Genomic DNA, 57,671 nt, shown 5'->3' on the forward strand with positions numbered 1-57,671 from the left:
TTCTGTTTTGAGCAACCTGAGAAGTACCTGGATAAATTTGTACCATAATTATGCATCTCCTAATGCTAATTTAACTTTTCTAATAATTTCATCTAATTTGTCCTGTGAAATTGTTTCACCACGGATAACACCTGTAACAATATCATCAATAGTTCCTGCAGTTTTAATGTCAGCTTCATCTGGCATGACTTTTGAAGTTTTAATACCAATTTTGGCAAAATCTTCACAGTCCACTGGTGATTCGCATATAATAATACAATGTTTGTTGACATTCCTAAGAATTAATCTTGCTTTGTAAATAATATGATTTGCAACACCACCTAGGTGAACAACAAGTAATTTGAAATTACGCATTTGTTCGACTTCCTTATCAGTAAGACCAAACAAAGTTCCACCAGAAGCAGGTGCATCATGAGGAACGCCCGCACCAGCATTTAAAACCATTGTGCTTGTTAAAACATTAGCTTCACGTAAACCGAATGTAATTTCACAAACAGGTTTTGTAATGTGTCTACGTCCAGGAGACATAGCTATTGCACATACATCAGTACCGCATTCTGCAAAAGTACCTCTTTGAGCAAGGCTTCCACCTTTACCCATACCGCTTGCTTCCCTACAATCCACAACGTGAGTACAACGTCCTATCATATAAATCTAGTCATCCTTTTTAATAATATTCACATGGTCATCAAATGTTGAATATTGATCTGTCATTCCAACCAGTTCATCTGGTAACTCTTTATTACCATACTTAATCCTATCAGTAACAGTTTTTTGTTTTCTGATATAATGAGACTTATCCTGATTAATGTCAAAACCAAATGGAATATGTCTATTACAGATTTCTTCAATGTCATCAATAGTAGATTCCAAAGTCAATTCGATAAAGATTCTAGCAGTTTTAACTTGTAAAACAACATCTTCACCATTAACATTGATGACTCTACGTTCCCTGTATTGAGGTGGTAAAGTCGCTTCACCTTTTGGGAATCTAGGACCTTGAATAACAGTTCTTTTTACATCTTCAAGTGATTCTAAATCATTTAATAACTTTTCAGTAGTGTCACTTCCAAGAACTCTGTAAGGAAATATTTCAATATCCATGTTTAGACCTTCAAATTAGATTTGTATAAATTAATTAGATGTCACCTTTAATTTCATCAGCTGCGATTGCAACTGCTTTAATAGGTTCTCTGAATTCATCAATTTGACTGTATACTTCTTTAATTAAACCAGAAGTTGCTTCTGGTGAAAAGAGTTGTGTTCCTGCATCTAAGGACATAGCAGCAGCTACAGAGACCAGGACCTCCACCACCGTAGATGGAGTGACTGAAGAATGAGAATCCTACAGCTACACCTTCTGCTCTACCATAGTCAAGACCAGGTAAACCAGTAGCGAATTCAAGGTTGTCGTTGAAGTATAATAAAGTAGATGGAATACCTTGAGCAGCACGAGCAGCACCTACGTTAACCATAGTTGCAGCAACAGCACCAGCTGCGGTGTATGCGTTCCATTTAGCTGCGTCGTCAGTGTTGTAAATAGCGAAATCGGTTAATTGTTCTTCAGGAGCAATAATACTGTCTGCTTCTGCACGAGCAATAGTTGCTTGTACTACACTACCAACAGTACCGTCAGCATTGTCTTTAACTAAGTCATATACTAAATTATCAGCGTTTAAACCTTGGTAAGCTAAACCTAATAAGTGTAATCTTTCGAATGAACCTAAAGCGTCAGCCATTTCAAACATAGCAGTTTGTTCAAAGATAGCAGCTAATGCAGTAGCTTGGAAAGTGTTTTTCAAAGTAGCAGCAGCGAAGTCGTTTGCTTTTACGTTTCTTAAACCGTAACCTGCACCTTCGAGTTTTTGTGGAATGTCTAACATGGTTGCAATGTTAGATCCTTTGTAATCTACAGATTGTGGGTATCTACCTAATACTGCAGCTTTTACAAAGTTAGCATCATAAATGCTTACATCACAAACGTCAATAACAGATTGTACTAAAGCTGAAGCGGAAGATAATGGAGCTGTGGAGTATTCAGCAGCAACATCAATTCTTCTAGTTGGTACTTGTACTAATAACCTTTTTCCTCCAGAAATAGGTGTTACAACAGTGTCATCGTCTTCAGAAATTTGAATAATTTCTTTCATTTTGTCTGCGATTGCTTCTGCGTTGTCCACGATAGCGAGATCTAATTCTCTTCCTAAAATTCTAGATTTGTCTCCACCAACAGATGCGGTTTTAACAGATTTTTCGAGTCCTTCTAAGTTTACAGCTACAGTTCTTTTTACACCTTTTACGATGCTTTGAATTGCAGGGTTTCTTAATGGACTGATAGCTTCGATTGGTACGTCAGATGCAATTTCGTTGCCTCTATCATCGAATAAATCGATTTTATCATCAAACTTTGCCATTTTTTCCCTCCTAAATAAACTCTCAATGGTAAACTTTTTTACCAAATTGAGTTTTAGCTACAAAGCAAGTTTTTGCAATAGCCAGCCATATGGTATACAAATTTTATTTTATAAAAGATATAATATAAAGATTACCTATGAAATATTTTAGAAAACTTTATAAAGTATAATAAAACAAAAAATTTTTAAGAAAAATGACATTGAAAGTAATACTTTTTTAAATTGATTAAATCCATATAAATTCAATAAAATTACATTAAATCTATTTTTTACAAATAAAATTAATTATAAATACATTAATTAAAAAAATAAAATATTACAAATAGTTATATTAAAAATAAATAAAAATAACAAATTATTACTTTTAGCACTCCAAGTAATAAATAATACAAAAAGTAATAATGAAATCTGATTTGAAAATTAATACTTCATTTATAAATAAAATGAATTAAAAAATAATATAATATGCAAGTTGTAGCAGATGTTGGAGGAATACCTGGAAAAGATTGTAACGGTTTTTGCAAATACTGTTACTTCAGAAAGGTTAAGGATGTTAAAGTATTTGGCTGTGCTCACTGTTTACCAAATAAAATTGGATGTGAGAGATGTAGTAAGGGAGTTTCAGAAACTCAAGGAGCATTTAAAACTCCATTTGAAGTGATGAATCAAGTTCAAAGTGCCCTAATGATGAATATGGGACGTGGAGAAATTTCAGCATACATCAGCGGAGGAGGAGACATCAGCTGTTATCCGTACCTCGAAAGTCTTACAGCCAACCTGAACCAGTTTTCAATATCTTCAGTATTAGGTTATACCTGCGGTAAAGGAATTACCGACAGTGCAACTGCTACCAATTTAATAAACAATGGAGTTAAAGAAGTTTCATTCACTGTTTTTTCAACAGATCCTAAGCTTAGAAAAGAATGGGTAAAAGATCCGAACCCTGAAGAAGCGCTTAAAGCATGCCAAATATTCTGTGAAAACATTGACCTTACAGGCGCTGCAGTAATAATTCCCGGAGTTAATGACGGAGATGTTTTACGTGAAACATGTAATTCATTAGAGGAATGGGGAGCAAAAGGAATGCTTTTAATGAGATTTGCAAACACATTCAATGAAGGATTAATCCTTGGAAACGAACCTATTCTTAAAGGATTTGAATCACAGCCTGTTGAAGATTTTTCTCAGCTGGTTAAACAAATCAATAAAGAATATAAATTCAGAGTAAGCGGAACACCAGTTTGTGATCCAGTAACAGGAGGACCATTCGCAATAGCTAGTGCGGAAAATGAAGTCTTTTTACAGTTTATCAAACCGATAACAGGTGAAGCAACAATAATTACATCTAAACTTGCAGAACCTTACATCTCAAAAATATTTTCAAAACTGGAAACAGGAGACAACGTTAACGTTGTAGCATGTGAAAAAGAAATAGCATGTTTAATTACAAAAGAGGATTTGGAAAAACTTGATTTGAGTGATATAAAACAGGCAGTAATCCTACCTGGCAGATCTTTTGTACACCAGTTAGATGCAGAAAGAATTCTAAGCTCAGACGGTGTTGAAAGAATAATCGGCCGTGGGCCTGACACACTGACCGTTGACGGAGAACTGAGTATTGATATGACCGATGAAAATGTCATAGAAAGAGAGTTGGAACAGTTCAACGATTTAGTGGATGCTGTTAATTTCTTCGGAATGAGAAGAATAGGCTAAAAAAAAAGAAAATTTAGTTAGAATCCTCTACAAGAGAACTCTCACTATTTATTTTTACTAAAATATAATCATACATAAATGATTTTTTGATTTCTGCAAGCTCTGACAGTTTTTTACCATCAATATTTACGTTTGCAATAACATCTGCATATGTATCATAATTTAATTTTACACGTACGCCGTCTAATTGTGAAGTTACTGGTGTTGGAGAAATAACATCTTTAATTTCCCTAACTTGATTTTCAATTGCATTTTTAACAACAATAGAAGGAACTAAAGGCGCATCAAGAGCCATTTCACGTTTTTTATCATTCAGTATTGATTCAATAGTTTCAACTAGTGTATCAAGTGCACGGATGTCCGGACCTCTTCTAAGTCTTCTTGGAATTCTTCCAAGACCTCCGACATATGCATCAGCGCCAGGAAGCGCATCAGAATCCATATAAGGAGATCCTGTGACAATGACTGGTATGTCAATATCATCATATAGGAAAGCTTTTTCTTTAATACAATTTTCAAAACTTCCTAATGCAAAAACAGCAATGTCATGCTCTTCAATTAAGCTTTTTTCCTCTTCAGTAATTCCGGATGTACCTTTACCATCTCCACGAGCAAGACCTATCATATTGTCTTTTGCACCGAACTCACGCAAATATTCGGAAATATCACATGCAGCATGAGGCAAATGATGTCTTGCAAGAGTTGGTGAAACAATAGCTATTTCAGAACCTGCCATAGGAGCAACAGATATTTTACCCAATAATTCTGAGGATTTTTTTTCAATTTTGTCAACATCTTCCAATGGAACAGCAAGATTTAATACCAATTCCATTTGCTGAATACTCTCTTGAAGAATAAATCCTCCCAAATCTTCAATTAATTCTTTTATTTCTTCACTTTTGTGAACTCCACCAGTAAATGTTAATGTTTCATACATATTAACAACTCTCAAAAAATGCAATTATATATAATATATAGTATATTAATTTCTATATTATATTAAATTTTCTAAAATAGCATATCTGCATTCAATTTTCTCAAAAGGGTTTTTGGAAATGCTGTTGTGAGAGGGTATTTCAATCAGATTTTCACTTTCTGCAACCTTATCTTTCAAATAATCCGGATATATTACGTAATCAAAATCATCTTCAACTATATTGAAACCCACATCCAAAACTATATCCTTTAAAAATTCAGAATAGACTTTTACATTGACATGTCTTTTAAAATTAGAATTCAGATATTTTTTAGCTAATTTATAATCATCAAAAAAGGCCATCACATCTTCATCGCACAGCTCTTTTTCGGTGATTTTTGAAACTTTTTTAATACTTTCAAAAACCTGGCGAGGAGTATTTATTTTAATTGGAAGACTATTCATTTCGACTTTACTTTCAGATAGAAGAATAGCTAAATCACCGTCTTCATCTTTTGGAAATTTATTTACCACATAATTCTCAATGCCAGCTAATTTTACAATTTCTTCACACATTGGTGTTGTGACAATTCTCATAGTATAAGATATATATTAATATATTATAATATTATTTTATGAAAGTCACATTAAGTTTAGAGACAACCTGCAGCAAAGATATTTCAATAATGGTTGATGCTTTAAGAGCAAGTACAACAATTACTGCTGCTTTAAATAACTTTGATGAAATAATTCCTTGTTTTTCTGCTGAAGAAGCTATGAGCTTAAAAGATAAAGTAAATGGAGTTCTGGCAGGAGAGAGAAACGGCGAAAAACTTGAAGGTTTTGACATTGGAAACTCACCTGAAGTTGTTGATAGATTAAAAAGTAATAAAAAAACATTGATATTGACAACAAGCAACGGAACAAGAATTCTGGAAAATATGAACTCAACAGTTCTTGTTGGATGTCTTTTAAATGCTAAATCAGCAGGTGAAAAATCAGCAAAAATTGCTGAAAGCCATATCGATGTTGTCATGGCAGGAGTCAGAGGTCAGTTTGCACTTGAAGACTTTTTGGCTTCAGGCGAAATACTTTATTGGATTTGTAAAAATAGTGATGAATATGAATTAAATGACCTGGCAAAAGCAGCGATTATGGCAAGTAGAGATTACGAATCTGTAATTGAAGGATTTCATAACTGCAGAACAGGCAGGCATTTATCCAAACTTGGATATGAAAAAGATATTGACTATTGCTGTCAAAAAAACATATCAGATAATGTGGCAATGTTTAAAAATAATAAATTAATTCTAATTAAAGATTAAATTTATATATTTAGATTTCATAATTATTAGATAATATCAAGTTTTAAAAGAAGTGTTATTTTTGAAAAGAGAATGTTTAACTATAATCGGTACAGCACACGTATCTGAAAATAGTGTTAATGAAGTAAAAGATGCGATTTATGAACAGCAACCTGAAGTAGTCGCTATCGAACTTGACAGAGGCAGATATACTCGCCTCAAACAAGAAATGGCCGGAATTGAAGAAGACAATACAATATCCGTTAGTCAAATTATTAAAGAGAATAAAGTAGGGCTGTTTTTTGTTACAACACTTCTTAGCTATTTCCAATCCAAGGTTGGAGATGATGTTGATGTAAGACCCGGAGCTGAAATGGTCGGAGCCATTGAAGCCTGCGAAGATTTGCAAATACCAATTGCGCTTATTGACAGAGACATCACAATTACATTGCAGAGAGCATTGAATAAGATGGGCTTTATGGAAAAGGCCAAATTCATGTTCGGATTAATAGCTTCTGCATTAGGCTTCGGTGATGAAGAAGATGTGGATATTGAAGAGCTGAAAAATCCGGACAACCTCGATGATTTAATGGAAATGTTTAAAGATGAAGCTCCAAGTGTTTATGAAACTCTCGTTCATGAAAGAGATGCTTATCTGGCAGGAAGACTTATGCAAATTCCACAGGACAGAGTTATTGCAGTAGTCGGTGCAGGACACAGACCGGGAATTGAAAGATATCTGGATAATCCCGAAACATTACCTCCACTACATGAACTGGAACAGATTGAAACAAAAAAAGGCATCCCCTGGGTTAAAATATTGCTGGCAATGATTCCGATATTATTTGTGGTGATATTTTTTCTGGCATTTATTAGCGGGATAAACATTACAGGAAACATCTATGAATTCATTGTTATAAGTATGCTAATGGGTTTTATCGGTTCTATTCTTTCCGGATCAAAAATTCAATCTGCAATAGTTGGAGGAGTTGTAGCTCCATTAACAATTATTCATCCATTGCTTGCAGCAGGATGGTTTTCAGGACTGACTGAAGCAAAATTCAGAAAAGTCAGACAAAGTGATATTAAAAATTTAGCTAAAATTGAAAGTTTAAGAGACTTATGGAACAATAACATCTTTAGAATTCTTTTAGTAGTTATAGGAACCAATTTAGGAGTAAGCATAGCTACTTTAGTTATTTTGCCATCACAGGTTTTCATACCATTATTCATAAAACTGTTTGGCGGATAAGTGAAAATTTTATATAATATATTGATAATATATTAATTACTATTAATTTTAAATGGAAAAATTATCATGTATCTTATATTTCGATGCGACTGCGGTCGTGTATTATATGCAAAAAAAGGTGTTGCAACCCGTAAATGCGTTTGTGGAAAAACATTGAAGGTAAAATCAAGAAGAATATTCAAACGTGTAGAAACAAGAGAAGATGCATCATATGCAGTCCAGCAGATGCAGGATGAGATATATGGCAACACTGACTTTCAAAGGGCCAGTGATTTATAAGTTTTGATGGTTTGTTAGAAATGATTGGGACGGCATTTAATATAATAATAATCTTAATTTTAATAATAATAAACGGATATTTGTCAATGGCGGAACTTGCTGTTGTATCTGTTAGAAAATCAAAATTGCAAAAGTATATCGATGAAGGAAACAAAAACGCATTAATTGTCGCTGAACTTGGTGAAGACGCCAATGAATTTTTATCTACTGTTCAAATAGGAATATCCCTTACTGCTGTTTTGACTGGGGCATTCGGTGGAGCGACATTGTCCGAACCTCTTGCAAAACTGATTTCATTTTTACCATACAGCGAAGCTATAAGTGTTGTAGTAGTAGTTATAGTGAGCACATATTTAACATTGGTTATTGGAGAAATTGTTCCTAAGGTAATAGCATTAAATGACCCTGAAAGAATTTCATTAAAAGTAGCAAAATCCATGGCAATCCTTACAGTAGTTTCAAAGCCTATAAGTGTTATTCTTGCTAAATCCAGCAGTTTTCTTTTATGGTTAATGAGAATTGAAAATAAAAATGACGATCTTGTTACTGAAGAAGAAATTGAATTAATGATTAAAGAAGGAAGAGAGGACGGAACTATCGAACAGGAAGAAGAAGACATTATTAAAAGAGTTTTCAAGTTAGATGACCAAAAAGTCGAAAGCATAATGACTCCCCGTAATGAAATCATCTGGATTGATTTGGAAGATGATAGAGAAATCAATAAAATCAAAATCATTGAAAGCAAAAGGTCTATTTTCCCAATAGCAAAAGGAGAATTGGACGACTTTATTGGAGTTGTTCAGGCAAAAGATATCCTTGCAGTAATGTTTTCAGAAGAAAACTTTGATGTTCACAAAATCGTAAAAGAACCATTGGTTGTATCCGAACATATGGAAACATTGGAATTATTGAAAGAATTTAAGGAAAATCAGGAATATGTCCATATGTCTTTAGTTGTGGATGAATTCGGATGTGTAGAAGGTTTAATCACATTAAACGACCTGCTTGAAGGAATTGTTGGAGACATTCCAGGTATTGATGAAGAAGACGAGCCTAAAGCTATACAAAGAGCTGATGGAACCTGGTTAATAGACGGCAGATATAATATTGACGAATTTAAAAAATTATTTGACTTTAAAGGCAATTTACCGGATGAAGAAGAAGACAATTACACAACATTAGCAGGATTTATTTTAAGTTTGAGCGGTAAAATACCTGATGAAGAAGACAAATATGAATGTGGCAGATTCATTTTTGAAATTATTGATATTGACGGCCATCAAATTGACAAGGTCCTTGTAACCGATTTAGGACCTCAAGACGAAGAAGAAACAGAGGAATGATAATGGACGGATCAATTATAATTCAAATTGTTTTATTGATTGTAGGATTTGTATTTTTAATAAAAGGATCCGACTTTTTTGTGGATGGTTCAAGCAGCATTGCTTCACTCTTAAAGATCCCTACAATAATAGTCGGGCTGACTATTGTGGCTTTTGGAACTAGTGCTCCCGAAGCAGCAGTTTCAATTACATCCTCCTTAGCAGGCAACAATGCAATGGCAGTAAGTAATGTAATTGGAAGTAATTTGTTTAACATATTAATGGTTATAGGAGTATCTGCATTACTTGGCGACTTGCTGATGGAAAAAAGCGTATTGAATAAGGATTTGCCATTTTTAGTAGCAATAACAGTATTGTTTGCAGCATTTATACTAATCGGATGGAATATTACAAGTATTGAAGGAATTATTTTGCTTGCAATATTAATAGCTTATGTACTTTATCTTATTCGCTCATCAAAAAAATCAAAAGATGCAAACAAAGTTGAAAAAGCAAAATTATCTCTTCCAGTGAGTATAATTTTCATAGTAGTTGGGCTAGCAGGCATTATTCTCGGTGGAGATTTAGTAGTTAAGAGTGCGTCATCTATAGCAATGGCATTAGGAATGAGTGAAACATTAGTAGGTTTAACTATTGTAGCAATAGGTACCTCTTTACCTGAACTTGTAACCTCATTAACTGCTTTAAAGAAAGGAGAAAATCAGATAGTTATAGGAAACGTAATCGGTTCAAACATATTCAACATATTATTTGTATTAGGTGCAAGTAGTGCAATAAGTGAAATACCTCTTGACTCAAGTATGTTGATAGATGTCGTATTCATGATTGCAGTTACAATACTATGTTTCATATTTGGTAAAACACAGGAAAAATATGATAAAAAAGAAGGTATTATATTAATCGCATTATTTATTGGATATATGGCCTTCGCTATTTTGAGAAATTAATTCTTTTAACTCACAAGCCTTGCAGATTCCTGATGAAGTTGGTTCACCACAAATTTCACATTCATTAAGGCTTGTGGGAATATCATTTTCAAAGGTTAATATTTTTTGGAAAGATTCCATCACATTATTTTTAACACCAGGATACTTATCTTCACTAACATTTAAAAATTCTTTAATTTTAGCTCTTAAAGATAAATGAGAGTAAGGACATTCATCCAAATGAATATCAATATCATTTAAAACTGCCCACATGCCCACTTCCTTTTCAGGAGTATTCCACAGCGGTTTAATTCTAGGAACCAGTTTTGGATGAATTACATCAAGTTCCGGACCGAATTTGGAAAATTTGATAGTATCTCCTCTGGCAAAACTCATTAAAAAAGATTGAATTTCATCATCCAAATTATGACCTGTAGCTATTTTGACTGCACCCAGTTCATAAGCAGTTTTATTTAAAATATTTCTTCTAAAAACACCACATGGAATGCATGCACTTTTAAAATCCTGATAAATGTCATCCAGGCAAAATCCTTCATCATCTTTAAAGGATTTCTGAACCAATTCAACATCCAATTGCCTAGCGTTGTTAATAGCTGAGTCTATACCGTGCTGTCTGTAGCCATCAATTCCTTCATCAACACTAATAGCTACCAAATCAAAATCAAGTACATTCTGATAATTTTTAAGAGCATGTAACGTTAATACACTGTCTTTTCCACCAGACAATGCAACAGCAATAAGCTCATTTTCCTTAATTAACTGATAATCAGAAATCAGATTATTGATTCTTGTAAAAATCTTTTCATTAAATTCATCTTTGTTTAATTTGACCATTACTAAATTAATTTATACAAAGATAAATAAATAATTTTACCAGGTGAAAAAAATGATTACATGTGATTTTGCAATATTGCCTGTCGGAACACAAACCACTGAATGTAAAGAATATGTAACAGCTGCAGTTCAATCCATTAAAGATTCAGGACTCAGTTATCAGCTGACCGGAATGGGAACACAAATCGAAGCTGAAAACCTAGAAGAACTATACTCCGCAATAGCTAATGCTCAGGAAGCAATTTTTAAGTTGGGAATAGGTAGAGTATATACTGTGATTAAGGTTGATGACAGACGAGATATGGAAAACAGAACTTTAGACGCCAAAGTTGATACAGTAAATGAAATGTTAAAATAAGAAAAAAGTAGTTAGAAATTAATCTAACTCTTCAGATGCTGTTTTAACAGCATCGATCACTAAATCTAAATCTTCTTTTGTAAGTGACGGATGGACTGGAAGAGAAATAACATTGTCTGCTGCAAGTTCTGCATTTGGACAGTTTCCAGTGAATCCTAATCCTTTGTAAACAGGCTGGTTGTATAATGGAATAGGGTAATGAATACCGGTTCCCACACCACAGTCGTTAATGATGTCAACCCAGTCATCCCTGTCTCCTTTTTCAACTCTTATAGTGTATTGGTGATATACATGTTTTGATCCGTATGCACAGTAAGGAGTGATTACTCCATCGACATCTTTTAGACCGTCATTCAGATATGCTGCATTTTCAATACGTTTGTCATTAAATTCATCAATTTTATCTAATTGTGCAAGACCTATTGCTGCTGAAATATCAGTCATTCTAAAATTATATCCTATATCATCATGGTGGTATCTGATGCTTGCACCATGTGCCCTGAATATACGGGCATTATCAGCCAGTTCCTCATCATCAGTTGTGATAATTCCTCCTTCAGATGTTGTCATGTTTTTAGTAGGATAAAAACTGAAACAGGACATATCTCCTAAGCTTCCAACTTTTTTGCCGTTGCACATTGCTCCATGAGCCTGAGCTGCATCTTCAATAACAATCAATCCGTATTTTTCAGCAATTTCATTAATTCTGTCCATATTTGCTGCCTGACCATATAACTGAACAGGCATGATCGCTTTGGTATTTTCTGAAATCAATTTTTCAATTGAATCTGGATTTATTGTATAAGTTTTCAAGTCAATGTCTGCAAAAACAGGTTTAGCGCCAGTGTATACAATTGAGTTACCACTAGCAATAAATGTGAATGGAGTTGTAATTACTTCATCGCCTTTTCCAACACCACATGAAAGCAATGCAGTATGCAATGCAGCAGTTCCGGAATTTACAGCAATACCATACTCTGCACCCACCCATTCAGCAAAACGTTGTTCGAATTCTGCCACTTTTGGGCCTTGAGCAATCATTCCGGATTTTAGAACTTCAACTACATTTTCTATTTCTTCATCTCCAATTATTGGTTTTGCAATAGGAACTTTTATATCTGACACAATTATCACCAATTAGAATAAATTTACTATACTAATGTTTAAATCTAATAATATTTAAAACATTAACATATCATTAAAAACAAACAAGAGTGAAACTAATGGATGAATATAAAATTAAAAGGATTAAAGAAGGATTGACTAAAATTGAATTCCCCGAATTTGACAAAATTTCATCTGATGCGCCAGTATTTTACAACCCGAATATGGAATTAAACAGAGACCTGTCAATACTTGCAATACAAGTATTCCAAAAACAGGAGCAAAGAGAAATAAATATATGCGATCTGTTTGGTGGAAGTGGAATACGAGGCATTCGTTATAAAAATGAAATTGACGACGTTGGAAACGTTTACATCAATGACATAAGCGAAACAGCAAATCAATTTGAAAAACACAATATAGAATTAAATAATCTGGAGGATGTGGAAGTTTTTCAGCACGACGCCAGCATGTTTTTGAGAATGAAAAGAGGAGAATTCGATGTAATTGACATTGATCCATTCGGAACCCCTTCACCGTTTCTGGATTCCGCAGGTTACTGTGCCCGAAGAAATTCATTACTATGCGTTACCGCCACAGACACATCTGCATTATGCGGAACATATAAAGAGCCATGCATACGAAAATATAATGCAAAACCTTACAAAAGCGAATACTGCCATGAAACAGGTATTCGAATTCTGGCAGGATTTGTTGCACTCACTCTTGCAAAATATGGAAAGTATATTGAAGTGAAAATGTCCCACAGCACTGAACACTATATGAGATTATACATAAATGTAAAGAAAGGACCTAAAAAAACTGATGAAAGTTTAAAAAACATAGGATACATAAGTCATTGTAAACACTGTTTGCACAGACAGACAAGCAAAGGCATAGCAAGTCCTATTGAAGAAACATGCCCTGTTTGTGGTGAAAAATTAATTCATGCAGGACCATTATGGTTAGGAAGCTTACAGGACGCAGAATTTATCCAAAAAATGATTGATGAAACAGAAAATAAAAAAATCAACAGTGAGAAAAAAGCATTGAAACTCCTAAACAGCTGTCTTGAAGAAGCAGATGCACCTGCAACATTTTATGAAATACATAAAATCTGCAAGTCATTAACCATCAGTGCACCAAAGCTGGACCGGATTTTTGATGAAATTAAAAAGGACGGATTCATTGCAGTTAAAACACACTACAATCCCCTTGGAATAAAAAGTGATGCGACAATTGAAGACATTAAAGAAGTTTTATTAAAATTAATATAAACTATTAAGCATACTTTAAACTAAAATTCAAATATTTAATTACATTTTTTAAAATTTACAAAAATTTTAAAGTTTCTTATAAAAAATAATAAAAAAAATATATCCTAAACTGATGGAATATAACAGTGAAATAATTTTAGTAAAAATAGAGAAAAAATTATACAAAAGATGAATACTTTTAAATAATATAAAACAGTTATATTATTATAAGTTAATTAATAGATTTCAATCTATAGTATTAACATAATAATTTTAGGAGAAAAAATATGGTAAAAACTAAGGATAATGTTATAAAACTCGATGACACTGACATTAACATTCTTAAAATCATTAATGAAGATGTTAGAACTTCCTATAGACAAATATCCCGTAGTTTAGATGTATCTGTAGGTACTGTTCACAACCGTATTGATAAGATGGTTAAATCCGGTGTTATTAAAAAGTTCTCACCTGTCATTGACCACGAAAAACTTGGATTCGTCTTGACAACCATTATTGGTGTAAGAGTAAAAGGCGGAAAACTTAAAAACTGGGAAGAAAAAACCTTCTTCAATAAGAATGTAGTCGGAATTTATGACGTTACTGGAGAATATGATGCATTCTTAATTGCTAAGTTCAGAAATACCAATGAATTAAATGCATTCATTAAAGAACTATTAAAAGACCCAATTATAGAAAGAACTTATACTCAAACAGTTTTAGACGTTATTAAGGAAGATATGGGATCTTCAAACATTTTATAATCTAAAAATATATATGAAATTGCAGTAAATTTTACTGCAATTAAACTTTTTTTATAAAAATTTTAATAATATTAAAAAACATTCTATTTTTTTGTAAAAATGTGTAAAAAACAGTTTCCAACCAAATGCCTTGAAAAATAAACACCTACAAGGAAATAATCTAAATATATAAATAAAAAGACATTATAAATATATAATGTTCAAATAAATTTTTCGAGGTAATTAAATTGGCAATATGCTTACCCGACACACAAGACGACGCTCCAAAAATACCTATTAAATTAACAAGAGTAGGTGTTACCGGAGTTAAAAAACTATTACAATTAGAAAGAGCAAATAAAAGACCTATAATATTATTACCTACATTTGATGCATTTGTTGATTTACCAAATGATCAAAAAGGTGTACACATGTCTAGAAACCCGGAAGCAATAAGTGAAGTTCTTGAAACTGTTGCTAACGGTAATACCATAGATGTTGAATCATTATGCGCTGAAATTGTTGACTGCATGATGAAAAAACACGAATATGCAAAACGTGTTGAAATAGCTATGGAAACTGATTTTATGTTTATGAGAGAGTCCCCAGTGACTAAAAATAAAACCCAAGAAACTGCATTATTAAAAGCAAAAGCAGTCGGTTTTAGAAATGATGATGGAAGCGTGTCAATTAAAAAAAGTATTGGTGCGGAAGTCATTGGAATGACCGTTTGCCCATGTGCACAGGAATCAGTAAGAGAATCTGATAAACTCAAATTATTAGAATTCCTAGATGAAGAAACTACACAAAAAGTATTAGATACTGTTACTTTTGCTTCACACAACCAAAGGGGAGTTGGAACATTATTAATTGAAGTTCCAGAAGATAAAGTAGTGAAAGCAGAAGATATTATTGAGATTATTGAAAAATCAATGAGTTCACCAGTATGTGAATTGCTCAAAAGACCTGATGAAAATGCAACTGTTATGAATGCTCATCGAAAACCTGTTTTTGTTGAAGATTGTGTTAGAAATATGATGGAAAGTATTGCTAAAAAATACTCAGATTTCCCAGATGACACATTAATTACTTCACGTCAGGAAAATCATGAAAGTATTCACAGACACAATGCATTTGCAGAAAAAGTCACCACAATGGGAGAACTTAAAGAAGAATTAAATATCGAATAGGATCTGATTTAATGAAAAAAACTTATGAACTTGCAGGTAAAGTAATGGGATTTTTTGATGCATTTAAAGGATCAAGACCTGCAATTGATAATGAAAGAATTTTAATCGTTAGAGGAAGATCAAGAAAAGTTTTACCGCTCAGTGAATTTTCATCTAAACTTTCAGAAATTGGACAACTTTTAGAAGGAAAAGAATTAGAACCAACTTCAGATAAAATTGATGAAATTTTAAAAACTGGAGACAAAAATATCAAAGAAAGTGAACATTATACCAATGATGTGGATACTAATGGTTTCATGAGAATGAAAGATGAATTAGAATCCATGGGTCTTGTTGTTGAATATAAAATATTTGAAGTTCAAAACTTTGATATTATAATAGCTATTTGGGAAGATAAAAATGAAATTCCACCACTTTATGTGGAAGTAACTGTATCTGAACATTAATAGCAGAGAGAACAATGAAATCTACAACAAAAGAGGATATTCTCCAAATATTAAATGCAACTGACAGTGAAATAATTCGTTTCATGGCAGAAACTGCAAAATATAGGGAGAATAATCTTATTACTTATTCTAAAAATATTTTTATACCATTGACTGAAATCTGCAGAAATGACTGCGGATACTGTAATTTTAAAAAAAGTCCTGACGACCCTCATGCAATCATTCTCAAGACAAAAGAAGAAATTTTAGCTGATTTAAAAGAAGCTGAAAAATATGGGTGTAAAGAGGCATTATTTACATTTGGTGAAGATGCAGATGAAGAAGAAGTAGTTCGCCAAAGACTTAAAGAATTTGGCTACTCAAAAATGGGCGAATATGTTTATGACATCTGCAAAATGACTTTAGAGAAAACTACCTTACTTCCCCATACCAACGGAGGCAACTTCAGCTTTGATGATTTAAAGAAGTTGAAAGAAGTTAATGCTTCAATGGGATTAATGCTTGAAAACTCTTCGAAAAGATTAATGGAACTGCCAGCACACAATAAAAGTCCTGGAAAAAATCCTGATTTAAGAATAGAGACTATTGAAAATGCTGGAAAACTGAAAATTCCATATACTACAGGCATACTCATCGGAATAGGGGAAACTAAAGAAGAAATAGCTGATTCTTTACTGACTATTAAGGATTTATATGATAACTACGGCCATATCCAGGAAGTCATCATTCAAAATTTTACACCAATTCCAGGTATTGAAATGGAAAGCTGGCCTGAGCCAAGCTTTTTGGATATGATCAGAACAGTTATTGCAGGAACTTTAATTTTTAAAGATACTGATGTAAGTATTCAGGTCCCCCCAAATCTGAATAATGATACAGCACAGATATTCCTATTATGCGGTGCTGACGACTGGGGAGGAGTTTCACCTGTAAGTCCCGACTACGTTAACATTACATCCCCGTGGCCAGGCATAGATGAACTTAAAAAATTAACTGAAGATGCAGGATTTGAACTGATTGAAAGATTATGTGTTTATGACAAATACATCAACAAGGAATGGTTAACTGATACTGTCCTCGAAAGTATCTCTAACTTATCCTAGCATCAATAACCACATGCTCCACACCTGGAGCATATTTTTTTATTTTATTTATTTTTAATATTTCAACATCACGATTGCCGGCCTGAGATTTAATTCTTTCAATTGGTCTGGTATTCATTAACTTTTCAGGAACTGTTTCATGATAGTGAAGAATTCCTCCTTTATTCAGACTGTCAATAGCCACTTTTAGATAATGGTGAGTTGTTTTAACATATCCCATAATGATCCTGTCGGCTTTCAATTTAGGTGTTTCAGCCATACAATCGCCTAAAATTGGAGTAATATTTTTAACTTTGTTTAATTCAATGTTCTCGCAAAGATAGTGGTAGGAATTCGGATTTATTTCAATTGAATAAACATGTCTAGCATTTGCATGAACACCAACAGGTATTGAAAAATAACCTATGCCTGCAAACATATCAATAACTGTTTCATTGTCCTGAACTAATTTAGCAATTCTTAAACGTTCATTATTGTTTCCTTTAGACCACATTACTTTAGCTAAATCCAGTTTAAACAAACACCCATTTTCCTTATTGACAGTTTCAGTTTCACTGCCATAAAGAATTTTATAAATAGGCTCTCTTTTAGTTCCCTGAATATGGTCTATTTTCATGATTGTCTTAACATTGTGTTTTTTAGCCAAACTGTCAAAGTCATCATCTGAATAGCTATTGTCTAAAATTAATATGTCTCCAATCTTTTTGTATTTCATTTACTCACCTTTTGAAAGAAAAGTTTATATATGCAAATAGATAATATTAATATTGTTAGTTTATACTAATTATTGATTCTGATTTTAAATAAAAATTAATAGCAATATTAATTTGAATTTTAATATATTACCTATCAAAGTAGTTGAAATAAGAAGATATTTTAAATACTTATATGAGGTGTTTTAGATGGATGATAAAATATTAGAAGGTACAACAACCGTCGGAATTACATGCAAAGACGGAGTTGTATTTGCAAGCGAAAGAAGAGCTAGTATGGGAAATTTAGTAGCTCACAAAGTCGCAGAAAAAATATTTAAAATTGACGATCATATTGTAACAACCATAGCTGGTTCTGTTGGAGATGCACAAAGCTTAATGAAAGTTATTGAAGCTGAAGTATCATTATACCAAATGAGAAACAATGATGCAATAAGTGTTAAAGCTGCAGCATCCTTAACAGCAAACATATTACGTTCAGGACCAATGTATGTTCAAACATTACTTGGTGGAATGGACGGAGATAAACCATCTCTTTACTCACTTGATCCTGCCGGAGGTATGATTGAAGATACTTACATTTCTACAGGTTCAGGTTCCATCGTTGCATATGGTGTTCTTGAAGACAGATTTAGAGATGATTTGACAACTGACGAAGGAATTGAAATAGCCATAAGAGCTATCAGAGCTGCTGCTGAACGTGATACTTACTCCGGAAACGGATATTTAGTCGCTAAAGTAGACAAAAACGGCTTTGAAATGTTAGATAATGAAAAAATTAAAGAAGTTTTGGATAAGATATAAAGCAAAAGACTAATTTTTCATAACTAACTATTTTTTTATATAATACTGTGTAGATAGTTTATGAAATTTACTAATTATAGCTAAATGCTTTTCATAAACTATAATAATACACATAACTTTTTTTGAAGGGATTATATGACTTCAGATATTTTAGAAGATATTAAAAAAGAGATTTTGCAAAAACTACCTGATGAAATTCAAGTTTCAAAAGTAGAATTTGAAGGTCCAGAAGTAGTAGTTTATACCAAAAATCCAGAAATTATTACTGAAAACGGTGACTTAATAAGGTCACTAGCTAAAGAACTTAGAAAAAGAATTATCATAAGATCTGATAAAAGCGCATTACTTGAACCTGAAGCTACTATCAATAAAGTTCATGAAATAGTTCCTGAAGGTGCAGAAATAACAGATATTTACTTTGATACTGTTACCGGAGAAGTAGTGATTACTGCTAAAAAACCGGGACTTGTTATCGGAAAATATGGAGTAACATCCAGAAATATTGTAAAGAATACAGGTTGGGCTCCTAAAATTTTAAGAACCCCACCAATCAGTTCAGACATTATTGGAAAAATTAGAACTATTCACAAAAATAGCAGTAAAGAAAGAAAAAAAATGTTGCAACGTCTTGGACGCCAAATCCACCAAGGAAGCAAATACCCTAACGACTGGGCAAGAGTTACTTCAATGGGAGGATTTAAAGAAGTTGGACGTTCTTCAATGCTTTTACAAACACCAAACAGTAGAGTATTGCTGGATTGCGGTGTTAATGTTGCAGCCTCAGATAATAAAAATGCATTCCCTTATCTTAATGCACCTGAATTTTCAATCGAAGAACTTGATGCAGTCATTATTTCTCACGCTCACTTAGACCACTGCGGATTTGTACCATACCTGTTCCATTACGGATATGACGGACCAGTATATTGTACAACCCCAACCAGAGATTTAACTACATTGCTCCAGTTCGATCATTTAGATATTGCTCACAGAGAAGGTAATCCCTTACCATTTACATCAAAACATGTTAAACAAGCAATTAAAAACACTATCACCCTAGACTACGGAGAAGTTACCGACATTTCTCCAGATATCAGATTAACATTACATAACGCAGGACACATCTTAGGTTCAGCTATATCCCACATGCACATTGGTGATGGAGCACACAACCTTGTCTATACTGGGGATTTCAAATATGAACCTTCAAGATTACTGGAACCTGCAACAATCAGATTCCCACGTGCTGAAACCGTAATTATGGAAAGTACTTACGGTGGAAGAGAAGATATTCAGCCTTCCAGAAATAATGCAGAAAAAGAAATGATGAAAACCATTTACAAAACACTTAAACGTGGAGGTAAAGTACTGGTTCCTGTATTTGCAGTAGGAAGAGCACAAGAACTTATGGTCGTATTGGAAGAATACATGAGACACGGTCTGATTGAAGAAGTCCCTATTTACATTGACGGAATGATTTGGGAAGCTACTGCAATTCACACAGCAAGACCAGAATACTTAAGTAAAGACTTAAGAGACCAAATATTCCACATGGGAAGAAATCCATTCGTTTCTGACATGTTTAAAAAAGTTCAAAACATTGATCAGAGAAAAGAAATTGTTGAAAGCAGAGACCCTGCAATTATCCTATCCACTTCCGGTATGTTAACCGGTGGAAACTCCGTAGAATACTTCAAATGGTTATGTGAAGATGAAAAGAATACTTTAATCTTTGTAGGATACCAGTCTGAAGGATCAATGGGTAGAAGAGTCCAAAAAGGATGGAAGGAAATTCCTCTTGAAGATGATGATGGAAGAACCAGACAGTTCTGCGTAAAAATGCAAATAAAAACCATCAACGGATTCAGTGGACACTCAAACAGAAGACAATTAATGGAATATGTAAAAAGACTTAATCCAAGACCTGAAAAAGTCATTACATGTCACGGAGACCCTTACAAGGCAGTCGATTTAGCTTCATCAATTCATAGAAGTTATAAAATCGAAACCAAAACTCCAATTAATTTAGACTGTGTGAGAATTCATTAATAATTATATAGTATATAAAACAAAATATTATTATAATAGCTATGTTGTAATCTTTACAACATTTTATTTATTTTTATTAAACAATAGGTGTAAAAATGGTTACTTATTCAGAATCTGGTGTTGACATAGACCTTGAAGCAGTTACTGTTTCTAAACTAGCTGATAAACTCAAGTCAACATTATCATATAGAGACATAATTACAGACAGCGGCCATTATGCTGCTTTAGTTAAATTAGGAGACAAAGCTATCGCAATGAGTACCGATGGTGTTGGAAGTAAAATTTTAATTGCTGAAATGATGAATAAATACGATACTGTTGGTATCGACTGCATTGCTATGGTTGTTAATGATATTTTATGTGTTGGTGCTGAACCAATTGCATTAGTTGATTATCTTGCAGTGGAAAAACCTGATCCTGAAAGAGCTTCTGAAATTGCAGAAGGTCTTGTAAAAGGTGCTGAAGAATCTAAAATTGCAATAATCGGCGGTGAAACTGCTTCACTTCCGGGAATCATAAAAGATTTTGACCTTGCAGGAACAGGTATCGGATTTGTAGATATCGATAAAATCATTACAGGCGAGAATATCGAACCTGGAAATGTTTTAATAGGTATCGAAAGTAATGGAATCCACTCTAACGGATACAGTTTAGCTAGAAAAGCATTATTTGACGATGCCGAATTTAGCGTTGATGATAAAATGCCAAATTCTGACACTACAATCGGTGAAGAATTAATAAGACCAACTGAGCTTTATGTAAAACCTATTGTAGCATTATTTGAAAAAGAATACAATATCAACGGACTTGCACACATTACCGGAGGAGGTTTTACTAACCTCAGACGTTTGAAAAAAGGAGTCGGATACAATATAACCGACCTTCCGGAAGTTCCAGAGATATTCAAATTAATTTACGAACAGAACGTGGACATCAAAGAAATGTATAAAGTTTTCAATATGGGTGTCGGTTTTGTTGTAATTTGTGAAGAAAATGAAGCTGAAAAAATTATGGGCACTTTGAAAGAATACTGCAACTGCCAAATCATAGGTAAAGTTACAGATGATGAAAAGATTACAGTTAAAGCTTTTGAAGGGTCTGAAATTGAATACTGATTAAATGAATAGAGGTGTGAGATATAATGAAAATAATGAAAGATAAAGAGATAGCTCTTGTAAAAGAAATATTAAAAAAATTAGGAGCTAGTGAAGAAGACCAAGAACTAGTTGCAGAAGCTACAATTGATGCAGATTTAAAAGGATTTACTTCTCATGGACTTGGCAGATTCCCACAATATTTAATTAGTATTGAAGCAGGTACAATTAATCTAAAAGATAACATTACAATTGAAAAAGAAACTCCGGCTATAGCATTGATTAACGGTAACAGCGGATTTGGTCAAGCTGTATCATATAAAGCAATGCAAATTGCTATTAAAAAAGCAAAAGAAGTAGGTATTGCATGTGTTGGAGTACATAATTCAAATCACTTCGGAGTAACCGGATTTTATTCTGATTTAGCATTAAGAGAAAACTGTATCGGACTTGTTTTAGCAAATACCGATCCTGCTATTGCTCCTTTAGGAGGTAAAGAACCATTAATCGGAACAAACCCTGTTGCATTAGGAATTCCTTCCAAAACATATATTACTGTAGATATGGCAACATCAGTTACTGCCCGTGGAAAAATCATCGAATCAAAAAGAAAAGGTTTGGACTTACCTGACGGATGGGCATTAGATAAAGATGGAAACCCTACAAATGACCCTGAAGCAGCATTAGAAGGTTCAATCTTACCGTTTGGTGGTTTTAAAGGATATGCTTTATCAGCATTAATCGAAATTTTAACAGGACCATTAGTACAGGCAGGATACGGTCATGGAGTAACAGGTACCGCTTCACCAACTAAAAACTGTACCAAAGGAGATTTGTATGTTGTAATTGACCCATCCAAGTTTGGAGACTTTGATGAATTTGTTGAACATACAGAAGATTTTGTTTCACAAATTAGAGCTACCGGTGAAACTGTTGCTATTCCAGGAGATTTGGAAGTTAAAAGAATTGCTGAAGCTGAAGCCAATGGTGTAGCAATTGATGAAAAATTATATGAACAGTTAAAAGAAATCTGTACCAATTTAGACATTGATATAGATTCCTACATTGAAGAATAAATTTAATTCTTCAAAATTTCTTTTTTTATAACCTAAACTTTATAGACACCACACAGCCAAAGATAAAATATAGTTTAATCAGTATAAAACAAAAATGATTATATATTAAAAATGAACAAAAGTATATATGCAAAAAAATACTTAAAATTATAATACTAGAAAATTTAACTATTTTTTTACAAAAATTTTCTTTTTAGAAAGGAGGAATAAAAAGTTATGAAACTTAAAAACTCTCATATCTTATTGATAGTGATGTCATTATTCCTATTGGTAAGTATTGGATCTGTTTGTGCTAGTGATGCTGCAATGGATGCAGACGCTAAATTAGCTAATGATGGATCAATTACTGTCCTTTCAGACAATAGCTCTATTGTAGAGGACACAAAAATAGATACAACCGTGGTTTCTGAAAATGTTAAAATAAACAATGGAGAAACTGCAAAAATTCCAGTAACCGTGAAAGATAACGAATCTCAAAATATAGATATAAAAAGTGGAGATTTAAATGTTACTGAAAACAACAAAACTATAAAATTTAGTTATGCCAATTCCAGCATTACATTAACTGATAAATTAGCAGCTGGAAATCACAGCATAGTTATTAAATATTTAGGAAATGCTAATTATACTGCTTCTTCAACAAAAATGACATTATCCATTGTTGGAGACACATTCTTAAATGTAACTAACAGAAATGTAAATAGTACTGAAAAAGTAGTCATTCCAATTACATTAACAGATAGTGTAAATATTTATAATATGGATAAAAATAACTTAACATTACTTTTAAGTTATAAAAACGGCAATGACACAATTAATAAAACTATTAGTGATTTTGAATTTGTTAAAAATAACATAACATTCCCATACGCAATAAATGCTACAACAGCGACTGTAAATATTACTTATGTTGATGGAAACAAAACATATTCAAAAAAGATTACATTAACTAGAATATATAATGTGGATCTGCAAATAATAAATGCAGAAAATGAATACCAAACTGGTGAATTTATTTTTAAAATCATCGATAAAGATACTAATACTGCAATTGGTAATCAAAAAATAAGTTTATACACTGTTGGAAATATTAGAGCAGGATTCAGTGCCACAACTGATGCAAATGGTACTGCTAAATTTAAAACAAGCCATCTTTATGAATTTGATAATACAAACAATTCATTTACCATGAAACAGCTTGAAGTAGGAAAACATGCAGTTGAATTGTCTATGAGCAGTCCTTATGTTTTAAAACAAAATGTGGACTTAACAATCAACAAAGCAACAATCAACATTGTGATTAACCCGTATAAAGAGTACTACCAATCTGCAGAAAAAGTAGTTATCAATGTTACTAATGCTAAATCAGGCGAAGCTATGAGCGGAGTTATTCTCCACTTGAATATGCCTGCAACAACTGCAAAAGATTATTATTTCCAAACTGATGCAAATGGAACAGCTCAAATTAATGTTAGTGGATTAGTACCTAACGAATATAAATTAACCGTTAGCAATAATGATACCAAAAACATTAACAAAAAAAGCGTTGATGGAACAATTACCGTTTTAGCAATTAAAACTAAAATGACTGTGACCATGAATACTCCTATGTATTACAACACAGGAAATACCGCAACAATCAAAGTAACAGATTCAAAAACTGGTAAAGTCGTACCAGGTGCAATTGTTTTAATTACAATAACCACAGGTAAACAAAAACAATCATATCTTTACCAGGCAAACAATAAAGGCATTGTTACTGTAAATTATGCTCCTGCAGCTGTTGGAAGCCATAAGATGACTGTGCAAATGGCAGATACCAGATATAGTGCAAGTACAGTTACCAAATCTTTCACTGTTAAAAAAGCTACCGCAAAAATCAATGCTGGAAAAGTAACCGGATATTACAAATCTGGAAGCACATTTACTATTAAGTTAGTTAACTCTAAAAACAACAAACCGATTTATGGTGCTAAACTTAATGTTAAAATATTCATCTCCAGCAACAGATACTATAACTACGACGGTCAAACCGCATTAGATGGTAAATTAAGAATTTCCCTGGATACATTTAAACCTGGAACTTACAAAGTTGTAGTCTCCAAAGGAGAATCCAAAAACTTTACAGCTGCTCAAAAAAGTTCCCAGTTTGTAATCAAAAAAGCTCCATTGAAATTCACTCCTAAAAAATTAACTGCTAAAAAAGGAGCAAGCAAATACTTCCAGATTACAGTTAAAAATACTAAAACTAAAAAAGTGGTTTCAGCAGGAATACCTATCAAAGTTAAAGTATACACTGGAAAAACTTATAAAACCTACACTTTGAAAACCAATTCAAAAGGAATTGCAAAACTTAATGTAAAATCCTTAAAAGTGGGAACACACAAAGTCGTTATAAGTAAAGGTAGCAGCTACACAACAGCAAAATCTGCTACATCTAGCATAAAAATAACAAAATCTTAAGAGAATTAATTTCTCTTACTCTTTTTCTTTTTTATATTTAACGTAAAAACCATCAGTATCAGCATATATTGTATAAAAACCAAATTCTTCAGCTTTTTTTATTGATGATTTGATATATTGCCTTCCCCATGAAGTAATCGCTTTTGCGCATTCAAATGAATACCATCTGAATCTTGGAAAACCATAAATACCATACATTGTATTTGCCAGTCTTTTAATGGCCTGCTGCTGTACATCCAAAGCTTTCTTCTCCTGAGGATCATCTGATGCTTTCATTTCTCTTTTAATTCTGAAACGTTCCTGCAAAATCTTATCGATAACGGATGGAATGAACCCCTGCGGTGATTTTTTAAACTTGATTCCATGTTCCGGAGATATATTATAATCATCTTCATTGTCAACATCATCAAGCATCATTACGTCAGGAGATATGTTTTTTGATATTATCAGACTAGGATACAGACTCCTGAAGTCGAACTGAACCAGATTTTCATGAAGACCTGTTTCAGGTTCTTTAACGTATCCGCCTTCATTATCTTCAGCATTTGCACGGTCTGCAAAATTGGATCCCTGTTTGTTTGGAACAACTTCATCATCAAAATAAGCCTGTTTAACCAAAAACCATTCAGCCTGCTGGCCTGTTGCCATACGTGAAACGTCAAATAACGGTTGGCCTATAATACGAGTAAGTTCTAAGTTAAGAGGCAATGTCTGTTCGGCAATTTTTAAAGTGGAAATTACATCGTCTAAAGAGTAATCAAACAGGTTGTCCAGCTCTTCACCGCCATTGTCCCAGAACTCCCAGATTCTCTCACCGGGAACATCTATCTTTTCTTCTCCGAACAATTCATAATAAACTCTTTCCAATGTATATCTCTCAAGTGACATGTAGCGTCTCATTACAAGGTATAAATCTACATGAATCAAACCTTTAAGAGAAGCGGCATTTGCATATCCTCTTCTAATATACTTAACGTCAGATTCATCCATTCCAATATCTAAATCCACGCCTAAAAGTTTTGCCCTGTCCTTAAGATATGGGAAGTCAAAATTATCTGAATTGTATCCAACAATAATATCAACATTATTGTCTTTGATAATTCTTACAAATTCCTGAATCATCTCACGTTCAGATTCAAGTTGATTTACAAAATCCCCACGACCGGAAGAATTGGTTTTTGTAGAAATAACCTGATTAATGCCGAAATTACTGGCCACTCCAATCATGATTATTTCATCTTCATCTGAATTCGGCATCCCGTGAGGATTTCTAACCTCTAAATCGAAACTTAAAATTCTGAAATTCTGAGGATACTCCGGAACTCTTTTAAGCTCTTCTGTTAATTTGATAATAGTGATGTCCTGTTTTTTAGAATCCAATTTCAAAAAGGATTCGACTTCTTCACCTACAGCTACCACTTCAGTCATTGGAATAATATCCCTGTCCATGAGATATCTTCTGTAAAATGGAATATCGAATTCTCTTATCTGAACTACGTTTTCCAGATCCCTGAGATTATCCCTGTTTTTTGCAAGTTCCTGAGGATGTTTGAAAGTAACTTTAATAAAATCACTTTCAATCTGGAAATCTTTTTTAACGATGTGTTCAGCTTCAACAACATCAAGATTTTCCTTAATTTCGCGAATGCACTCTTCAATATTATCTGATACAACATATAAATAAGGTTCAAAAGTATCATCAAGGAGTATGATGTTTTTATCACCTTCCTTAGAAAACAACCTAATGACAGGTTTATCTTCAAAAGTTACATAATCAATATCCAAAATTACAACATTTTTCTGCATTTATCCATCTCCAAGAAGATATTCTTTCCTGTAATTATCCAAAACAGTGTATGTTATTCCTAAAATCAAAGGCCCTACTATAAAACCTACAACACCATATACAAGAGGACCTGATAAAAATCCGACAAGCAAGATTAACGGATGAATTTCAGCATAATGGCTTGATAAAGCCGGTCTTATGTACATATCTATAGTGCTCAGGAAAAATCCAAAGAGTAAAACTACAACAGCCCTTATGTAATTTCCGGAAAATAGGTCTGTGAAAAATAAAGCCCAATAAATTGGCCAAGGCCCGAATACCGGAATCAGTTGCAAAATACCAGTCAGCACACCCAAAAATATTCCAAAAAGATATCCCAAAAGTGAATAACCGATACATCCGAAGATACCAATTATTACTGAAGTTAAAAAATGACCGTAAAATATGCTTCTCAAAACATCCTTTACTGACTCACAGGTCCTGTCAAAAAATCCTTTTGAATCGTCAGGGACAAAATCACGAATAAAGTTTAAGCATTTGTCTCCATCACGGGAAAAATAAAATACTGAACAGACCAATATAAATAAATCCAGAGAGATATTCATGAATTTACTTAAAAATGAAACAGAATAACTCAACAGATATTTTGCAATTTCATTAATAGATGAATTGACTGTGTTATTTACAGAACCCATATCTATTGGCAGCTGTGAGATAAACTGGTCCAGATTCACATAATAGTTGCTTGCCATAAATGATGCTGCAACGGAATAGACTTCATAAGAAATATAAGCAACCAGCAATATTAACGGAATCAAAACCACAATCATAGCCAGTATAATCGATAGTGATGAAAATTTTAGTTTGGAGCGAATCTTTTGAGAGACCGGCCTTACAAGATAAGCCAGAATAATACCCAAAAGAATCATGTTTAGGACAGGGAAGATAAACATTAAAGAAATTATTATCAGAAAGATTACCAGCAATACTGGCGGATTTAAATAACTTTTAATGTCTATTCCCATATCAATCATCCTTAAATTAGTATTTTACACCAGAAGCATCTCTTCTGTATTTTCCGAACTCGGTAATCTGATATATTTTGTCATTTTCAAAAACAGGACCTTCTACACAGATTCTCCAACCTTCACCGTCAACGCAGCATTGACCACATACTCCCAGAGCACATTTCATGTATCTTTCAAGAGAATATTGGGCAGGTATTGAAGCATCTTCAAGTATATCAAAGATACCTTTCATCATTATCTCAGGTCCGCAGACAAATGCATAATCATAAGTCTCATCTTCAAGCAAACTTATAGTACAATCAGTTGCGAATCCTTTAAATCCGAAACTTCCGTCATCAGTACAATGATGAACAGTAGCGCCTAAATTTTCCAGATAATCTGTAAACAATAATTCATCCTTTGTGACTGCAGCTGCAACAACATCCACTTCATTATTTTTTGACAACAGATCAGAAGATATTGAAGCAATAGGAGCCATACCAACTCCACCACCAATAGCCAGGATTTTTTTACCTTCAAATGAATTATTAAAACCGTTACCATAACTGCCTCTCACACCTATTTCGTCACCTACTTTAAGGTCATGCAGTTGAGAGGTAAACTCACCAATATTTTTAACACTGATTGCCAGCTCGTTATCGTTAATTTGAGATATTGACATTGGCTTTTCATTTTTAAAGTTCCAGACCATGACAAATTCGCCGGGATTTGGACGTCCAAGCTTTTCCATATCCCAATCAAATTTAAAAGTTTTAATTGTAGGAGTCTCTTCAATAATCTCTTTAATTTCAACAATTTTCGGTTCATTAATCATATTTTACAACTCCCTGTGTGCAAGTCCGACCATTTCATCGATTGAGGAATATCCTTTTTCGGACATGAATTTTTCGAGACCTTCATTGATATCACTGAATACTGTGACTCCTTCGTCCATTATTGCAGTACCTATCTGAACTGCCCTTGCACCTGCAAAAATAAATTCAACAACATCTTCAAATGTATATATTCCACCAACACCGATTAATGGAACATCAACTGCTTCATAAACTGAATAAACATTGCTGATTGCAATCGGTTTTATAGCTTTTCCACTCATTCCACCGGATTTATGGAATAATACCGGCCTTGCAACATCAATATTGATTTTCATTCCAGGACCTAATGTATTGATTAAAGACAATGCATCTGCTCCCGCATCTTCACATGTCTTAGCAATTTCTGTTATATCAGTAACATTAGGAGTCAGTTTAGCTATAATTGGAACGTCAGCGGCATCTTTTGCAGCTGAAACAATAGTATGAGACAGATTGCAGTCCTGACCAATGGAAGCTCCGAAACCTTCCATCGCATGAGGACATGAAATATTCAGCTCTATCATATCAACATATTCCTGAACTTCATCTACAAGTGTAGAGAATTCATCAGGTGTAGCACCATATATTGAAGCGATAACAACATTTTCATCCCTTTCAATCTTTTTCAGCTCTTCTTTGAAGTTTTCAACTCCTGGATTTGAAAGCCCTATTGCATTTAAAATTCCGCCTTCAACTGCAACGGTTGTTGGATTTGGATAACCCGGATGAGGATTGATTGAAAAAGATTTGCTAACAACTCCTCCTGCACCTGATTTTAAAATCCAATTCATGGAAGAAGCATTGCTTCCCATGATACCTGCAGCCAACATTAGAGGATTTCTAAATTCTACCCCACAAATTTTAGTTTTTAACATATTATCAACTTTGTAATTAATTATTTAATTAGTTTTTGTTAATTCATCAATAATCTTTTGATATTTTTCATTCTGCAATTTCAAGCTAATAACATTAGTTTTATTAGACTTAACGATTTCTTCGTTAGATTTAATCAATTTTGAAATTTGTTCATCCTGTTTTTCTATAATCATGTCTTTTTGCTCGAGCAAACCTTCATAGGTTTTTGATATTTTTCTTAATTGAATCTCAAGGTTTTCACTATTTTCCTTAATTTGGGACTTATAATCATCAACGAGAGACCTTAAATATTTAACCTGGTCCTGCTTATCTTCTATGATTGAGTCCTTTTCTTTTAATTTTTCAGACAAATCATCCAATTCCTTCATCTGAGCCTTATCATAATCTATTTTAGTGTCCAGTTTATCCTCCAGATTTTTCTTTTCGTACTTAAGCTTAGTGGAGTATAATTTTAGCTTATTGATTTGCTCTATCTTATCCTGAAGATCCATTGTAAGTTCATCAATTTCTGCATTTTTTAATTCAATTTCATTTTTTAAATCTCTAAAACTCTGTTTTGACATGATAACAATTCCAAAAAATAGAAAATTCTATATTTAATTTAAATTTTAAATAAATTAAATCTTTTCATAATCTTTATTAAAAATAAAAAAAATAGTTTATTTCATGCAATGTTATATAACTTACTCAATTAAAGGATTTTTAGCTTTTAATAGTGATAATGAGTTAATTTGTGAAAAACCATTTCCTGAAAATGAAATAATAAATAGATTAGCCCAAATTGCAGAAAAACAAATCGTAGCTGAAGAACAGGAAATTATCGAAGAAGTATCAAAAGATTATGATGAGATAATTATCGAATCAAATAAAAGATTATCAGATTATTCCAGTGAAAAAATCATTATTCAAACACCAAATCAAGGCGGAGAATATCTGAGAGAAAATTATGATAAATTCGGACTTGATAAAGAAGAAATTACTGACATTTATCAAAGACTAGCGATTTATAAAATTAAAAAGGAATCTGCAAGTGAAGACAAGCATCTAATTCAAGCTATAAATTCAATTGATGAAATAGACGAAACAATTTCCAAATTAATTGAAAGAATTAGAGAATGGTATGCACTTTATTTCCCAGAAATGGAAGTAATCAGAAATAATGAGACCTATATCAGATTAATTTCACAAAACAAATCCAAAGAAAAGATTATGGAAGCCAAACCAGATGCATTTCCCGACAATTCCCTTGACCTTGATGATGATATCAATCCTCAAGACCTGGAGATAATGAACAAATACGCAAATTCCATTTATGAACTTCAAAACACAAGAAAGGACATTGAAGAATATATTGACAGCAAAATGGAATCAATTGCACCTAATTTAAAACTGATTGTCGGATCATCACTTGGAGCAAAACTGATTTCACACGCAGGCGGACTTAAACGCCTTGCAACATACCCTTCAAGTACAGTTCAGATAATGGGAGCTGAAAAAGCATTATTCAGACATCTGAAAAGTGGAGACAGGCCTCCAAAATACGGTCTGATCTATCAGCATCCACAGGTGCGCGGTGCTAAATGGTGGAATCGTGGAAAGATTGCCAGAATTCTTGCAAGTAAAATTTCACTGGCCGTCAGACGGGACGTCTTTACCAAAACATTTGATGAAAATGCATTCGAAGATTTTATTGCAAAAGTAGAAGAAATTGAAAAAAACAATCCTTTCCCAACTAAAACTACTAAAAAGAGGAAAGAAGAAAAGGGCAAATCAAAAAATAAGAAAAGAAAATCTAAAAAAAGAAAGAAAAGGAGATAAAGCATGAATGTTTATTTTAAAGATGGAAATATTGCCACAAAGAATTTAACTCCTGGAATTTCAGTTTATGGAGAAGAATTGATTATGGAGGATGTTGAATACAGGATATGGAATCCTAGACGTTCAAAATTAGCAGCCGCTCTTTTAAACGGGTTAGAAAATTTAGAGCTTCAGGACACTTCAAAAGTATTATACTTAGGTGCATCAACCGGAACCACCGTTTCACACATTTCTGATATTACAATCAATGGAAGAGTATATGCAGTAGAATTTTCACCAACAACAGCTAAAAAATTAGTTCGTCTTTCACATCAAAGACTTAACATTGCTCCGATTTTAGGTGATGCAACCAAACCAAAAGGATATTTGAATTTGGTTGAAAAATCAGATTTGGTATACTGCGATGTCGCCCAGCCAACACAAAGTGAACTATTTATGAAAAACATGAATTTATTCTCAAAAGATGATGGACTTGGTCTTTTAATGATAAAAGCCAGAAGTATTGATGTAGTACAAAAGCCTAAAAAGATATTCAAGGAACAAGAAAAGAAATTGAAAGAGAAAGGTTTTAAAATTATCGAAAAAGTAAAACTGGAACCTTACGAAAAAGACCATATTGCATTGTTAGTAGAAAAAAATTTTTAAAAAAAAACAAGGAATATTGATTGAAATTTAAGCTAAAAAATAGCTGTGAGAAATATAAAAAATTACTACAAAAAACACGAAAAAGTATTACTTAGATACCTTTTTATACTATGAAATAAAATATAAAATATGCTAATGCAAATAAAATAAAAGTTCATTGAAACGTCCTTTAGGTTGATTCACTCTATTAATCACTCCATTTAACTCAAGCCTAAAGGCATGAACTTATTTTATTGAATAAACTATTTTTAAGAGAAACATTTTCAAAGATTATTTTACATATTTTATTTTAAAAAGTATTACTTATTTATGCTCATTTTTTGATAAAAAAATAGATTTTTTACTAAAAAATTATTTCTTCAAATCCTACAAATTGAAAACAATATTGCACATAACATAAAATCATAATTTAAAAAATAGATTTATAACTAAAGATACATGAAAATTAGAACACATACCAAGTAATTTAGTTTAACCTAAAAAAATTAATACATTGAATTTTAGAAGAGAAATGAAACATCAGTTTAATTGATTATACACCCTACTAAATTATAACCTGCATCAAAATCTATAAAAATAAATACTCATTACATTAATATAAACAATACTTATTGAAAAAATTAGATATTGTAATAAGTAGATATGGATAAAGTTATATTTTTTTAGAAATTACGTCACAAATTGTTTTTGCAATTTCTTTTTTGGATGCCAGAGGCACAGATAACACATCATCATCAACAATCAGGACCTCATTGTTGTCTGACCCGAAATGACACTCATTTTTAGATATATCATTTGCAATTACAAGATCAGTACCCGCATCGACAATCTGTTTTCTTGCACACCCGATAATGTCTTCACGGGAGATGTTGAACTCTGCCTTAAATCCCACTAAAAAAATATCAGGATTATATTTTTTAATTTGGCGAATAGTTTTTGTAGTTGGTTTAAGATTCAAAAATAAAGAACTGCTGGAATCAATTTTTTTATCAGATTTTTGCCTGAATTCAAAATCTGACACAGCAGCTGTTGAAATAAAAATATCATAGTCCGGTACCAGATTCAAAATTACATCATTCATTTCGCTGCTTGTCTCAACACGAATGACATCAAAAACAGAAGGAATTTCAACACTGACATTAGCTACAACCAGTTTTAAATCTGCACCTCTGATATATGCTTCTTTAGCAAGTTCCAAACCCATCTTTCCGGAAGATTTATTGGTAATGCCTCTTACAGAATCAATAGGTTCATAAGTTCCACCCAAACTTATTAAAACTTTTTTTCCTTTAATAATATCAGTCCTTATGCAAGTTGATTGTTCTTAAAGATTCCAAAACAATATCTTCTTTTGAAGGGAATTTTGCTTTACCTTCATCCATTCTAGGCTTGATAAAAGTAGCGGAACCCTCCTCTTTGATTTTTTCTATATTTCCTTTAATGGCCTTATACATTGAGTCATGCATTGAAGGCACAAAAATTATTGGAGTATCATGACCATAAGCAGTGATTAAAAGAGTGGAAATCGGATTATCAGCCATTTTATATGCGAATTTAGAAATAGTATTCGCAGTAGCAGGGGCAACTAAAATCAGATCTTCCTGAGAATATTTGACATGTTCTATTTTGCCTGTCAGTTCAGTTACCACTTCATTGCCTGTTGCAAATTCCATTGCATTTGGAGTTATGATATCACAAGCTGCCTCGCTCATAAAACATTTTACCTCCAAATCATTTCTTCTAAGTTCACGAGCTAATTTAATTGATTCGGTAGCTGCAATACTACCTGTAACACATAAAACAATCATATAAACACCTTAAAAAAAAGAATTAGGTAATTTGAATATTTGATAATATATAATCAAAAACATACAAATTATCTTCGAATTTATCCAATGGAGCACTGTACATAATCACATAAGCCTGACCGCCTTTTTCAAACCAGACTGCCTTATGTTCCTTTTGAGCGCCGTTCTGAGTGGAAGTGTAAATATATTCAAAGGCTTCCATGCCGTCTATAGCTACATTACCTGATGAAACCAATTGGAACGAACTGTCTTTTTGCATTGATTTATAGGTATCATTTACAAATGTACCGAAATCGCCATCAATAGATTTCTTCTCAACAATTACACTGACCTGACCAATACCGAATGCATCAATTGAGTCCATTTTGGAAATAGCTAAAACTGAATAATTAGACAATGCCTGTGAGCTACCCCAATCAGAAGGATATTGGATTGTAATACCTCCTTTAGATAAAGTCATTATACTTATATCAGTTTTATTGTCTGCACTAGCTACAGCAGATACAGAAACCAATAATAATGAAAGCATTAAAATTACAATAGTTATTTTAAAAAGATTACCTCTCATAATATCACCTTATGGATTAATTATTAGATCCTCCACCATTTCCAGATTGACTGCTTGAGCCCGAATCAGACGAACTTTGAGAACTTTGAGAACTCTGAGAACTTTGAGACTGACTACTCTGTTGAGAACTCTGATAAGAACTGTCATAGGTAGTCTCGACATTACTATCATCAGAAGTTGTCTCTAAATTATTATTGCTATTATATGAATTATAGCTGTTATTATAAGTTTTAGTAGTTGTAGTGTTATTTAATTTAACATCATTTTTGAATTCAGGGAATGCAGTATCATCAACAACAGCTACATTTTCAGAGTCAGATATTGATCCGAAATCCAGATTGAAAATTCCGTATGCAGTACCGGCAGTAAAACCAATAACCAGTATCAATAACAATAATAATTTAAAGGTTCCACTATCCATAGCGGGCTTTTTCTTTTTATTATATTTTTCATCGGATTTTTTAGGATTTATAATATACTTCTGAACCAAGTCCTGTTCTTGTTTTTTCTTATTTTTGGTAGGTTTTCTTCTTCTTTTCTTTTGAGTATCTTTAGAGGATTTTCCTTGCATGGACCTAATTCTTCTTGTAGCTGCTTTAGCATCAATAGAATTTAGCTTGTCTTCATACTTGGATCTGAAATAACTGTATTTTTCAGCAGATATTTTTCCAGAATTATAATCGTCTTCTAAACTACTCATGATTTTTAGAAGTTTTTCTCTATCTTCTGACATGCCTACCCTCCCTGAATTGTACATGATTAATTTTATATAAACATTAATTTAAAGTTTCCTAAAATTCAGGATAAGAACCAAGAATTTTTAAATAATAAGTATTTTCTTCTATTTCGTTAATTATACCTTGAATTCTTTCATCTTTTACATGACCTTCAAAGTCAACGAAGAAAATATATTTTCCCAAACCCTGTTTGGACGGCCGGGATTCAATTTTTGTTAAGTTAACATTATTTTTTTCAAATATTCCCAATATATGATATAACTGACCCGGCTTATCCTCATAAATTGAAAATATTATGGATGTCTTGTCATTGCCGGTTATTTCAGAGTCTTTTTTTGAAAGGACAACAAATCTTGTCATATTATTATCCGTATCCTGAATATTAGCCTCAAGAATTTCCAAACCATACAGTTCAACTATTTTGGAATTTCCAATTGCCGCTTTTGTTTTATCTCCTTTAATATCCTTTGCAGCTCTTGCAGTACTGATTGCATAATGAGGCTGGATTTTATTTTTACTTATAAATTCCCTGCATTGTGCTATTGCCTGGGCATGAGAATAAACATCTTCAATATCTTCTATTTTACAACCTGGATTAACTATCAGATTTTGATTAATTGGGATAATAATTTCCTTATAAATTTTTAAATCAAAGTTATGGGCTAGTGAATCTAGTGTAATACCAACGGGTCCTTCAATTGAGTTTTCAATAGGAACAACACCATACACACATTCATCATTCTGAACGCTTTCCAAAACAGCGGGAATTGAACAATACGGTATTAATTCATCACCCACCATACTGGCAGCTTCGTGAGTAAATGTTCCTTTAGGACCTAAAAATGATGTTAATGTAATTTTTAAACCCCCTTAAAAATAAAAAAAAGTAGTATAGTTAAAAACTATACGAAATTTAAGATTCTAATTTTTCAATTAGTTTTAAAATATCTGTTTGAGTGATAATACCTACTACTTCATCATCCTCAACAACAGGCAAACCGTTAAATCCGGTTTCCATAATTATTTGAGACACTTCAGTAATAGACATATCTTTAGTTACAGATGTAGGATTAGAAGACATTATGTCTTCAACTAAAAGCTCTTTAATTTGAGATTTCTGGTATTTCTCAGGAACTTTTTTTCTAAAGTCAATGAAAGCTCTCATTAAGTCTTTAGATGTAATCATTCCAACGAGTTTACCATCATCTACAACAGGCACTCTTCCAACATGATTTTCAATCATTTGTCTTCTAGCATGAACAATTCTTTCAGTTGGAGATACTGTAACTAATTCTTTAGACATTACTTCTTTTACAGCTATTTTATCAAATGCAATTCCTGTTGCAAGTGTTACAAAATCTGCTTTGGAAACAATACCGACCATTTTTTCATCTTCATCAACGACCGGAACTGATCCTATTCCATTGTCCAGCATCAGTTTTGCAACATCTTCCAATTGCATTGTTTTTGGAACTGTAAATACATCTTTAACCATTACAGATGAAATATGAAGTCTTGATGCAGGCATGCTTTCATATTTTGAAGAACCAAGCTTGTTAGCTATGTCTCTTTCTGAAATAATACCAACTAATTCTTTATTATTGGTTACTGGTAAACGGGATACATTGTGTTTACGTAACAATTTTAAAGCATCAGAAAGATTTTGATCTTTGTCTACAGTGATTAAATCCTCAGACATCAAATTCTTGATTTGCATATTATCATCTCCTTTAAGTGTTTTAATATCTTTTAACTGCGTTTAAAATATCTCTTTCAGTAATAATACCCATTACTTTGTCATTTTTAACTACTGGCACTCCACCAATGTTCTTTTCAGCGAAGAGTTCGCATAAATCGCCAATAGTCATAGTTGGTTCGACAGTTACTGGGTCTTCAACCATTATTTCTGAAACGATGGTTTTTAAAACATCAGTTGCTAAATTGGAATTTAAGTTATCAAATAATTCTTTTGCATTAAGGAATCTTATTACATCAGTAGAAGTAAGGATACCTAATAATTTTTTAGCAGCTTTGGAAATATCTGCTTCACCACCAACAATAGGAATTCTTCTTAAACTGTTTCTTACCATGATTTTACATGCACCTTCCAAAGGTGTTCCAGGAGTTGTAGTGAAAACTTTAGTACTCATGTAATCTTGTACAGTTTCTTTTCCAGCCATACCTGCTAAAGATAAAGCAATATCTCTTTCAGTAACAATACCTGCGAGTTTTCCATCAGCATCAACTAAAGGAATAGCCCCTAATTGATTTGCTAACATTGCTTCTATGGTATCTGCAATTGAAGCTTTGCTGGATAATGTTATCAAATCACGAGTCATAATTTCTTTAACAGGTTCGTTAATAGCTGCTAAGAAGTTATCTTCATATTTTTTCTCAATAATGTTGAATTTTTTTCCTCCACCAAAGAAATCTAATATATCCATTACTGTTACAATACCTAATAACTTACCGGAACCTGGATCAGTAATTGGTAATCTTCTGAATTCGTGTTCCATCATTACTTTAGCAGTGTCTTTAATACTTTTTGAAGGAGGAATTGAAACTACATCTCGAGTTGCAATAGCCATGATGTCTCCTTCTTTATCATGAACTTTTGTCACACGTTCAACTGCACCTGTATTTGATTTTCTGTTAACGGATGTTTTATCTTTCATTTTCACACCTCAATTTACATTTGCACTTCAAAATTAAATAAAATCAATATTAAAAACAAAATTACTCAATATCCAAAATCTTATGGATTTGAGGAATGGTGGAAACTTCAAAATATTGCCCAACAATTTCAGAAAAACTAAATAATCTAAAATTAATATCTCTCCAGTCCCCTAATGGGCTAGAAGGTTGGATAATTATTTTAATGTTGCTTTTGTTTGAAATACTCTCAGATAATTTTTCAACTACCTCTTTAAATGACTTTATTTTTGTTGAAGGCAATATAACTACTTTACAATATACATTTATAGACTTTGCTATTAATAAATTTAGTGATTTAATCTCATTAATAAAAATACTTTCATCAAATTTCCCATCAAAATGCTCCGGAAGTTTAATATCCAGAGATACAATGTCCAATTTCTCAATTAAATCAATATTTTCCGGCAAAGTCCCGTTAGTTTCAAGCATTATATTTAAATTAAAATTTTTACTTACTTCGCTTATAAAATCAGGATATAAGCTAGGTTCACCTCCGGTAAATGAAATGGTTTTACAATCAGGAGTCAACAATTTATTAATTTCTTCTGACACTTCGCCAGGAGTCATTAATCTGCCTGCTTTTTCAGATTTACTTTCATTGGTGTCGCAGTAATTGCAGTTCAGATTACATCCTGCAAATCTAACGAAGATTTGTCTTTCGCCTATCAGCAGACCTTCACCTTGAAAAGATGAAAAGATTTCAATTATGGGAGCTTTCATTATAAATCTTTCCTGTACATAGCTCCCTGACCAATTCCTTCATTTACACAGACTGAAACATACTCGAGATTGTCGTAGGTTTCAGACAGTTTTCTTGCTAAAGTTTCAGCAAAGAATTTTGACAGCTCTTCAGCAGAACTATAAGGAAGAGGTAAAAATATACAATCTTCAGCAGGAATTGAATATCCTTTTCCATCAATTTTAAAGTGAACTGAACCTTCTTTTTTCAAATCAAAAATGGAATCTGATTTTTTATCGAAATCCTTAAAGTCTATTAACTTGTTATAGACCGGAATCAATAATCTGTGATCCAGTTCATCGCAAATTGCCTTTGTATATTTTTTAACATCTTTAAAATCTACTACAAAATCAAATTCACCAGCCCTTTCACCTTCAATTTCAACATCCACAAAATAGGAATGTCCATGAATAAATCCGCAGGATTCATGTCCTGGAATTACATGAGCTGATGAAAATCTTAAATTAGATTGAATACCATTAATTAAAAGTTTCATCCTAACACCTTAGTTTTACTTATATCATTTTCAATTGTTTCTATCTCATCAATAAAACGAGTTACAGTTTTGTTGATTAATTCTGAAAGATTATCCTGATTAAATACCTGTTTTTCATCTACTTTAATATCATACAATCCTATGGTTTCTACATCATTTGGAGTTCCTTTATCTTCCAGATTAAGTGCAAAATGAATTTTTGCAGAGCTTAGAGAAATACTTGCAATTGAAATGGAGAGTTTTCTATCATCAACGAATATGTCATCTCCCTCTCTTTTAGTTTTTACACCATATTCAGTTAATATTTCCCTGAATATCATTACAAGAAGCCTTTGTCTTAAATAGGCAATTCTCATATTCGGAGGCTGCTGGTCAAAAAACTCACAGATGAAATTAACCATATAGTTGGATTTGATTTCTAAACCGACATCAGCGAAATCCTTTAGATTGTCCGGAGTTATATTTACAGGACCAATCCATGTTATGATTGATGAACCGTATATTCCAAACTCCTGAAAAGCCCATGACGGGTCAATCTGACTTCCATCATATTCAAATATTTCATCAATATACTTATGAGTTATCATCATAAGATATTATTAGATTATATTTTATTTAAATATTGACATGACAATATTAATTAGTAATTAAATGAAAATGTTAAACAAGGAGTTATTAATATGGAACAAGTACGTACAAGAGATTTTATTTACACAACTGATGATTTATATTTTGCATCAACCAATTACATTCACCCGGAAAACAGAGTAATTTCATTTTTAAGATATATTCCGGACCCTGAAGGAGACCGTGAAAAAGACGGCAAAAGATATAGAAAAGTAGGTTCCGAAGAAGCATACTCATTTTTAAGGGAAAACTATCCTGATTATTTATATTTTTCAGACGTGACAAATGTGGAAATGATGGGCGTCCCGCTTGATAAAGTCGAAAGAATCATCAAACCTGAAAACAGATTATTAGGTCTTAAAAAGACTTTTGAAAGTGGAGGAGAAGTTAAAAATCCCGAACTGATTTCAAAACTGATGGATGTTGCAGACTTTTTCCATTTCATGGCAGACATTCCATATGATCACTTGGGAATTTCAGGTTCAATATTGCCTGGCCTTCAAAAAGATGACGTTTCCGATTTAGACTTTGTAGTTTACGGTCTGGACAATCACAGAAGGGCAATCGCTGCATTTAAAGAGCACAGAGGAAAAGAAGTTTACATTGAAGAGGTTGACAAACACATAACCGTTGAAGGAATCACCAATGATTACTGGGATTTCGTATACGATAAAAGGATGTTTGATTCAAGCCTAACCAAAGAAGAATTCAGATGGTATGAAAACAGAAAAGCAAACAGGGGAACAATCAACGGAACACTATTCGATATTCTTGCTACCAAAGACTACGATGAAATTGAAGGAACATGGGGAGATACAGTTTACGAGCCACAGGGAATAGCCAAAATCGAGTGTGACATTGTAAGCGCACTTGGTGCATTCGACAATCCTTCACTTTACACAATCGAAAACGTTGAAGTTTTAGAAGGTGCGGATGTTGAGTTTACAGAAGTCGTTTCATTTACACACACATATGCAGGCGAAGTTATTGACGGCGAACATGTAATTGCTAAAGGTAAAGTGGAAAAAGTCATTGTAAACGGCGAATTTAGAAATTACAGACTTGTTGTTGGAACAACCCGTGAAGCTATTGACGAATATCTGAAACTTAAGGAAAGTCCCGCTTAAACTTAAATTATTACACCCAACTATCCCACCACCTTCTTTTTTAAACAAAAATATAAAAATCCACACCATAATTATTAACTTTTCATAATTTTATCAAAACGAATATTATTCATTTAAAAAAATAACCATTATGAAGATTATTCAACTATTTTTAAGAAAAAATAACAGGAATTAATGAAAAATAAAACAAATACTATATAAACTTCAATGACAAAAATAATACTATTTAATTGAATGTGATAAAATGAGTGGACATGAAAAACAAGAATGGAATAGTAATTTTGCATTTATGATGGCAATGATCGGGTCCGCTGTTGGTTTAGGAAATATCTGGCGTTTCCCAAATGTTTTATATTCCAATGGTGGAGGATCATTCATGATTCCCTACATTGTTTCACTGTTTCTCCTAGGAATTTCCTTTGTATTGGTGGAATATGCAGTAGGATTTAAATTCAAAAAGTCAATTGCAAGAATATTATTCACAATTAAAGAAAAATTAGAACCCGTAGCATGGTTTATTTTATTAATCGTATTTTTAATAACAACATACTATGTTTGTGTAGTCGGATGGGACTTAATTTATATAGTTTTAAGTTTTACAAAAGCATGGGGTGCAAACCCAGATTTATACTTCTCAAATAACGTATTACATGCAACAGATTCCGTTTCAGGAATATTTACAATTGTTCCTAACGTGCTTGTTTCAGTATTCATAATCTGGTTATCTGCATGTTTAATCCTTAGAAGAAATTTAAATGACGGAATTGGAAAAGTCAGCCAAATCCTATTGCCTTTATTATGTATAATTGTAATAGGAATTGTAGCATTTTCCCTGACATTGCCTGGTGCATCAATCGGATATACTCAGATTTTTACACCTAACTGGAGTGCATTGGGAAATCTGGACGTATGGCTGGCGGCATTCGGACAAATCGTATTTTCCTTAAGTTTAGGTATGGCAATAGCTATGACATATGCAAGCTACCTGCCTGAAGGTTCAAAATTAGTGGACAATGCAGTTGTAGTTGCATTTTCAAATTCCGGTTTTGAAGTCTTCAATTCAATTGGAATTTTCTCAATTTTAGGATTTATGGCATTATCCAGCGGAATTCCATTCAATGAACTAGTAACTGAAGGAACTGGCCTTGCATTTGTAGTTTTCCCACAAGTATTTAATATAATGGGTCCTGCAGCATATGTTGTTGCACCGTTATTCTTCCTGTGCATTCTCTTTGCAGGAATTACATCCGTCATTGCACTTCTTGAAGGAGTTTGTTATTCAATTTCTGAAAAATTCCTTATTGAACGTAAAAAGACCGCAACTGTAGTATGTATCGTTGGATTTTTAATATCATGTATTTTTGCAACAGGCATTGGAAGTACACTCCTTGGAGTATTTGACGGATTCTTAAATAACTTCGCTTTGCTGTTTGCAGTACTTCTAGAATGTATCATCTTCGGATGGATTTACAAATTTGATGACCTGATTGAAACATTAAATAACAATTCATCAATCAAAGTAGGAAAAACCTGGAAAACTGTAATCAAATACATATTACCTATCTGTATTTTAGGATTATGGATTCAGGGAATTTATTCCACCGCAAAAACTGCAGACGGATTAAGCACAACAGTAATGATTATATTAACAATAGTGCTAATAGTAGTTCCAATTATCTTTACAAAATTGCCTGCAATTAATAAAGATTACTACAACGTGGAAAATTAACTTCAAATAGCTAAAATATTAGCTATTTCCTTTTTTTATTTTATTTAAAACAATTTAAGCCATTTATAACTTCTTAATTTATATATTATTAGAATCTAACTAATATTACGCAATTTAAGAGGTTATACTATGATGAATATATCTTCAATAAAAACACACATGTACTGTCCCATGAAACTATACATCCAGAACCATGTAGATATTAACGAAAACAAAGATTACCAACTTGCAATTGAGATAAAAAAGCTTAAAATTGACATCCAGGATTTGATTCACAAAAACATGCGCAAAATCAAAAAAGAAATGCACATAGTTGAAATCGAACAGATATTATCTGACAATATTGATTCATACATAAGAAGCACTGCAGACGCAATCAGATCCATGAATTTAGGAATTGAATCATCCCAAATCAGCCAAATTATTGATGATACCTACTTTAACATTAAAATTAAGGCCCTTCAGATTAAACAGTCCATGATGATTTTTGACAAACATGCATTTGAAATTATCGACATGTTTTTTCCAAACTCAATGTATTCCTACCTGTTAAAAGACCCCCAAGTCGAATTAATAGGTATGTGTGATAAAATAGAGATAATCGACGGAAATTACTATCCAGTAATCCTTAAAAGCTCAAATCCCCCAGTCAAAGGTGTTTGGGACCAGGATGCTATTGAACTTGTTGCATGTGCAATCCTCATTGAAGAAGAATTCGGAACAGATGTTTATGTTGGTTTTGTTGATTATGACAAAATTGGAGATAGAAGACCTGTTGTAATGGATATCAATCTCAGAAAAAGTCTGTTTGATATTATGCGCGAAGTTAAAGAGATAACAGATAATAAAAAACTTCCAAATGTTGAAAAAAATGTAAAAAAATGTGAAAAATGCAAATATCATGACATCTGCATAAAAGATTAAAAAAAGAATTAATCAAAGCAAATAAGGATATTAATCCTTATTCGCTTTTAAAGGAGTTAAATAAATAACTCCCCTATATGTCCATAAACATGAAGTTAAAATTTGATATTGTCACCTAATCTTTTAATATCAAAAACGGCAGTGTCAGCAACAGACATTACTGCCAAAACACCTGCCTGAATAGGATCAGTTATTATTAAATCAGCATATTCTGTTACACTTCCAGGCATATTTAGGGATATCACTGTTAAATTACTTTGTTCTTTAACATTTTTAACTGCTTTGGTAATCTCCCCACCCATAAGTGAACCTGCAAGTACCAATGCACTTACACGAGGCAATCTGGAAATAGCTTCAACAGCTTCAGATATATTTTTTTCACCAACTAATGGAATTGTATCTATACTTATGCGTTCTCCGCGTATATTGTGCCTGTCAGCTTCAGTGATTGCACCCATTGCAACCTGAGATACCTGTGCTCCGCCACCAACAATGATAATACGTTTTCCATAAATGTCTAATTGAGAACCGTGCAACTCTACAGTTTTTACTTCAGAAATATTTTCTAAATCTGAAAGCAAACATTCAATGTCTTCAACATGTTCGAGTTCCAGATTAATGGAACCGACATTGTTTTTTTCAACAAAAAGATGAACATAACTAATATTAGCACCATGATTAGTGATAACATCAGTAATATCATCTAAAACACCTTTTTTCTCATTAGTTTTTATTGTTAAAGTATAATCATTCATTTTTTGGCCTTACTTTATCAAGTTCTGCATGAGCTCTTTTCCACATACTTAAAAAATTATCATTTTTTGAAACAGGAATTACATCAAGACCTAACTGCCTGTGCTCTTCAATCCATTCTTCATGGAAAACTGGTATTTCTATTTTGATTGGTTCAGAGGTTTTATTTACAATGATAAGATTCCTGTAAGGAAAATCCCATTCTACAATGTATCCTGCAAGACTTACTATATGATATGGTCTCATAACAAATTTCAAATAAATCACCTCATAATAATCCAAGTACAATAGATAAAATTCCAAGCAATGTAGTACCAAGTATTGTTGGCAACAACTGCCTGTTTGTAAATACAGGGCTGAATGCTGAAAATATTCCCATCATAAATACGAATATCAATGCAACTGCGATATTAACCAAAATTCCCCATGAAAATATGTTTGGAGGTATTCCAATGAACAGTACTGAAAATACAGCACCAAGTACAAACATGAAAAATCCTCTGGTTAAATATACAACCGCACGGTATTTAGCTGCATATTCCATATATGGTCCTTCAATAACATCACATTTTGCTTTAATTATTGAAAATGGATATTCGTTCAATAGAATCATGTAACCAATGAAAAATACAATAGCTGCAATTCCACCAGCCACAGTGAATAGGAATGGCCCATGTGCGTGCTGATAAGCTACAATATCAGGTAAAAATATGCTTCTTGAAGCAGTTACCGGTGCAAACAATGCAAGGTATAACGGGAAAGATCCGTAAGTAATCATTCTTAAAGACCTTCTTGCACTGATATCTTCGATAAATGACCTGTTTGCATTATTGTGAACTGCACCTTTAATCTGGTCAGGGAAAGGCATATTAACAGACATGACTGATTTTGATAATGCACCCATAAGCACATAACATATTTCTTCAACTTTTAAAAATCCAACAATAGCAACCAAGCTTGCAAGAGCAGGGATTTTATATGCCTGAGGTGTTAATGCAATAAGAATACATAAAACCACTATAAAACATATTATCGGCAACGCTTTATAAAGTCCAGGAACCGGAGAGGAAACCTCTACATTTTCTTTAAACATGAATTTGATTGGTGCCATTATTCCCGGAGCAGTTACATACGGTCCGATTCTTTGCTGAATTCTTGCATGAATATATTTACGTTCAATTCCCGGAAGTAATGTTGAAATTACAAAACAAACAAGAACAGTGAGAACTACTGCGATAACTGAATCGATTAATGCATTTCCAAACATTTTCTACCTCCTGATGATTTCTATTGCTCTGTCTGTACATGTAAAACAAGGGTCACATTGTACAATACATAATTGAGCATCAGTAATTTGGTCTCCAATACATGCATACTGCATTGCACCAATATTTGCCATTGATGGAGTTCTAATAATACTGTGCCTTACTCTTCCGCTTTCAAGCGCATAGGAATGGTATAAAGTTCCTCTTGGAACTTCAATATAACTTTCAATAATATCAGTGTCAAACATTTCCCAATCCCTGTTGACTACTTTACCTTCAGGAATATTGGCAATTGCCTGACGGATAATATTAATTGCTTCAAATGATTCCAATGCCCTCATAATTAAGTTTGATTTTACATCCCCGTCAGGTTGGGTTATTACATTAAAATCAAAATCATCATATTCGAACATTGTTGTTCTTAAATCTCTTGCAACACCTGTTGCTCTTAATGTCGGTCCGGTTACAGCCAGTTCAATAGCCTGTTTTTGTGGAAGTACACCGATACCGGTAACCCTGGAAAGCAGTATTGAATCTGCCATAAATCTTTCAACAAATCCTGTAAGACCTTCTTCAAGTGCATCCATATCGTTTTTGAGTCTTAATAATTTAGCTTCATCCAGATCACATCTTGGTCTTACTCCACCCAGTACAGAACATCCGTATTGAACTCTGTTACCTCCAATCATTGCAAGAAGTTCCATTACGATTTCCCTTAAATAGAATACTCTCATGGAAAATGTTTCATGAGACAGTACCTCACAACCGTGTGCTAAATACAAGAAGTGTGAATGTAAACGTTCAAGTTCACTCATAATTACTCGAATATATTTAGCTCTCTCTGGAATTTCAATACCTAAACCTATTTCAGCAGTTCTGCAGGAGTTCCATATATGTGCATTAGAACAGATTCCGCAAATTTTTTCAGTAAGGGCATTTGCTTTTTCAACAGGAAGACCTTCCATAATTCTTTCAATTCCCCTATGATTTACACCAATAGTGATTTCCGCTTCCTGAACTATTTCATCTTCAACGAAAAATCTTACCCTATATGGTTCCAATGCAGCAGGGTGAACTGTACCCATTGGAATTTCAGTTTCAATAATATTACTTCTTGGTACTTTTTCATCCATTTAATCCCCTCTTTAATCCGCATCCAATAATGTAGGTAACAGGGAAACTACTCCTGCTAAAACATCTTGTGGCCTTACAGCACAACCAGGAACTTTCGCAGCTACTGGTATAATATTTTCGACTGGTCCTTCAATTTCTTCAGACGGAATATCTCCATAACAGTTTTTGTATACTCCACCCATTAAAGCACAACTTCCTGCAGCTACAACTAATTTAGGATTAGGAATAGCTTCATATATTTCTTCTAAAGGTTTTCTATTCAAGTGAGTAACCGGTCCTGTGACAACCAATACATCGGCTTCACGAGGATTCCATGTTAAAAACACATTATATTGCTCAGCATCGAATCTAGGTGATAATATTGAGTTTACAATTTCAATATCGCATCCGTTACATCCGCCAGTGTAAACCAGCATGACATGTATTGCTCGTGCTCTTGAAAATGATTTAAGACCCATCTAATCACCTTCCTCTCTATTTTTCAATACTGTATTGTCAGATAAATATTGTGCAATAAACTTAAGTTTATCATCTGAAATTTTAAACGGCTGATCTATTAAATCTGAAACGTCAACTTCCTGGTCCCCAACACAGCTTGGGTGTATTGTTCCTTTTTCACCATAAAGGGAATATACAGGACAGAAATCATGACAATAGTAACAGACAACACATTTTTCAAGATTAATTTCAGGTACTTCTGTTTTAGTCCATCCGTCAGTTATCTTTACTGGACTTGCTAATTTTTTCATCTCCACTGCACCTGTCGGACAGACATTGGCACAACCTGCACATCCTATGCAGGCCTTATCATCAACCCTGTCATCCACTTCTACAGAAAGTGTTGAGATTTGCCTTTTCAGTTCCATGTCTGTGACTCTATCAGCTGCAAAAAAGATTCTTTTAAAGTTAGTAAATGCTCCTTCTAAAGCTATTCTTAGTATACTCATTTAAATACCCTCTATTGAATCTTTAAAATTTCTTTCGAATAAAAATGCTTTTGCAGGGCATGCATTCTTACAGGCTCCGCAATAGGTACATTTTTCTTCATTAACTACGTAATTACCATCAATCTCATCGATTGCATCATATGAACAGATTCCGTGACAAACTCCACAATGCATACATAATTTCTGTTCGATGAAGTTAAATCCATCGGTAATTTCATTTTTATACATTGTAGATTTTGGAATTGCATCAACCGGACAGTGAACCGCACAATTTTCACACAATATACATTTATCCAGTTTGACAGATATTGTGCCCCTGTGCAGAGTAATTGCATCTTCCTGACATACTTCCACACATATTCCGCAGGAAATACAATCATCAGTGACTTTACCGTCCCATGTATGAGTCATGTACTGGCGAGCCTGTGCATCATCACAGACCTGCACACATTTACCGCAACTTACACAGAATCCTGACAATGCAGGCAATTCCACATCATCAAATTCATCATAAATAAACATTTCATCGTCTTCAGTCAATGTGCGAACAGGACATGAAGCGATTGCAATGGCATGAGATACATTTTCTGTATCTGATGTCGGATCATATCTTAGTTTGCCGTCAACGTTTTTAAGAGATTCGTTTTCACATAAATCTGCACATAATCCGCAGTTTAGACAGGATATGATTTTTCCGGATGCCTTCTGATTGATTTTATTTACAATAATCTCGAAGTTATCCACTGAAATCGCATTGTGAGGACAGGCTTTCATACAGTTTAGACAAAGTGTACATGTAGATTTGTTTACCATCTGATGTTTATTCATTGATTCATTTGGACAAACATCACTACATAACCTGCATTCACGGCATATTCCTTCATCACGGTCGACTTTAACGTGAATCGCTCCAGTAGGACAGTATTCTTCGCATCTTCCGCAAAGAATACATTTATCGGTGTCTGTTCCGAAATAGCTTCTTGAAACCTCGGTTATTAAATTCTCAGGTTTGTGAGGAACACCTTTTAGAGGAGGATTCAATACATTCATTGATTTAATTAAAGTAATCTGTTTGTCTCTTTCAAGATCAAAACCATCTACACGGTAATCAGGATATTTTTCAGCACAAACTCCGCAACGTGAACAGATTCCATAAACAACACCTTCTTCTATTGTGATATTGTCTGTTGGGCAGTTGTACATACACATTCCACAACCGTTACATTTAGCTCTGTCTACAACATATCCTCCATAACTATTCTGGAATATTGCTCCGTTAGGACAGTTTTTACAACATATTCCACATGTAAGACAGCTAAATGCTTTTCCATTAACTAATCTGATAGATTTTGTAGGGCATGATTTAATACACTCTTCATTTTCACAATTATTAGTTGATAAAAACATGATAAAACCCCTTATTTACTCCTTGCAAATAGTAGTTTGCCTACAAAAATTCCTATTAATGCAGATAAAAATGCAGTAGACATAGGCAAGTCTGTGTAAAATGGATAATTGCCTGATTGCCATGCTACTATAATTCCTGCTATTAAAATTACTACAAATGATCCAAGAGTGAATTTTGCATCTGAGTTTCCGGTTTTAATCTGAGAGCCGATAACCAAACCCAAAATCAAACCTATGACAATTGGTCCGATAGATAACATTATTCACCCTCCTCAACTAATTTCTTAAATCCTGCAAATGCAATTACAATTGAGGATAGGCCAACAAATACTTTTAAACCTACAAATACATTAAGATATGGAATAATTCCTGCATTTGTAACATCCGGATAATGGAAGACATTCTGAATTGCTGAAGGAACTATATTGAACAAGTCAGTTCCCACATTATAGAGGAAAAATCCTCCGACAAACAAACCGATTAATCCGAAGATTACAAATCCTAATGCACCTACAGATTCCAGTACTTCAATATAAGTGTGAGATAATTCCAATGGAGAGTTACCTAAGCCATAAACAAGAATGGACAATATAATTCCACTGGCAATCATTGCACCACCTTGGAAACCTCCTCCAGGAGTGATATGACCTCCAAGGATAGTCATTATACCCAAACAAATTAAAATAATTGAAATTGGTAAAGATATAAGTTTTAAAATCATACTACCCTGACTCATTGTTTATCCCCCAGTAATCCTCTACCGAATATAAGTAAAACAACTAATCCAGCAGTTAATAATATGATTGATTCTCCTAATGTATCGTATGCTCTGAAATCAAAAATAACTACAGTTACCAAGTTTGGAGCTATTTGAGTTCCTAAAGCGTTGTAGATGTTACTTACACCAGGTTGAATCATGCTGCTTAAATGAAATATAGCATCAAGTAAAGTAACTGAGAATATTGCTGTTAAAACTGCTGCGATTAAATTACGAACTGTAGTTTTAGACAAAATTACCACCCCAGTATAAGAATGTAACGATGATTGCAAGTGTTACCACTGCATAAAACAACATTTTCTCTAAAGAATCCTCTTGTTCTATTTTAAACTTAGGAATAAGCGGAATATTAGAAATTAACACGATAGCCAAAATTAATGTTACTAAACCTGCAAGCAACACATTAACATGCCTTAACAATATTGCAGCCATCACTAATGAAACAATTAAAAATATTTCTGCTGTAATACTTCCTGAAACATCAGCATTTGTTACAGGACCCGGTGAAAACAATTTTCTGAATTGTTTTACAACATTGAATATTTGATCATAAAGTTTCATAATATTCCTCCTACAAAGTTAGAAATTCCATTTGTTACTACATCTGGGAAGACACCTAAAGCGATAATGATTATTAATAATATGAACATTGCAAAAATCATTGTTCTTGGCACTTCTCTTCCTTCTAATTCCAAATCTCTTGGTTTTGGTTTTAAAAACATTGTATAGTATGTTTTTACAAATACTACAAATGTAGCAATACTGACCATAATAGCCAAGATAGATATTTCAGGGAATCCGCAATTTAAAGATGCCTGAACAAGCATTAACTTGGATTGGAATCCGCTTAATGGTGGAACACCGGCCATTGCCAAACCACCAATTAAAAGCATTATGCTTACTTTTGGATGAGCTGCAAGAAGTCCTCCAAGTTTACGTGTATCCACTTCGTTTGTTGCATTGACAATTGCACCAAAACCTATGAATAATAATGCAGTAATCATGATTTCGTTCAATGCCTGGAAAAGACCTGCAGTTACTGCATATTGTGTTCCAAGCCCGATACCTAAACCTATAAATCCTAATTCACCGACAGCTAAAAATCCAATCATCCTTCTGAAGTCTGTTTGGGTTAAAGCTAGAGAGACACCCAATATCATAGCCAAGATAGAGAAGAAGACTATGAGAACTTCAAATATAGGCAGTGTTGAATAAATTCTAAACATGATTAATACGATTGAAATCATTGAAACTACTGTAAATGACTGAAGTAAAGCTGCTCCATGAGGTTCTGCTTTTGAATAAATTCCAGATTTTATTGTATGGAATGGTGGTAAACCTGATGCGTATAACCAGCCAAAGAATATTAATGCGAGTGATAATAAAAATACTGGAGAAGTTGAGCTTATTAAACCATTATGAACAGCTGCAGCTATATCAGTTACATTTACACTACCTGTCATTGCCAGTAGGAATCCAATTCCTAAAAGCATTATCGGTGATCCTATTGACCCTAAAATCATATATTTTAAAGCCATTTCATAACTGTAATCAATTGATGACGCCGCTACAATACCTACTTGTGCCAAAGCCAGAATTTCGAAGAATACAAACATGTGGAATATATCGTCTGTTAAAAGCATTGCAGTTACAGCGGCAGTACCTAAGAACAGCAGGAACAGATAAGGTCCTGAAACTTCTTTATATTTGGTTAAGTAAATGAATACTACCAGGAATGTTAGAAGTCCGAGCATTCCTATAAATATCTGCTGCAGGAATGTGAATGAATAGGTAATTGCCGGATGATACATTACGTTTGTTACATTATCCAGTATCGGCTCATAACCTCCAAAGTAATGAAGACCGTAATTAGAAGCCAATGGAATTATAGGAAGACATATTGCAACAACAAAAGCAAAGATCTTGGTTGCTTTGTTAAATTTTGAAAAGGCACTGATAATTAATGCTGCCATAAGAGGAACAATAACCATAAGTGGAATCAGTTCATTCATCATATTCCTCCTTTTTAGATGTGTCTGCCAACATGACACGAGTACTTAATGTACCATATCTTCTGTATAAAACCATTACCAATGCAAGCATTACTGCAAGAGTACTTGCACCGATTACTATACTTGTAAGTACTAACCCGAAAGGTAAAGGATAAGCCGCATTTGATGCAAACCATGAAGTATCCATTCCCGGCATTAAAATAGGTACGACACCGCCAGGTTTATAACCAATAGCAACAATGAACAGATTAGCACCTTCTTCGATAAAACTAATACCAATTATTTTTTTGATGATATTATCAATGAAAATCGCTGAATAAAGACCGATTATGACCAATGCAGCGGATGTCAATAATATCGCCAGTTGAGTTTGTGCCATTAGCTATCCTCCCTTTGAGTTTTTTTAACGGCTAAAGCAATAAATACAGGAATTATCGCTGCACCTACAATTGCCTGTGTTAATGCAACATCAGGAGCAAGTAAGATCTGGAACAGTACCGCCATGGCACCACCGGAAAATCCTGTCAAGATTGCAGCCTTCAGTAAATCTTTTTGAACAAGGGCAAGAATTGCACTTATAATTATTATAATCATTAATACAAATTCTATCATTTTAATCCCCCTCATCAATTTCCAACATAGTAACTGAGAACCTTTCATCAGCTTTAAGTTTTTCTGAATTTTCACTTTCTAAAGCTTGCATTTTTTCTTTAGGATGAATGAAAGGATTATCATCTTCAACTACTTCTTCTTCAACAGTTACTAAATCTAAATTATTCTCTCTATCTTCTTTTTTCCAATAAGCGTTAGCGATTGCATGTGCCACAAATGGTGCTAGAATAAAGTATACTCCAGCAAGTAAATACTGACCGATAGCAATCATAGCAATAATACAAGCAATATCAAAGACACCAAATATATGGATTCTTGCGTAAACCACATTTTTAGTATCTTTTCCAAGACTTAAAACACCGATTGCAGTTATAATCATTAAAATTGCTGATATTATAAGAAGAGCAGATTGAATGTATTCTATCATTCGTCATCCCCTCCCAAAACAATACTAAATGCAACAGTGCCTACAAAACCAAAGAATATTAAAGCTAATGATATATCTCTAAAGAATTCAAGATTATACAAACCCCCAACAATAAGTAATGCTACTGCAAAAGCATTAACAACTACGGAGCTTCCTAAAAGCCCCATTGAGGTGGATTTATATGCACTTGCTCTTAAAGCGGCTAACATTACAATAGCTAATGCGATAACCACGAATATTTCTGAAATAAACAATATATCCATACTTCTCACTCGACAATTTTATAAGAATACTATTCCAGCATTTTTTTGATATAAGGTTCAAACGGAATAATATCCTCTTTTTTTCTAGGAGAAATAGCAGCTACTTTAATAATGTTATTCTCACTGTCTAAATCAACAGACAAAGTACCAGGAGTTAAAGAAATACTATTTGCTAAAATTGTTTGAGAAACAGGCCTCTCTAAAACTGTTTCAATATCAACAACTATAGGGTCAATATTTCTTCTCATAATTGAATTAAAACAAACACTAATGGTTGATTTAATTATTTCATAAATAAGAACTACGAAATATGCAATTCCGTACCCAATTCTAGTCAAAAACATTAAACAAGCTCCATTTCATTAAATTAATAGAATGTCAAAGATGACATTACCTAACAACATTATTATTTATCATGATTATTTATTATAAATGTATGCATTTTTATAAAAAATCTAGAAAAACAGTGTTATAATATGAATAAATATTTAAAAAAATATAAACTACCCCAAATGATATTTAAATTAAGAAAATAAGAAAAATCTGACAGTTATTTTAGAATTAAAAGAAAATAATTTTTAAAAAAAAAGTTTATATATGTCAACCCATAAATTTAGTCATACCTAAATGTGATGAATATGGAATTGATAGAAAAATTAGAACCAATAATAATTTTTTCAGCAATAATAGTCGGATTATTATTTTCAAATATTGACTTAATAGCACAAAACACAGATTATTTAATAAACATATTCCTATGCCTAATGCTTTACGGATTATTTTTGGAAGTGCCGTTAGGTGAGCTGAAAGACAGTTTTAAAAATGTCAAATTTACATCAACAAGTCTGATAATCAATTTCATATGGACACCATTATTCGGATATTTTTTAGGATCACTATTTCTAAAAGGCAACCTTGATATTGTTATCGGATTTTTCATGTTAATACTGACCCCATGTACCGACTGGTATCTGGTATTTACCAAAATGGCAAAAGGAGATATTAAACTAAGTCTATCAATCCTGCCAATAAATTTAGTGCTGCAAATCATTTTGCTTCCGATTTACCTTGTGATATTTTTCTCAAGCGGAAATACAATAGATTACACACAACTTGCATATTCACTATTAATTGTTATTGTAATACCGTTTATTGCAGCCCAAATTACAAAATTTATATTGAATAACAATTTAAATGAAAAAGCAAGCAGTTTATTCAGCTCTCTTCAAATCTGGTTTTTATCTCTTGCAGTATTTTGCATATTCGCAAGTCAGGGCGAGCTGTTATTTTCAAATCTAAACTCAGTTGTAAAAATATTTATTCCATTGATTATTTTCTTTGGAGTTAATATGATAATTGACCTGCTTTTATCTGAAAAAATTAATTTCACATACCCCAAATATGCAAGCCTTACAATGACAACACTGGCCCGTAATTCACCGTTGGCGCTGGCGATTGCAATAAACTCTTTCCCAGGCCATGAACTGATTTCCATTGCACTGGTAATCGGACCATTAATAGAACTGCCAGTATTGTATATTGTATCAAAATTCTGTTTGTGGGTTAAAAATTCAGGACTGTTCTTTGTTTGTCAGAACAAGTTATTTTAGAGAAGAAGTGAATTTTCTTAAAGGTTTTGTAATCTTCCAGCTTTTAGATTCTTCCAAAGTTTTAACTTTACGATTGCAGTCATACAGTTTAATTGCAAGACTGGCTTCCTTTAAAGTATCAGAATCAATTATCAGATTTGCCTTGTCTGCATCCTTGGTTAAAATCAATGAATTATTTTCAAAATCAATGCTTTTTAGAGTACTTTTCGCTTTAGTGTAGTATTCGTCAGAGTCTGCAAAACCCATATAATAAACCAGTTTAACAGCTTGGAATGCTTCAAATTCTTTCCTAAATTCATCGAAATAATTATTGTCCTTTAAATAATTCTCGATAATATCCGATAATGTGAAAAAATTAATCGTATTTGATGAAGAATGAACCAGTGAATCATCATTTTCACGATAGAAATAGAGATATTCCGGTACAAAAGAAATTTTTTGAGCCTGAAGAAAAGTTTTTACATGAAACGGTGCATCAGAATATGATTTGATTTGCGGAAATGTAAAATCGTCACTGCTTTTTAAGAATTCATAGCTGTAAAGTTTCAGCCATGGAGCAAACAGATCATTTAGAACATGACTTTTAATATCTTTATAATTGAATGTGAAATCGTTGAAATTAACCCCACCGAACTCCTTGTCCAAATCAAATGCGGGAAATTTATATTTTTCACCGTTCTTTATAAAAAATGCTTTTAGGATGCAAATTTCAGAATCATTGGAAGTGATATTATTGTACAGTTTTTTAAATGCATTTGAATCAAGATAATCATCAGAATCCATGAAATAAACATATCGTCCATTAACCATGTTTAAGGCATTGTTTCTGGTTTTTGCAACACCCATGTTTTCCTGATTTATGACAGTAATGCGCTCATCTGATTTTTCATATTCTTCAAGTATTTTTAAAGAGTTGTCAGAAGATCCATCGTTAATGCATAATATTTCAATGTCTTTAAATGTTTGATTTGTCAGGCTGTCCAAACATTCCCTTAAATAACTTTCACTGTTGTAGACCGGCAATATTACTGAAATTTCAACCATACTATCAGACCATATATATCTTTTTAATCATTTAAATATCAATGACATAGCTCTTTCAAAAACTTTGTTGATTTTCGAAAACATGCACTCTTCAGATTCACATCAAATTTCTAAAGTAATTTTAATTCAAAAGCAGACGTTAATCATTCGAAATAGAATTATTAATCAAATCCTTCGATAATCATCTGTTCATCTTTAAACAGACTCATGACATGTTCCATTGAATATGCCAATATTTTATCTTTGATATTTAAATTTACATCTGCCAATGCATTATCATCAATTATTTCAACCAAATTTTTAGCCAAATCATCAGATATTGGAATCAAATCCAGATAATTCAAAATAAAATTGCAAATATCAGTAATTTTTATCTGCAGATTATATAATTCTCGGTTTTCCTCAGTTATTTCAATGTTTTCCCGTACAACATTGCTTAAAACCAATAATGTTGTTTTTTTATCAGGCCCCGTTGCCATGCATTTCTGTTTAACCAAATCGATTGACTGTTGATTTAGCATATAAGATGTTTTCAAATTGTTCTTTGTTTCTATTTCAACAGAATAAGGCAGGAATTTGTAATTGAATAATGTGACAACTACAACTGCAACAGTTACCCACAATATCTTCAATTCCATTGCTTCAGGTGGTGGAATATACATCAGTGCAGTCATGACTGATATCACAGTAGTGACAATTGTCAAAATCAGTTTATCCTCCAATTTAAGGACCATTATAAACATGCAGACAACCATTACTGCAACAGAAATTACGTTAAATGAAACGTTGAGATAAGGGACAATTATGAGAATTGCCGCAAAAATTAAAACTCCAATAAATGTTCCCTGAAGCCGTGACTTTGCAGAATATGCAACATCATTAATATAAGGCAACATTAACGAGATTGTAGCGAAATATAGCCATTTTGTAAATGGCAAATTAAACATCAGCGTCAGTAGCTGCCAGACAAACATTAAAAAGGCCATTTTAAATGCAAAAGTAAACTTGGCTGATCTGAAGCTGAAATACTGTCTGATTAATGATTTGAACTGGGTTTTTAATGTGTTTTTATCCGGAAGCATTATTTCATCGGTTAAATCTTTTCTGATTTCATTTGAAATTATCTCCAAATTCAATAAAACAAGATACATTACTTTTGATTCTATTTCAATGCCGTCAAATATGTCCTCCAAATCAATTTGTTTGATTTGAGACAAAACACTTCTTATGTAAAGCAGTTCCTTATTTGACAAATCATGCTCAGATATAATCTTTCCAATGTATTGAAATGATTTGACAACATTCAAAACGGATTTGTGAATTTCAGATGGGAAATATTTATACTCGGACCTGTTGAAAATACTCAAATAAAATCCGTTGATTGTACGGAAATTATCCGAAAGAACATCTTTTCCATCCAATTTCAAATCTATAGCTTTGTCTAATTCAGAAATTAACATGTCAATAGTTGCTTTTGACAGTTTATAATCCTTTTTCCTGTTAATTGCCATATTCAATCCAACGATAAAAACCGCACC

General features: G+C 33.0%; 64 protein-coding genes and 1 pseudogene (1 of these 65 running past the window's edge). 23 read left to right on the forward strand and 42 right to left on the reverse strand.

Annotation, left to right across the window (positions count from 1 at the left end; translation table 11 throughout):
• Window positions 1-48: 48 nt before the first annotated feature.
• The 3 genes and pseudogenes from mcrC to mcrB all read right to left on the reverse strand — a co-directional run bounded on the left by mcrC (window position 49) and on the right by mcrB (window position 2,345).
• The gene (gene mcrC, locus QZN33_RS02610; RefSeq protein ID WP_292742951.1) at window positions 49-648 is read right to left on the reverse strand and encodes a methyl-coenzyme M reductase I operon protein C; all 600 of its coding nucleotides are present in this window, start codon (window positions 646-648) and stop codon (window positions 49-51) included.
• A gap of 6 nt (window positions 649-654) precedes the next feature.
• Complete coding sequence (mcrD, locus tag QZN33_RS02615) at window positions 655-1,104, reverse strand: methyl-coenzyme M reductase operon protein D (RefSeq protein ID WP_296789349.1); 450 nt, start codon at window positions 1,102-1,104, stop codon at window positions 655-657.
• A 34-nt stretch (window positions 1,105-1,138) separates the two neighbouring features.
• Window positions 1,139-2,345: pseudogene (mcrB, locus tag QZN33_RS02620) on the reverse strand (coenzyme-B sulfoethylthiotransferase subunit beta).
• Window positions 2,346-2,879: 534 nt separating this feature from the next.
• Between mcrB and mmp10 the strand changes: the two are divergent.
• On the forward strand, window positions 2,880-4,130 hold the full coding sequence (gene mmp10, locus QZN33_RS02625; protein ID WP_296789355.1) for a methyl coenzyme M reductase-arginine methyltransferase Mmp10: 1,251 nt from the start codon (window positions 2,880-2,882) through the stop codon (window positions 4,128-4,130).
• Window positions 4,131-4,143: 13 nt separating this feature from the next.
• On the opposite strand, the gene QZN33_RS02630 is transcribed toward mmp10, so the two are convergent.
• Both QZN33_RS02630 and QZN33_RS02635 read right to left on the reverse strand, forming a co-directional pair.
• Window positions 4,144-5,067 carry a methanogenesis marker 7 protein gene (locus QZN33_RS02630; protein ID WP_296789357.1) on the reverse strand — a complete coding sequence of 308 codons (924 nt, stop codon included), beginning with the start codon at window positions 5,065-5,067 and terminating at the stop codon, window positions 4,144-4,146.
• Window positions 5,068-5,124: 57 nt separating this feature from the next.
• A complete protein-coding gene (locus QZN33_RS02635) occupies window positions 5,125-5,643 on the reverse strand; it encodes a hypothetical protein (protein WP_296789358.1) in 519 nt (172 codons plus the stop codon).
• A gap of 38 nt (window positions 5,644-5,681) precedes the next feature.
• Here QZN33_RS02635 and comB point away from each other — a divergent pair, with 38 nt between their 5' ends.
• From comB to QZN33_RS02660, 5 genes are all read left to right on the forward strand, one after another.
• The gene (gene comB, locus QZN33_RS02640) at window positions 5,682-6,371 is read left to right on the forward strand and encodes a 2-phosphosulfolactate phosphatase (protein WP_296789366.1); all 690 of its coding nucleotides are present in this window, start codon (window positions 5,682-5,684) and stop codon (window positions 6,369-6,371) included.
• 52 nt (window positions 6,372-6,423) lie between these two features.
• Window positions 6,424-7,602 carry a TraB/GumN family protein gene (locus QZN33_RS02645; RefSeq protein WP_296789368.1) on the forward strand — a complete coding sequence of 393 codons (1,179 nt, stop codon included), beginning with the start codon at window positions 6,424-6,426 and terminating at the stop codon, window positions 7,600-7,602.
• Between the two features lie 66 nt (window positions 7,603-7,668).
• Window positions 7,669-7,881: a DUF1922 domain-containing protein gene (locus QZN33_RS02650; RefSeq protein WP_296789371.1), complete on the forward strand. Its 213-nt coding sequence runs from the start codon at window positions 7,669-7,671 to the stop codon at window positions 7,879-7,881.
• A 20-nt stretch (window positions 7,882-7,901) separates the two neighbouring features.
• A complete protein-coding gene (locus tag QZN33_RS02655) occupies window positions 7,902-9,224 on the forward strand; it encodes a hemolysin family protein (RefSeq protein ID WP_296789472.1) in 1,323 nt (440 codons plus the stop codon).
• Window positions 9,225-9,226: 2 nt separating this feature from the next.
• Window positions 9,227-10,171 carry a calcium/sodium antiporter gene (locus QZN33_RS02660; RefSeq protein WP_296789375.1) on the forward strand — a complete coding sequence of 315 codons (945 nt, stop codon included), beginning with the start codon at window positions 9,227-9,229 and terminating at the stop codon, window positions 10,169-10,171.
• Here the strand turns inward: QZN33_RS02660 and QZN33_RS02665 are convergent.
• Window positions 10,130-11,005 carry a TIGR00269 family protein gene (locus QZN33_RS02665; RefSeq protein ID WP_296789376.1) on the reverse strand — a complete coding sequence of 292 codons (876 nt, stop codon included), beginning with the start codon at window positions 11,003-11,005 and terminating at the stop codon, window positions 10,130-10,132. The genes QZN33_RS02660 and QZN33_RS02665 overlap by 42 nt on opposite strands.
• A 52-nt stretch (window positions 11,006-11,057) precedes the next feature.
• On the opposite strand from QZN33_RS02665, the gene QZN33_RS02670 reads away from it, so the two are divergent.
• Window positions 11,058-11,363 (forward strand): MTH1187 family thiamine-binding protein, encoded by a 306-nt coding sequence (locus QZN33_RS02670; protein ID WP_296789378.1) that lies wholly within the window; start codon window positions 11,058-11,060, stop codon window positions 11,361-11,363.
• A gap of 18 nt (window positions 11,364-11,381) precedes the next feature.
• On the opposite strand, the gene QZN33_RS02675 is transcribed toward QZN33_RS02670, so the two are convergent.
• On the reverse strand, window positions 11,382-12,488 hold the full coding sequence (locus QZN33_RS02675; RefSeq protein ID WP_296789379.1) for a DegT/DnrJ/EryC1/StrS aminotransferase family protein: 1,107 nt from the start codon (window positions 12,486-12,488) through the stop codon (window positions 11,382-11,384).
• A gap of 98 nt (window positions 12,489-12,586) precedes the next feature.
• Here QZN33_RS02675 and QZN33_RS02680 point away from each other — a divergent pair, with 98 nt between their 5' ends.
• From QZN33_RS02680 to cofG, 5 genes are all read left to right on the forward strand, one after another.
• Window positions 12,587-13,744 (forward strand): tRNA (guanine(10)-N(2))-dimethyltransferase, encoded by a 1,158-nt coding sequence (locus QZN33_RS02680; RefSeq protein WP_296789380.1) that lies wholly within the window; start codon window positions 12,587-12,589, stop codon window positions 13,742-13,744.
• A 266-nt stretch (window positions 13,745-14,010) separates the two neighbouring features.
• Entirely contained in the window at window positions 14,011-14,487 is a 477-nt protein-coding gene (locus QZN33_RS02685) for an Lrp/AsnC family transcriptional regulator (RefSeq protein ID WP_067044706.1), read from the forward strand.
• 227 nt (window positions 14,488-14,714) lie between these two features.
• Window positions 14,715-15,656, forward strand: coding sequence for a GTP cyclohydrolase MptA (gene mptA / locus QZN33_RS02690; RefSeq protein ID WP_296789381.1), 942 nt, complete (start codon window positions 14,715-14,717; stop codon window positions 15,654-15,656).
• Window positions 15,657-15,667: 11 nt separating this feature from the next.
• Entirely contained in the window at window positions 15,668-16,102 is a 435-nt protein-coding gene (locus QZN33_RS02695; RefSeq protein WP_296789382.1) for a DUF2120 family protein, read from the forward strand.
• A gap of 14 nt (window positions 16,103-16,116) precedes the next feature.
• Window positions 16,117-17,205, forward strand: a complete 1,089-nt coding sequence (gene cofG, locus QZN33_RS02700) for a 7,8-didemethyl-8-hydroxy-5-deazariboflavin synthase subunit CofG (RefSeq protein WP_296789383.1) — start codon at window positions 16,117-16,119, stop codon at window positions 17,203-17,205.
• Here the strand turns inward: cofG and QZN33_RS02705 are convergent.
• Window positions 17,192-17,920, reverse strand: coding sequence for a class I SAM-dependent methyltransferase family protein (locus QZN33_RS02705; RefSeq protein WP_296789388.1), 729 nt, complete (start codon window positions 17,918-17,920; stop codon window positions 17,192-17,194). The genes cofG and QZN33_RS02705 overlap by 14 nt on opposite strands.
• A 187-nt stretch (window positions 17,921-18,107) precedes the next feature.
• On the opposite strand from QZN33_RS02705, the gene psmB reads away from it, so the two are divergent.
• The 5 genes from psmB to QZN33_RS02730 all read left to right on the forward strand — a co-directional run bounded on the left by psmB (window position 18,108) and on the right by QZN33_RS02730 (window position 25,404).
• Entirely contained in the window at window positions 18,108-18,722 is a 615-nt protein-coding gene (gene psmB / locus QZN33_RS02710; RefSeq protein ID WP_296789389.1) for an archaeal proteasome endopeptidase complex subunit beta, read from the forward strand.
• Between the two features lie 135 nt (window positions 18,723-18,857).
• Window positions 18,858-20,771: a beta-CASP ribonuclease aCPSF1 gene (locus tag QZN33_RS02715; RefSeq protein WP_296789390.1), complete on the forward strand. Its 1,914-nt coding sequence runs from the start codon at window positions 18,858-18,860 to the stop codon at window positions 20,769-20,771.
• A 95-nt stretch (window positions 20,772-20,866) separates the two neighbouring features.
• Window positions 20,867-21,886 carry a phosphoribosylformylglycinamidine cyclo-ligase gene (gene purM, locus QZN33_RS02720; RefSeq protein WP_296789391.1) on the forward strand — a complete coding sequence of 340 codons (1,020 nt, stop codon included), beginning with the start codon at window positions 20,867-20,869 and terminating at the stop codon, window positions 21,884-21,886.
• Window positions 21,887-21,912: 26 nt separating this feature from the next.
• On the forward strand, window positions 21,913-22,941 hold the full coding sequence (gene comC / locus QZN33_RS02725; protein WP_296789392.1) for an L-sulfolactate dehydrogenase: 1,029 nt from the start codon (window positions 21,913-21,915) through the stop codon (window positions 22,939-22,941).
• A 216-nt stretch (window positions 22,942-23,157) separates the two neighbouring features.
• On the forward strand, window positions 23,158-25,404 hold the full coding sequence (locus QZN33_RS02730) for a hypothetical protein (protein WP_296789393.1): 2,247 nt from the start codon (window positions 23,158-23,160) through the stop codon (window positions 25,402-25,404).
• Between the two features lie 15 nt (window positions 25,405-25,419).
• On the opposite strand, the gene QZN33_RS02735 is transcribed toward QZN33_RS02730, so the two are convergent.
• Genes QZN33_RS02735 through QZN33_RS02755 form a run of 5 tightly spaced genes read right to left on the reverse strand, consistent with a single transcriptional unit; the run spans window position 25,420 to window position 30,511 of the window.
• Window positions 25,420-27,210 (reverse strand): DNA-directed DNA polymerase, encoded by a 1,791-nt coding sequence (locus QZN33_RS02735; RefSeq protein ID WP_296789394.1) that lies wholly within the window; start codon window positions 27,208-27,210, stop codon window positions 25,420-25,422.
• A complete protein-coding gene (locus tag QZN33_RS02740) occupies window positions 27,211-28,215 on the reverse strand; it encodes an AI-2E family transporter (protein WP_296789395.1) in 1,005 nt (334 codons plus the stop codon).
• 16 nt (window positions 28,216-28,231) lie between these two features.
• Window positions 28,232-29,032, reverse strand: coding sequence for a dihydroorotate dehydrogenase electron transfer subunit (locus QZN33_RS02745; protein ID WP_296789396.1), 801 nt, complete (start codon window positions 29,030-29,032; stop codon window positions 28,232-28,234).
• A 3-nt stretch (window positions 29,033-29,035) separates the two neighbouring features.
• Entirely contained in the window at window positions 29,036-29,947 is a 912-nt protein-coding gene (locus QZN33_RS02750) for a dihydroorotate dehydrogenase (protein ID WP_296789397.1), read from the reverse strand.
• A gap of 24 nt (window positions 29,948-29,971) precedes the next feature.
• A complete protein-coding gene (locus QZN33_RS02755; RefSeq protein ID WP_296789398.1) occupies window positions 29,972-30,511 on the reverse strand; it encodes a glycosyl transferase in 540 nt (179 codons plus the stop codon).
• Between the two features lie 103 nt (window positions 30,512-30,614).
• Here QZN33_RS02755 and QZN33_RS02760 point away from each other — a divergent pair, with 103 nt between their 5' ends.
• Entirely contained in the window at window positions 30,615-31,766 is a 1,152-nt protein-coding gene (locus QZN33_RS02760; RefSeq protein ID WP_296789399.1) for an NOP5/NOP56 family protein, read from the forward strand.
• A gap of 3 nt (window positions 31,767-31,769) precedes the next feature.
• Window positions 31,770-32,411 carry a fibrillarin-like rRNA/tRNA 2'-O-methyltransferase gene (locus QZN33_RS02765; protein WP_296789400.1) on the forward strand — a complete coding sequence of 214 codons (642 nt, stop codon included), beginning with the start codon at window positions 31,770-31,772 and terminating at the stop codon, window positions 32,409-32,411.
• Between the two features lie 652 nt (window positions 32,412-33,063).
• Here the strand turns inward: QZN33_RS02765 and QZN33_RS02770 are convergent.
• The 10 genes from QZN33_RS02770 to QZN33_RS02815 all read right to left on the reverse strand — a co-directional run bounded on the left by QZN33_RS02770 (window position 33,064) and on the right by QZN33_RS02815 (window position 40,064).
• The gene (locus QZN33_RS02770) at window positions 33,064-33,678 is read right to left on the reverse strand and encodes a phosphopantothenoylcysteine decarboxylase (RefSeq protein WP_296789401.1); all 615 of its coding nucleotides are present in this window, start codon (window positions 33,676-33,678) and stop codon (window positions 33,064-33,066) included.
• 31 nt (window positions 33,679-33,709) lie between these two features.
• Window positions 33,710-34,219, reverse strand: a complete 510-nt coding sequence (locus tag QZN33_RS02775) for a flavoprotein (protein ID WP_296789402.1) — start codon at window positions 34,217-34,219, stop codon at window positions 33,710-33,712.
• Between the two features lie 22 nt (window positions 34,220-34,241).
• Entirely contained in the window at window positions 34,242-34,787 is a 546-nt protein-coding gene (locus QZN33_RS02780) for a PsbP-related protein (protein WP_296789403.1), read from the reverse strand.
• 16 nt (window positions 34,788-34,803) lie between these two features.
• Window positions 34,804-35,520: an endoglucanase gene (locus QZN33_RS02785; RefSeq protein WP_296789404.1), complete on the reverse strand. Its 717-nt coding sequence runs from the start codon at window positions 35,518-35,520 to the stop codon at window positions 34,804-34,806.
• A 58-nt stretch (window positions 35,521-35,578) separates the two neighbouring features.
• Window positions 35,579-36,382, reverse strand: a complete 804-nt coding sequence (pheA, locus tag QZN33_RS02790) for a prephenate dehydratase (RefSeq protein WP_296789473.1) — start codon at window positions 36,380-36,382, stop codon at window positions 35,579-35,581.
• Window positions 36,383-36,437: 55 nt separating this feature from the next.
• On the reverse strand, window positions 36,438-37,241 hold the full coding sequence (locus tag QZN33_RS02795) for a CBS domain-containing protein (protein WP_296789405.1): 804 nt from the start codon (window positions 37,239-37,241) through the stop codon (window positions 36,438-36,440).
• Between the two features lie 22 nt (window positions 37,242-37,263).
• Window positions 37,264-38,199 (reverse strand): CBS domain-containing protein, encoded by a 936-nt coding sequence (locus QZN33_RS02800; RefSeq protein WP_296789406.1) that lies wholly within the window; start codon window positions 38,197-38,199, stop codon window positions 37,264-37,266.
• A gap of 61 nt (window positions 38,200-38,260) precedes the next feature.
• Complete coding sequence (locus QZN33_RS02805) at window positions 38,261-38,959, reverse strand: 7-carboxy-7-deazaguanine synthase QueE (RefSeq protein ID WP_296789407.1); 699 nt, start codon at window positions 38,957-38,959, stop codon at window positions 38,261-38,263.
• A complete protein-coding gene (locus QZN33_RS02810) occupies window positions 38,959-39,474 on the reverse strand; it encodes a 6-pyruvoyl tetrahydropterin synthase family protein (RefSeq protein WP_296789408.1) in 516 nt (171 codons plus the stop codon). The genes QZN33_RS02805 and QZN33_RS02810 overlap by 1 nt, the downstream gene beginning before the upstream one ends.
• Entirely contained in the window at window positions 39,471-40,064 is a 594-nt protein-coding gene (locus tag QZN33_RS02815; RefSeq protein WP_296789409.1) for a DUF366 family protein, read from the reverse strand. The genes QZN33_RS02810 and QZN33_RS02815 overlap by 4 nt, the downstream gene beginning before the upstream one ends.
• A 90-nt stretch (window positions 40,065-40,154) precedes the next feature.
• Between QZN33_RS02815 and QZN33_RS02820 the strand changes: the two genes are divergently transcribed.
• The 3 genes from QZN33_RS02820 (at window position 40,155) to QZN33_RS02830 (ending at window position 43,881) form a co-directional block, all read left to right on the forward strand.
• Entirely contained in the window at window positions 40,155-41,228 is a 1,074-nt protein-coding gene (locus QZN33_RS02820) for a DNA polymerase subunit beta (protein ID WP_296789410.1), read from the forward strand.
• 244 nt (window positions 41,229-41,472) lie between these two features.
• Complete coding sequence (locus QZN33_RS02825; RefSeq protein WP_296789411.1) at window positions 41,473-42,957, forward strand: sodium-dependent transporter; 1,485 nt, start codon at window positions 41,473-41,475, stop codon at window positions 42,955-42,957.
• 129 nt (window positions 42,958-43,086) lie between these two features.
• Entirely contained in the window at window positions 43,087-43,881 is a 795-nt protein-coding gene (locus QZN33_RS02830) for a Dna2/Cas4 domain-containing protein (RefSeq protein WP_296789412.1), read from the forward strand.
• A gap of 95 nt (window positions 43,882-43,976) precedes the next feature.
• Here the strand turns inward: QZN33_RS02830 and QZN33_RS02835 are convergent, their stop codons facing one another.
• The 17 genes from QZN33_RS02835 to QZN33_RS02915 are packed head-to-tail and all read right to left on the reverse strand — an operon-like array spanning window position 43,977 to window position 53,823.
• Window positions 43,977-44,636, reverse strand: coding sequence for a DUF5612 domain-containing protein (locus tag QZN33_RS02835; RefSeq protein ID WP_296789413.1), 660 nt, complete (start codon window positions 44,634-44,636; stop codon window positions 43,977-43,979).
• Window positions 44,629-44,892 (reverse strand): energy-converting hydrogenase B subunit P, encoded by a 264-nt coding sequence (locus QZN33_RS02840; protein ID WP_296789414.1) that lies wholly within the window; start codon window positions 44,890-44,892, stop codon window positions 44,629-44,631. Before QZN33_RS02840 ends, QZN33_RS02835 begins: the two co-directional genes overlap by 8 nt.
• 10 nt (window positions 44,893-44,902) lie before the next feature.
• Window positions 44,903-45,901, reverse strand: a complete 999-nt coding sequence (locus QZN33_RS02845) for a respiratory chain complex I subunit 1 family protein (RefSeq protein ID WP_296789415.1) — start codon at window positions 45,899-45,901, stop codon at window positions 44,903-44,905.
• Between the two features lie 3 nt (window positions 45,902-45,904).
• Window positions 45,905-47,032 carry a nickel-dependent hydrogenase large subunit gene (locus tag QZN33_RS02850; protein ID WP_296789416.1) on the reverse strand — a complete coding sequence of 376 codons (1,128 nt, stop codon included), beginning with the start codon at window positions 47,030-47,032 and terminating at the stop codon, window positions 45,905-45,907.
• Window positions 47,033-47,044: 12 nt separating this feature from the next.
• The gene (locus tag QZN33_RS02855; RefSeq protein WP_292742856.1) at window positions 47,045-47,491 is read right to left on the reverse strand and encodes an NADH-quinone oxidoreductase subunit B family protein; all 447 of its coding nucleotides are present in this window, start codon (window positions 47,489-47,491) and stop codon (window positions 47,045-47,047) included.
• Window positions 47,492-47,980 carry a 4Fe-4S binding protein gene (locus QZN33_RS02860; RefSeq protein ID WP_296789417.1) on the reverse strand — a complete coding sequence of 163 codons (489 nt, stop codon included), beginning with the start codon at window positions 47,978-47,980 and terminating at the stop codon, window positions 47,492-47,494.
• Window positions 47,981-49,387 (reverse strand): 4Fe-4S binding protein, encoded by a 1,407-nt coding sequence (locus tag QZN33_RS02865; RefSeq protein WP_296789418.1) that lies wholly within the window; start codon window positions 49,385-49,387, stop codon window positions 47,981-47,983.
• Between the two features lie 11 nt (window positions 49,388-49,398).
• Window positions 49,399-49,647, reverse strand: coding sequence for an energy-converting hydrogenase B subunit J (locus tag QZN33_RS02870; RefSeq protein ID WP_296789419.1), 249 nt, complete (start codon window positions 49,645-49,647; stop codon window positions 49,399-49,401).
• On the reverse strand, window positions 49,647-50,123 hold the full coding sequence (locus tag QZN33_RS02875) for an MnhB domain-containing protein (RefSeq protein WP_296789420.1): 477 nt from the start codon (window positions 50,121-50,123) through the stop codon (window positions 49,647-49,649). Before QZN33_RS02875 ends, QZN33_RS02870 begins: the two co-directional genes overlap by 1 nt.
• The gene (locus tag QZN33_RS02880) at window positions 50,120-50,398 is read right to left on the reverse strand and encodes a hydrogen gas-evolving membrane-bound hydrogenase subunit E (RefSeq protein ID WP_296789421.1); all 279 of its coding nucleotides are present in this window, start codon (window positions 50,396-50,398) and stop codon (window positions 50,120-50,122) included. Before QZN33_RS02880 ends, QZN33_RS02875 begins: the two co-directional genes overlap by 4 nt.
• Window positions 50,391-50,726 (reverse strand): hydrogenase, encoded by a 336-nt coding sequence (locus tag QZN33_RS02885; protein ID WP_296789422.1) that lies wholly within the window; start codon window positions 50,724-50,726, stop codon window positions 50,391-50,393. Before QZN33_RS02885 ends, QZN33_RS02880 begins: the two co-directional genes overlap by 8 nt.
• A complete protein-coding gene (ehbF, locus tag QZN33_RS02890; protein ID WP_296789423.1) occupies window positions 50,723-52,180 on the reverse strand; it encodes an energy conserving hydrogenase EhbF in 1,458 nt (485 codons plus the stop codon). The genes QZN33_RS02885 and ehbF overlap by 4 nt, the downstream gene beginning before the upstream one ends.
• Window positions 52,170-52,556: a cation:proton antiporter subunit C gene (locus QZN33_RS02895; RefSeq protein WP_296789424.1), complete on the reverse strand. Its 387-nt coding sequence runs from the start codon at window positions 52,554-52,556 to the stop codon at window positions 52,170-52,172. Before QZN33_RS02895 ends, ehbF begins: the two co-directional genes overlap by 11 nt.
• Complete coding sequence (locus tag QZN33_RS02900) at window positions 52,556-52,789, reverse strand: DUF4040 domain-containing protein (RefSeq protein WP_296789425.1); 234 nt, start codon at window positions 52,787-52,789, stop codon at window positions 52,556-52,558. The genes QZN33_RS02895 and QZN33_RS02900 overlap by 1 nt, the downstream gene beginning before the upstream one ends.
• A 1-nt stretch (window position 52,790) precedes the next feature.
• The gene (locus QZN33_RS02905) at window positions 52,791-53,216 is read right to left on the reverse strand and encodes a cation:proton antiporter (RefSeq protein ID WP_296789426.1); all 426 of its coding nucleotides are present in this window, start codon (window positions 53,214-53,216) and stop codon (window positions 52,791-52,793) included.
• Window positions 53,213-53,479, reverse strand: coding sequence for a hypothetical protein (locus QZN33_RS02910; RefSeq protein ID WP_296789427.1), 267 nt, complete (start codon window positions 53,477-53,479; stop codon window positions 53,213-53,215). Before QZN33_RS02910 ends, QZN33_RS02905 begins: the two co-directional genes overlap by 4 nt.
• Before the next feature lie 29 nt (window positions 53,480-53,508).
• The gene (locus QZN33_RS02915) at window positions 53,509-53,823 is read right to left on the reverse strand and encodes a monovalent cation/H+ antiporter subunit E (protein WP_296789428.1); all 315 of its coding nucleotides are present in this window, start codon (window positions 53,821-53,823) and stop codon (window positions 53,509-53,511) included.
• Window positions 53,824-54,117: 294 nt separating this feature from the next.
• Between QZN33_RS02915 and QZN33_RS02920 the strand changes: the two genes are divergently transcribed.
• On the forward strand, window positions 54,118-55,089 hold the full coding sequence (locus tag QZN33_RS02920) for an arsenic resistance protein (protein ID WP_296789429.1): 972 nt from the start codon (window positions 54,118-54,120) through the stop codon (window positions 55,087-55,089).
• On the opposite strand, the gene QZN33_RS02925 is transcribed toward QZN33_RS02920, so the two are convergent.
• A complete protein-coding gene (locus tag QZN33_RS02925) occupies window positions 55,081-56,133 on the reverse strand; it encodes a glycosyltransferase family 2 protein (RefSeq protein ID WP_296789430.1) in 1,053 nt (350 codons plus the stop codon). The two genes, QZN33_RS02920 and QZN33_RS02925, sit on opposite strands and share 9 nt — an antisense overlap.
• A 161-nt stretch (window positions 56,134-56,294) precedes the next feature.
• A protein-coding gene (locus tag QZN33_RS02930; protein WP_296789431.1) for an FUSC family protein crosses the window boundary here: on the reverse strand, window positions 56,295-57,671 show its 3' portion. Its footprint extends 402 nt past the window's final position; 1,377 of the gene's 1,779 nt are visible here — the last part of the coding sequence; its start codon lies off the right edge, out of view — the gene reads right to left on this strand; the stop codon is at window positions 56,295-56,297.

This window comes from uncultured Methanobrevibacter sp., from assembly GCF_900314615.1.
In the GTDB taxonomy this organism is placed as follows: domain Archaea; phylum Methanobacteriota; class Methanobacteria; order Methanobacteriales; family Methanobacteriaceae; genus Methanocatella.

Excerpts from the sequence above, each read along its gene's own strand:
- mcrC (WP_292742951.1), bottom strand. The coding sequence starts at position 648 with ATGATAGGACGTTGTACTCACGTTGTGGATTGTAGGGAAGCAAGCGGT.
- mcrD (WP_296789349.1), bottom strand. The coding sequence starts at position 1,104 with ATGGATATTGAAATATTTCCTTACAGAGTTCTTGGAAGTGACACTACT.
- mmp10 (WP_296789355.1), top strand. The coding sequence starts at position 2,880 with ATGCAAGTTGTAGCAGATGTTGGAGGAATACCTGGAAAAGATTGTAAC.
- QZN33_RS02630 (WP_296789357.1), bottom strand. The coding sequence starts at position 5,067 with ATGTATGAAACATTAACATTTACTGGTGGAGTTCACAAAAGTGAAGAA.
- QZN33_RS02635 (WP_296789358.1), bottom strand. The coding sequence starts at position 5,643 with ATGAGAATTGTCACAACACCAATGTGTGAAGAAATTGTAAAATTAGCT.
- comB (WP_296789366.1), top strand. The coding sequence starts at position 5,682 with ATGAAAGTCACATTAAGTTTAGAGACAACCTGCAGCAAAGATATTTCA.
- QZN33_RS02650 (WP_296789371.1), top strand. The coding sequence starts at position 7,669 with ATGTATCTTATATTTCGATGCGACTGCGGTCGTGTATTATATGCAAAA.
- QZN33_RS02655 (WP_296789472.1), top strand. The coding sequence starts at position 7,902 with ATGATTGGGACGGCATTTAATATAATAATAATCTTAATTTTAATAATA.
- QZN33_RS02660 (WP_296789375.1), top strand. The coding sequence starts at position 9,227 with ATGGACGGATCAATTATAATTCAAATTGTTTTATTGATTGTAGGATTT.
- QZN33_RS02665 (WP_296789376.1), bottom strand. The coding sequence starts at position 11,005 with ATGGTCAAATTAAACAAAGATGAATTTAATGAAAAGATTTTTACAAGA.
- QZN33_RS02670 (WP_296789378.1), top strand. The coding sequence starts at position 11,058 with ATGATTACATGTGATTTTGCAATATTGCCTGTCGGAACACAAACCACT.
- QZN33_RS02680 (WP_296789380.1), top strand. The coding sequence starts at position 12,587 with ATGGATGAATATAAAATTAAAAGGATTAAAGAAGGATTGACTAAAATT.
- QZN33_RS02685 (WP_067044706.1), top strand. The coding sequence starts at position 14,011 with ATGGTAAAAACTAAGGATAATGTTATAAAACTCGATGACACTGACATT.
- QZN33_RS02695 (WP_296789382.1), top strand. The coding sequence starts at position 15,668 with ATGAAAAAAACTTATGAACTTGCAGGTAAAGTAATGGGATTTTTTGAT.
- cofG (WP_296789383.1), top strand. The coding sequence starts at position 16,117 with ATGAAATCTACAACAAAAGAGGATATTCTCCAAATATTAAATGCAACT.
- QZN33_RS02705 (WP_296789388.1), bottom strand. The coding sequence starts at position 17,920 with ATGAAATACAAAAAGATTGGAGACATATTAATTTTAGACAATAGCTAT.
- psmB (WP_296789389.1), top strand. The coding sequence starts at position 18,108 with ATGGATGATAAAATATTAGAAGGTACAACAACCGTCGGAATTACATGC.
- QZN33_RS02715 (WP_296789390.1), top strand. The coding sequence starts at position 18,858 with ATGACTTCAGATATTTTAGAAGATATTAAAAAAGAGATTTTGCAAAAA.
- purM (WP_296789391.1), top strand. The coding sequence starts at position 20,867 with ATGGTTACTTATTCAGAATCTGGTGTTGACATAGACCTTGAAGCAGTT.
- comC (WP_296789392.1), top strand. The coding sequence starts at position 21,913 with ATGAAAATAATGAAAGATAAAGAGATAGCTCTTGTAAAAGAAATATTA.
- QZN33_RS02730 (WP_296789393.1), top strand. The coding sequence starts at position 23,158 with ATGAAACTTAAAAACTCTCATATCTTATTGATAGTGATGTCATTATTC.
- QZN33_RS02735 (WP_296789394.1), bottom strand. The coding sequence starts at position 27,210 with ATGCAGAAAAATGTTGTAATTTTGGATATTGATTATGTAACTTTTGAA.
- QZN33_RS02740 (WP_296789395.1), bottom strand. The coding sequence starts at position 28,215 with ATGGGAATAGACATTAAAAGTTATTTAAATCCGCCAGTATTGCTGGTA.
- QZN33_RS02745 (WP_296789396.1), bottom strand. The coding sequence starts at position 29,032 with ATGATTAATGAACCGAAAATTGTTGAAATTAAAGAGATTATTGAAGAG.
- QZN33_RS02750 (WP_296789397.1), bottom strand. The coding sequence starts at position 29,947 with ATGTTAAAAACTAAAATTTGTGGGGTAGAATTTAGAAATCCTCTAATG.
- QZN33_RS02755 (WP_296789398.1), bottom strand. The coding sequence starts at position 30,511 with ATGTCAAAACAGAGTTTTAGAGATTTAAAAAATGAAATTGAATTAAAA.
- QZN33_RS02760 (WP_296789399.1), top strand. The coding sequence starts at position 30,615 with ATGCAATGTTATATAACTTACTCAATTAAAGGATTTTTAGCTTTTAAT.
- QZN33_RS02765 (WP_296789400.1), top strand. The coding sequence starts at position 31,770 with ATGAATGTTTATTTTAAAGATGGAAATATTGCCACAAAGAATTTAACT.
- QZN33_RS02775 (WP_296789402.1), bottom strand. The coding sequence starts at position 34,219 with ATGATTGTTTTATGTGTTACAGGTAGTATTGCAGCTACCGAATCAATT.
- QZN33_RS02780 (WP_296789403.1), bottom strand. The coding sequence starts at position 34,787 with ATGAGAGGTAATCTTTTTAAAATAACTATTGTAATTTTAATGCTTTCA.
- QZN33_RS02785 (WP_296789404.1), bottom strand. The coding sequence starts at position 35,520 with ATGTCAGAAGATAGAGAAAAACTTCTAAAAATCATGAGTAGTTTAGAA.
- QZN33_RS02795 (WP_296789405.1), bottom strand. The coding sequence starts at position 37,241 with ATGCAAATCAAGAATTTGATGTCTGAGGATTTAATCACTGTAGACAAA.
- QZN33_RS02800 (WP_296789406.1), bottom strand. The coding sequence starts at position 38,199 with ATGAAAGATAAAACATCCGTTAACAGAAAATCAAATACAGGTGCAGTT.
- QZN33_RS02805 (WP_296789407.1), bottom strand. The coding sequence starts at position 38,959 with ATGAAAGCTCCCATAATTGAAATCTTTTCATCTTTTCAAGGTGAAGGT.
- QZN33_RS02810 (WP_296789408.1), bottom strand. The coding sequence starts at position 39,474 with ATGAAACTTTTAATTAATGGTATTCAATCTAATTTAAGATTTTCATCA.
- QZN33_RS02815 (WP_296789409.1), bottom strand. The coding sequence starts at position 40,064 with ATGATGATAACTCATAAGTATATTGATGAAATATTTGAATATGATGGA.
- QZN33_RS02820 (WP_296789410.1), top strand. The coding sequence starts at position 40,155 with ATGGAACAAGTACGTACAAGAGATTTTATTTACACAACTGATGATTTA.
- QZN33_RS02825 (WP_296789411.1), top strand. The coding sequence starts at position 41,473 with ATGAGTGGACATGAAAAACAAGAATGGAATAGTAATTTTGCATTTATG.
- QZN33_RS02830 (WP_296789412.1), top strand. The coding sequence starts at position 43,087 with ATGATGAATATATCTTCAATAAAAACACACATGTACTGTCCCATGAAA.
- QZN33_RS02835 (WP_296789413.1), bottom strand. The coding sequence starts at position 44,636 with ATGAATGATTATACTTTAACAATAAAAACTAATGAGAAAAAAGGTGTT.
- QZN33_RS02845 (WP_296789415.1), bottom strand. The coding sequence starts at position 45,901 with ATGTTTGGAAATGCATTAATCGATTCAGTTATCGCAGTAGTTCTCACT.
- QZN33_RS02850 (WP_296789416.1), bottom strand. The coding sequence starts at position 47,032 with ATGGATGAAAAAGTACCAAGAAGTAATATTATTGAAACTGAAATTCCA.
- QZN33_RS02855 (WP_292742856.1), bottom strand. The coding sequence starts at position 47,491 with ATGGGTCTTAAATCATTTTCAAGAGCACGAGCAATACATGTCATGCTG.
- QZN33_RS02860 (WP_296789417.1), bottom strand. The coding sequence starts at position 47,980 with ATGAGTATACTAAGAATAGCTTTAGAAGGAGCATTTACTAACTTTAAA.
- QZN33_RS02865 (WP_296789418.1), bottom strand. The coding sequence starts at position 49,387 with ATGTTTTTATCAACTAATAATTGTGAAAATGAAGAGTGTATTAAATCA.
- QZN33_RS02870 (WP_296789419.1), bottom strand. The coding sequence starts at position 49,647 with ATGTTATCTATCGGACCAATTGTCATAGGTTTGATTTTGGGTTTGGTT.
- QZN33_RS02875 (WP_296789420.1), bottom strand. The coding sequence starts at position 50,123 with ATGAGTCAGGGTAGTATGATTTTAAAACTTATATCTTTACCAATTTCA.
- QZN33_RS02885 (WP_296789422.1), bottom strand. The coding sequence starts at position 50,726 with ATGAAACTTTATGATCAAATATTCAATGTTGTAAAACAATTCAGAAAA.
- ehbF (WP_296789423.1), bottom strand. The coding sequence starts at position 52,180 with ATGATGAATGAACTGATTCCACTTATGGTTATTGTTCCTCTTATGGCA.
- QZN33_RS02895 (WP_296789424.1), bottom strand. The coding sequence starts at position 52,556 with ATGGCACAAACTCAACTGGCGATATTATTGACATCCGCTGCATTGGTC.
- QZN33_RS02900 (WP_296789425.1), bottom strand. The coding sequence starts at position 52,789 with ATGATAGAATTTGTATTAATGATTATAATAATTATAAGTGCAATTCTT.
- QZN33_RS02905 (WP_296789426.1), bottom strand. The coding sequence starts at position 53,216 with ATGATAGAATACATTCAATCTGCTCTTCTTATAATATCAGCAATTTTA.
- QZN33_RS02910 (WP_296789427.1), bottom strand. The coding sequence starts at position 53,479 with ATGGATATATTGTTTATTTCAGAAATATTCGTGGTTATCGCATTAGCT.
- QZN33_RS02915 (WP_296789428.1), bottom strand. The coding sequence starts at position 53,823 with ATGTTTTTGACTAGAATTGGGTACGGAATTGCATATTTCGTAGTTCTT.
- QZN33_RS02920 (WP_296789429.1), top strand. The coding sequence starts at position 54,118 with ATGGAATTGATAGAAAAATTAGAACCAATAATAATTTTTTCAGCAATA.
- QZN33_RS02925 (WP_296789430.1), bottom strand. The coding sequence starts at position 56,133 with ATGGTTGAAATTTCAGTAATATTGCCGGTCTACAACAGTGAAAGTTAT.